The following is a 56,835-nucleotide window of genomic DNA, read 5'->3' as shown; positions in this document are numbered from 1 at the left end:
ACCTTCCATCAGCGGCCTCCCGTCGCAACAGGATTAGCCAGCCAGTCGCCGTAAGCTCTGGCATGGCTCGCCAGCTCTTCAGGCGGCTGACGACGCGCCCAGTAAATAATTATCGGATTCATCCAGTGCATGCGGCACAGCCCCGCCGTAAGCTCAAAAGGGCGCAAAATGTCGTTCATTGAATAGCGGTTCAGGGAGTCATGACGCCAGGCACTTTCTGGCTCACCGGTAGTAATGACGCTGCGCCAGTACTTTCCCGCCAGTTGATTCCCTCCCGGGCCGCTGGCAAATCCGCGGCTGAGCACGCGATCGAGCCACTCTTTCAGCAATGCCGGGCAGCTGTAGGTATAAAGCGGATGCTGGAATACGATGACGTCATGTTCCTGAAGCAGCTTTTGCTCACGCGGAATGTCGATAAAAAAATCAGGATAGTGCGCGTACAGATCGTGTACGGTCACATTTTCAAGCTGTTGAGCCGGCTTAAGCAAAACCCGGTTGGCCACCGAGTCCTGAGATTCCGGATGGGCATACAGCAGCAATACTTTTGCTGTCTCTGACATCATTCCCCTCCCGGTATAAGAACAATCAGGCCCGTTGCCCCCTAACTTGCTCAGGGTGGACCTGAATACTTTTGTCTGACGTTGTTGTTTTGGGCTACCATTGCCGCCCGGTGTCGCGCTGCGTCACCACACTACATTATCATAATGACAATTTAACATAGTCTGAACATACGGCGCCTTATGATTGTTTTCTCCTCGTTACAAATTCGTCGCGGCGTGCGTGTCCTGCTGGATAACGCCACAGCCACCATTAACCCCGGGCAAAAAGTAGGCCTGGTGGGAAAAAACGGCTGCGGCAAATCCACGCTGCTGTCGCTGTTAAAGAACGAGATTAGCGCCGATGGCGGGAGTTTTACCTATCCCGGCAACTGGCAGCTGGCCTGGGTCAACCAGGAAACGCCGGCATTGCCACAGCCCGCGCTCGACTATGTGATAGACGGCGACCGCGAATATCGTCAGCTGGAAGCCGAACTGAATGCCGCCAACGAGCGCAACGACGGCCACGCCATCGCCACCGTGCACGGCAAGCTGGACGCCATCGATGCGTGGACGATTCGCGCCCGCGCTTCCAGCCTGCTGCACGGACTGGGCTTCAGCAACGAGCAGCTGGAACGCCCTACCAGCGATTTCTCCGGCGGCTGGCGGATGCGTCTGAACCTGGCGCAGGCGCTGATTTGCCGTTCCGATCTGCTGCTGCTTGATGAGCCTACTAACCACCTCGATCTCGATGCGGTTATCTGGCTGGAGAAATGGCTAAAGAGCTATCAGGGCACGCTGATCCTGATTTCCCACGACCGCGATTTCCTCGATCCCGTCGTTGGCAAAATTATTCACATCGAGCAGCAGTCGATGTTTGAGTACACAGGCAACTACTCTTCGTTTGAGATCCAGCGCGCCACGCGCCTGTCTCAGCAGCAGTCGATGTATGAAAGCCAGCAGCAAAAAGTGGCGCACCTGCAAAGTTTTATCGACCGCTTTAAGGCCAAAGCCTCAAAAGCCAAACAGGCGCAAAGCCGCGTGAAAATGCTGGAACGCATGGAGCTGATTGCCCCGGCGCACGTCGATAACCCGTTCCACTTCAGCTTCCGCCAGCCGGAAAGCCTGCCCAACCCGCTGCTGAAAATGGAAAAAGTGAGCGCCGGGTATGGCGACCGCACCATTCTGGACTCCATTAAGCTCAACCTGGTGCCAGGTTCACGTATCGGTCTGTTAGGCCGAAATGGAGCCGGTAAATCCACGCTGATTAAACTGCTGGCGGGCGAACTGGCCGCACAGAGCGGAGAGATTGGCCTGGCGAAAGGCATCAAGCTCGGCTACTTCGCACAGCATCAGCTGGAATTTTTACGCGCCGACGAATCACCGTTGCAGCATCTGGCGCGCCTGGCACCGCAGGTGCTGGAACAACAGCTGCGTGATTACCTCGGCGGCTTCGGCTTCCAGGGTGACAAAGTCAGCGAAGCGACGCGTCGTTTCTCCGGCGGTGAGAAAGCCCGTCTGGTGCTGGCTTTGATTGTCTGGCAGCGACCGAACCTGCTGCTGCTCGATGAACCGACGAACCACCTGGATCTCGACATGCGTCAGGCGCTGACCGAAGCGTTAATCGAATTCGACGGCGCGCTGGTTGTTGTCTCGCACGACCGCCATCTGCTGCGCTCCACCACCGACGATCTGTATCTGGTTCACGATGGAAAAGTGGAACCTTTCGATGGCGATCTGGAAGATTATCAGCAGTGGCTGAGCGATGTGCAGAAACAGGAAAATCAGCCTGACGAAGCACCGAAAGAGAATGCCAACAGTGCCCAGGCACGTAAGGATCAAAAGCGCCGTGAAGCGGAACTTCGCACCCTGACGCAGCCGCTGCGTAAAGAGATTACGCGCCTCGAAAAAGAGATGGAGAAACTCAACGCGAAGCTGTCAGCAGCGGAAGAGAAACTCGGCGACAGCGGCCTGTACGATCAGGCCCGCAAAGCTGAACTTACCGAGTGCCTCCAACAGCAGGCCAGCGCGAAGTCCGGGCTCGAAGAGTGTGAAATGGCATGGCTTGAGGCTCACGAGCAGCTCGAACAGATGCTTCAGGAAGAGTGAATAAGCTCAACAAAAGCACACTGAAGCTCATTTTCATAAACATCAAACCTTCCTGACGGTATAGTAGACAGGTTTTTTTCACGACAGTAGTAGGTGTAATGGCTCAGATCACCCCCATAGAGTTCGACGTCCCTCCACAAGAGAGTGACACCTTTGTGCCGATGAAAGGCATCAGCAACTGCCATTTGCAGACCATGCTGCCGCGTCTTCTTCGCCGCAAAGTGCTGTTCACGCCTCACTGGCAGCGCCTGGAGTTGCCGGACGGGGATTTTGTCGATCTGGCCTGGAGTGAAGATCCCAATCAGGCACGGCACAAACCACGCCTTGTGGTGTTTCATGGCCTGGAAGGTAGCCTGTACAGCCCTTACGCCCACGGTCTGATCAACGCGGCTAAACAGCGAGGCTGGCTCGGCGTGGTGATGCATTTTCGCGGCTGCAGCGGCGAGCCCAACCGCAAAGAGCGCATCTATCACTCCGGCGAAACCGAAGACGGCACCTGGTTCCTCTCCTGGCTACGCCGGGAGTTTGGCGAAGTGCCAACCGCCGCCGTTGGCTATTCACTCGGCGGTAACATGCTTGGCTGCCTGCTGGCGAAAGAAGGTGAGAATACGCCGCTGGATGCCGCCGTTATCGTTTCCGCCCCCTTTATGCTGGAAGCCTGTAGCTACCACATCGATAAAGGCTTCTCACGTGTGTATCAGCGCTATCTACTGAACCTGCTGAAGGCAAACGCCGCCCGTAAGCTGAAAGCCTATCCCGGTACGTTGCCGGTGGATCTCAAACGCCTGAAGAGCGTACGCCGCATCCGGGAGTTTGACGATTTAATCACCTCGAAAATCCACGGCTTCGCCGATGCGATCGACTATTACCGCCAGTGCAGTGCCATGCCTGTATTGAGCAAGATAACGAAACCGACGCTGATCATTCACGCCAAGGACGATCCGTTTATGGATCACCACTCCATCCCCGCGCAGGAAGAGCTTCCGCCGAATATTCTGTATCAGCTGACGGAATACGGCGGCCACGTCGGCTTTATTGGCGGCACGATCCGTCGCCCGGAAATGTGGCTCGAAAAGCGTATTCCGGACTGGCTGACCCGCTTTCTGGGGAAAGTGGCATGATTATCCCCTGGCAGGATCTGGCTCCCGAAACGCTTGATAATCTGATTGAAACCTTTGTGTTGCGCGAAGGCACCGATTATGGTGAACATGAACGTTCGCTTGAAGATAAAGTCGCCGATGTAAAACAACAATTGCAGCGTGGGGACGTCGTTCTGGTGTGGTCCGAACTACACGAAACGGTGAATATCCTCCCCCGCACTCAATTCCACGGCTGACTATACTCATCACTATTGCTGATTCAGGGAGTCGTCATGTCTGCCAAACACCCGGTGATCGCCGTAACGGGCTCCAGCGGCGCAGGAACTACCACCACCAGCCTCGCCTTCCGTAAAATCTTCGCCCAGCTCAACCTGAAGGCCGCGGAAGTCGAAGGCGACAGCTTTCACCGCTATACCCGCCCCGAAATGGACATGGCCATCCGCAAAGCCCGCGATATGGGTCGCCACATCAGCTATTTCGGCCCGGACGCTAACGACTTCGGCCTGCTGGAGCAGACGTTTCTCACCTACGGCCAGAGCGGGCGAGGCCAGTCACGAAAATATCTGCACACCTATGACGAAGCCGTACCGTGGAATCAGGTACCGGGCACCTTTACGCCGTGGCAGCCGCTTCCAGAACCCACCGACGTGCTGTTTTATGAAGGGCTGCACGGCGGCGTGGTGACGCCTCAACATGACGTGGCGAAACACGTCGATTTGCTGGTCGGCGTCGTGCCTATTGTGAACCTCGAGTGGATCCAGAAACTTACCCGCGATATGAGCGAGCGCGGGCATTCGCGTGAAGCGGTAATGGATTCCGTCGTCCGCTCCATGGAAGACTACATCAACTTCATTACCCCACAGTTTTCCCGCACGCATATCAACTTCCAGCGCGTACCGACAGTAGATACCTCAAACCCGTTTGCCGCCAAAAGCATCCCGTCGCTGGATGAAAGCTTTGTGGTGATCCATTTCCAGAACCTGGGCGACATTGATTTCCCCTGGCTGCTGGCGATGCTGCAGGGCTCATTCATTTCTCACATGAATACATTGGTGGTGCCGGGCGGGAAGATGGGGCTGGCGATGGAGCTGATTATGACGCCGCTGGTCGAGCGGTTAATAGAAGGTCGGGCGATATAAATTGCAAAACCTTCTCTGAAGAGAAGGTTTTTAATGTTTGCTCCCTCTCCCACGGGGAGAGGATCGGGGTGAGGGCATCAGGCCGTAGAGGGCATTACCCTTCCACCACTTCAAACGAGTGGGTGATTTTCGCCGCTTTCTCCAGCATCAGCGCCACAGAGCAGTATTTTTCCGCAGACAGATCCACCGCACGCGATACCGCAGCTTCTTTCAGATCTTTACCGGTCACGATGAAGTGCAGGTTGATGTGGGTAAACAGGCGCGGCGCTTCCTCGCGACGCTCTGAAGTGAGCTTCACTTCACAGTCCGTCACGTCATGACGGCCCTTTTGCAGGATGGAAACAACGTCTATCGCACTGCATCCCCCTGCTGCCATCAGCACCATTTCCATCGGGCTTGGCGCTTTATCCCCGGAGTTGCCGTCCATCAGGATCTGGTGGCCAGAAGCTGACTCACCGAGGAAGGTTAAGCCTTCAACCCATTTCACACGCGCTTGCATAATTGTTAACTCCAGAGTTGCAATTTTCCTGACAGATTACGCGCACATAACAAATCTCGCAACGGAAGGCGACGTGCGTCATGCTGAAGCGAGACACCAGGAGACACGCGGCAAAAGCTATGCTAAAACAGTCGGGATGCTACAGTAATACATTGAAGTAATGCATGTATGCAGAGGACATCAGACAACAGGCTGCAGTCAAATCCGACAGCCGACTTCCCAGGCACAGGGAAGGATATGAATGCAAAGCCAGTGGCAGTGTCGTGTCTGCCGCTGGAGTCAGCTTATAACAGAGGATAACCGCGCATGGTGCTTGGCAAACCGCAAACAGACCCTACCCTTGAATGGTTCTTGTCTCATTGCCATATTCATAAGTACCCCTCCAAGAGCACGCTGATTCACCAGGGTGAAAAAGCAGAAACGCTGTACTACATCGTGAAAGGCTCTGTGGCAGTACTCATCAAGGACGAAGAAGGCAAAGAGATGATTCTCTCTTACCTCAACCAGGGCGATTTCATCGGTGAGCTTGGCCTGTTCGAAGAAGGCCAGGAGCGTAGTGCATGGGTCCGGGCGAAAACCGCCTGTGAAGTGGCTGAAATTTCCTATAAAAAATTCCGTCAGCTTATCCAGGTGAATCCGGATATTCTGATGCGCCTCTCTTCTCAGATGGCACGTCGCCTGCAGGTCACTTCTGAAAAAGTAGGTAACCTTGCCTTCCTCGACGTTACCGGTCGTATCGCGCAGACGCTGTTGAACCTGGCAAAACAGCCCGATGCCATGACCCACCCGGACGGTATGCAAATCAAAATCACCCGTCAGGAAATCGGTCAGATCGTGGGCTGCTCCCGTGAAACCGTTGGCCGTATCCTGAAAATGCTGGAAGATCAGAACCTGATCTCCGCGCACGGCAAAACCATCGTCGTTTACGGCACCCGCTAAGTTCGCTTGACGGCGTATTGCTCCCGCAGTACGCCGTTTTTGTCTCTACTGCTATTGCTATGTGGCGCAGGCTAATTTATCACCCGGAAATTAACTACGCACTGCGGCAAACCCTGGTGTTATGCACCCCTGTGGCTATCGGCCTGGTGCTGGGGTATCTCAAGTACGGTCTGCTGTTCTCCTTAGTCCCGGCCTGCTGCAACATTGCCGGTCTCGACACGCCCCACAAGCGCTTCTTTAAACGCCTGATTGTTGGTGGTTCGCTGTTTGCCGGATGCAGCCTGGCGGTACAGCTGCTGCTGGCACACACCGTGCCGCTGCCCTTAATTCTGACCGTCCTGGCAATGACCCTGGGCGTTACCGCCGAAATCAGTTCGCTGCATGCGCGTCTGCTGCCCGCATCGCTGATCGCCTCGATTTTTACGTTGAGCCTCGCGGGTAACATGCCTGTCTGGCAGCCGCTGCTTATCTACGCGCTGGGCACGCTGTGGTACGGGCTGTTTAACTGGTTCTGGTTCTGGATGTGGCGCGAACAGCCCCTGCGCGAGTCCCTGAGCCTGCTTTACCGCCAGCTGGCCGATTACTGCGAAGCCAAATACAGCCTGCTGACCCAGCACACCGATCCGGAAAAAGCGTTGCCACCGCTGCTGACTCGCCAGCAAAAGGCCGTTGATCTCATCACCCAGTGCTATCAGCAGCTACATATGCTCGCCGCCAACAAAAACCACGATTATAAACGCCTGCTGCGTGCCTTTCAGATGGGGCTCGATTTACAGGAGCACATCTCCGTCAGCCTGCATCAGCCCGCCGAGGTGCAAAAGCTGGTCGAGCGTAGCCACGCCGAAGCGGTGATCCGCTGGAACGCACAAACCATCGCCGCACGTCTGCGGGTGATGGCCGATGACATTCTGTATCACCGCTTTCCGCTACGCTTTAGCATGGATAAGCAGATCGGCGCGCTGGAAAAGATCGCCCGCCAGCATCCGGATAATCCCGTCGGGCAGTTTTGCGTCTGGCACTTTGGCCGCATTGCGCGGGTACTACGCATGCAAAGACCGCTCTACCCACGCAACCTGATGGCCGATAACGAGCGACGCCTGCCGCTGTTTGCCGCGCTGAAAAGTTATCTGTCACTAAAATCAGCTGCACTGCGCAATGCGGCGCGCATCAGCGTCATGCTGAGCATCGCCAGCCTGATGGGGTCCGCGTTGCACCTGCCCAAACCTTACTGGATCCTGATGACGGTTCTTCTGGTCACGCAGAACGGCTACGGCGCAACGAGGGTACGAATTTTTCACCGCGCAGCAGGCACGCTTGCCGGGCTGACCATCGCCGGTATCACATTGCACTTTCATGCCCCTGAAGGCTACGCGCTGGCGGCCATGCTGATTATTACGCTGGTGAGCTATTTGATTATCCGTAAAAGCTACGGCTGGGCGACCGTCGGTTTTACGGTCACCGCGGTGTATACCATTCAGCTGCTGACGCTGAACGGCGATCAGTTCATTGTCGCCCGCCTGATCGACACGCTGATAGGCTGCCTGATTGCCTTTGGTGGCATGGTCTGGCTCTGGCCGCAGTGGCAAAGCGGATTGCTGCGAAAGAATGCCCAGCAGGCGCTGGAAGCGGATCAGGAAGCCATTCGCCTCATCCTCAGCAACGACCCGCAGGCACCCGCGCTGGCGTATCAACGTATGCGGGTGAATCAGGCGCACAACGCGCTGTTTAACTCGCTAAATCAGGCGATGCAGGAGCCCGGCTTCAACTCTCACTATCTGGCAGATATGAAACTGTGGGTGACGCACAGCCAGTTCATCGTTGAGCACATCAACGCGATGACCACGCTTGCGCGCGAGCACAACATGCTGACGGAAGATCTGGCGGAGCGCTATTTACAGTCCTGTGAAATTGCGCTGCAGCGCTGTCAGCAGCGGCTGGAGTATGACGAGCCGGGCGGTAGCGGAGATACGAACATCATGGAGTCAGCGGAGGCGCTGACCCACGGGCCGTTAAGCACCGTGGAGCAGCATTTACAGCGGATTCTGGGCCACCTCAGCACCATGCACACCATTTCGTCGGTGGCATGGCGCCAGCGTCCACATCATGGGATTTGGCTGAAACGCCGGGCATAAAAATCATCCAACTATCTTCTTAACCGCCGCAGCAAAGCGTTTCATCCCTTCGTCGATGTCTGCATTCTCCACCACCAGCGATGGCGCGAAGCGCATCACATCCGGCCCGGCATTCAACACCATCACGCCCTCATGCGCCGCAGCGTGCAGGAAATCACGCGCCCGCCCTTTGTACTGCGGCTTCAGCTCGGCGCCAACCAGCAGGCCCATACCGCGCACGTCGCTGAATACGTCCAGCTCAGCGTCAATCTGCTGAAGATGCTTCACAAAAAGTTCGCGTTTGGCATTCACGCCGTTCAGCACGTCCTGGGTATTGATAATATCGAACGCCGCTTCAGCCACCGCGCACGCCAGCGGATTACCGCCGTAGGTCGAACCATGTGAGCCGACATGGAATGCGCTGGCAATCTCTTCAGTGGTAAGCATTGCGCTAACCGGGAAGCCGCCACCCAGCGCTTTAGCACTGGTAAGGATGTCCGGCGTCACGCCGTAATGCTGATAAGCGAACAGCGAGCCGGTACGCCCCATGCCGCACTGCACTTCATCAAACACCAGCAAAGCCTGATGTTCGTCGCACAGCGCGCGCAGCCCTTTGAGGAACTCCGACGTGGCCGCCATAACGCCACCTTCACCCTGAATAGGCTCCACAACAACCGCACAGGTATGGTCATCCATCACCGCTTTCACCGCGTGCAGATCGTTGAACGGCACGTGAACGATATCGGCGGGCTTCGGCCCAAAGCCGTCAGAATATTTTGGCTGTCCGCCAACCGACACGGTAAACAGCGAGCGGCCATGGAACGCGTTGTGGAAAGCAATGATTTTGGTTTTGAACGGGCTGTGGCGTACGCAGGCATAATGGCGCGCCAGCTTGAAGGCCGTTTCATTGGCTTCAGTGCCGGAGTTCATAAACACCACGCGTTCGGCAAACGTGGCAGCAACAAGCTTACAGCCCAGGCGCAATGCGGGTTCATTGGTAAACACATTGCTGGTATGCCACAGCGTTTCGCCCTGAGTTTTCAGCGCTTCGACCAGCGCGGGATGACAATGCCCCAGCGCGGTCACCGCAATTCCCCCGGCGAAATCAACGTACTCTTTGCCCTGCTGATCCCAGATGCGGCTACCTTTGCCCTTCACCGGGATAAATTCTGCCGGGGCATAAATAGGCAGGATCACTTCATCAAACGTGGCACGGGTAATTGCAGCTTGTTCAGTCGCCATGACAATCCTCTTACGCAGCAATGATTATGAAAATATAATCACGAAATATGCATAATAAATCACACCATGGCAAGGCGTATTATCGCCGGAGGAAGTTTTCCAGCAGCCTGTGCCCCTGCTCACTGAGAATGCTTTCGGGATGGAACTGAACGCCCTCAAGGTCCCATTCCCGATGGCAAATCCCCATAATTTCACCGGTGTCGCTACGGGCGGTGATGTCAAAGAGAGGTGGAAGAGTTGGCGGATCGATGACCAAAGAATGGTAGCGCGTGACGGTGAGTGGGGTATTCAGTCCGCTGAAAACGCCCTGGCCGCTGTGCGTAATCGGGGAGGTTTTGCCGTGCATAACTTTTGCTGCGCGCACGATGGTGGCACCAAAGACCTGGGCAATGGCCTGATGACCCAGACAGACGCCAAGAATGGGCGTTTTGCCGGCATAGTGGCGGATTACCTCCAGCGAAATACCGGATTCATCCGGCGTGCAGGGGCCGGGAGAAATGACGATTTTAGTCGGAGCAAGCGCAGCTATTTCATCCAGCGTGATGTCATCGTTACGCCTGACCAGCACCTCTGCACCGAGCTCACAAAAGTACTGGTAAAGGTTCCAGGTAAACGAATCATAGTTATCAATAAGCAGGATCATGGCGGCTCCGGTGACATCAAACCGCGCTATTCTACCCAGTTTCCTGCGCTTCGTTGACCACTTTAGCAAACAGCGTTATTAGCGGCTGCAAATCCCCCATCGCCCCGCTCTGGTTCGCCTGGCTCCAGGCATCCGGTGAGATATCGCCCCAGTTCAGCACGTATCCGGCATGGATGGCCAGTTGCTCAAAGAAGATGCGTTGCGCCAGGCCATTCCCAAGACGGAACGGATGCAGAACATTTATTTCGCAGTAATAATGCGCCAGCCGGGCGACAAACTCCTCGCGCCCAAGCCCCGTCAGATATGCCTCTTCTTCGAGGTCACGCATCAGCGCATTGCCCTCTTTTTCAATCCAGGCGAAATGGCAGAACGGCGTGTCGCCCTGATAGATATCGACTTCCCGATATTTCCCGGCCCAGTCAAACACGTCCTGATAGAGCTGCTGGTGAATGGCGCAGAGCCAGGGCAGGCCACGAGTGGCTGGACCAAGACCCAGTGTTGCCGCACGAAGCGATGTTAACTCGTAGGCGGCCTGTTCCAGTCGGTGCGCCTCATGAATACCGAGACGATTGCGCATAACATTGAGGCCGGAATAGAGGTAAGGATCGCGATCGTCACCGATTTTATCGCTCATAGTGCCTCCGAAGTTCCTCAATGCGCGCCAGCGCCTCGTCGCTGCTCAGCGTCACTAACGGCGTGTCAACGCCTTCCAGACGGCGACTGGCCTGGAAATTAGCGTTACGGGTCTTCTCCCAGAGGCGGGATTTTTGCTTATCGGTAAGCTTTTTCATCTGGACCTCCCTGACGGTTCCCCTTTTGCCACAAGTATAAGCAGCAATTTCAGGTTACGCAGAAAGGCCAGCACAGAGCGGGCTCGGCAGCCCGCACAGGACAGATTTACGGCAGAACTTTTGCAGAGAGGATAACTATAGGTTTTGTCGGCACATTCTGGTACGGGCCAACGTCGTGAGAAGGCACCTGAGAAATCTTATCGGCCACATCCATCCCTTTCACAACTTTACCAAATACCGCATAACCAAAATCACGCTGGCCGTGATCGAGGAAAGCGTTGTCCGCCACGTTGATGAAAAACTGGCTGGTTGCGCTGTCTTTGTCGGCGGTACGCGCCATGGAGATGGTACCACGGGTATTACGCAGGCCGTTGTCGGCTTCGTTCTTAATCGGCGGGTTCGGCTGCTTCTGCTGCATCTGTTCGGTAAAGCCGCCGCCCTGAATCATAAAGCCCGGGATCACGCGGTGGAACGTGGTATTGCTGTAAAACCCGCTGTTGACGTAGTTCACAAAGTTTTCCACGGAAACAGGCGCTTTTTCGCTGTTCAGCTCAAGCTCAATATTACCGGCAGACGTTGTCAGCAGGACGTGCGGGTCGGCTTTTGCGGCCAGTGCCACAGAGGAAACGGCCGAAAGTGCAAATACAGCCGCCACGGCAGCCAGAGTAGATTTGAGCATGTGAATTCCTTAAAACGGGAACGAGAGAGTCTGCGAATCGCTTGATTCTAAAAGGCTCTCGACTCGCAGACCAGCCTTTTACTCAAGTTTACGTAACAGAAACAGTTGTAACCTGGCAGACGGCAGCCCCTGCACTGCAGGAATGTGATAGAAGTCACTTAACATTAGGAATTATTTCATCGATTTCATAATAAACATTTGCCTCGGTCACTGTTATGCATAAAATCTGTCCACCCCACGCATTGTCAATGCGTCTTACAGTTCTATTCACAGGCCAGTCATGACTAACAGCAATCGCATCAAGCTCACATGGATCAGCTTCTTCTCCTACGCCCTGACCGGGGCGCTGGTGATCGTCACCGGAATGGTGATGGGCAATATCGCAGATTATTTCCATCTGCCGGTTTCCAGCATGAGCAACACCTTCACCTTCCTGAACGCCGGTATTCTCATTTCTATCTTCCTCAACGCCTGGCTGATGGAAATCGTACCGCTGAAAACCCAGCTGCGCTTTGGCTTTATTCTGATGGTGCTCGCCGTCGCCGGTCTGATGACCAGCCACAGCCTCGCGCTGTTCTCTGCCTCGATGTTCGTGCTCGGACTCGTCAGCGGGATCACCATGTCGATCGGGACCTTCCTGATTACCCATATGTATGAAGGCCGCCAGCGTGGCGCACGCCTGCTGTTTACTGACTCCTTCTTCAGCATGGCGGGCATGATCTTCCCGATGGTCGCCGCTTATCTGCTGGCGCGCAGCATCGAATGGTACTGGGTTTATGCCTGTATCGGACTGGTTTACGTGGCGATTTTCATCCTGACCTTCGGCTGTGAATTCCCGGTGCTGGGGAAAAAAGCAGAACAGAATGCACAACCTGTCGCCAAAGAAAAATGGAGCATCGGCGTGCTGTTTCTGTCGATTGCAGCCCTGTGCTACATCCTCGGCCAGCTGGGCTTTATCTCCTGGGTACCTGAGTATGCGAAAGGTCTGGGCATGAGCCTCGGCGATGCGGGCAAGCTGGTAAGTGACTTCTGGATGTCTTATATGTTCGGCATGTGGGCGTTTAGCTTTATCCTGCGCTTCTTCGACCTGCAGCGCATTCTGACCCTGCTGGCAGGCCTCGCTACCGTCCTGATGTATCTGTTCATTAATGGTTCGCCGGACAACATGCCGTGGTTCATTCTGACTCTGGGCTTCTTCTCCAGCGCGATTTACACCTCAATCATTACGCTGGGTTCCCTGCAGACCAAAGTGGCTTCGCCAAAACTGGTGAATTTCGTCCTCACCTGCGGCACCATCGGCACCATGCTGACCTTCGTGGTCACCGGCCCGATTGTCGCCCATAGCGGCCCGCTGGCCGCCCTGCACACCGCCAACGGCCTCTACGCCGTGGTGTTCGTAATGTGCTTCGTTCTTGGCTTTGTCAGTCGCCACCGCCAGCACAACACGGCAGCAGCGACCCACTAAGGTCAGATCCTACGCCCCTTTGCGTTCCGTGAAGGGGCTGTTTCGCGTAAAGAACACCTCTTCCCCGCCGTTGTCCATCTGCACCCAGGTTTGCGCCAGCTGCGTCGTCGCAATCACTCTTCCCTGACGAATCGACCAGCGCACCGGCACCTGGCAGCGCACCGCTTCAAAGCCATTTTCCGCAGGTAAAATAATCAGGTTCGCCGTATTCCCCACTTCGATGCCGTAATCCGCAAGGCCAAACGTGCGTGCGCTGTTGTGCGTAATCAGGTTCAGCCCATCGTTGATTTGCTGATACCCCATCATCTGGCAAACGTGTAGCCCCATATGCAGTACCTGAAGCATGTTGCCGGTACCGAGCGGATACCACGGGTCAAATACGTCGTCATGACCGAAACAGACGTTAATGCCCGCGGCAAGCAGCTCTTTCACACGAGTGATGCCACGGCGTTTCGGGTAATCGTCAAACCGGCCCTGCAGATGAATATTCACCAGCGGGTTGGCAACAAAGTTGATACCCGACATCTTCAGCAGTCGGAACAGTCGCGAGGTATACGCGCCATTATAGGAATGCATCGCCGTGGTGTGGCTGGCGGTCACGCGTGGGCCAATGCCGTCTTTCAGCGCCAGCGCGGCAACCGTTTCGACAAAGCGCGACTGCTCATCGTCGATTTCATCGCAGTGGATATCGAGCGGCCGGTTGTATTTTTTCGCCAGTGCGAACGCGATATGCAGCGACTCCACGCCGTATTCGCGCGTGAATTCAAAGTGCGGGATAGCACCGACTACATCCGCCCCAAGCTGAAGCGCTTTTTCCAGCAGCACCGCGCCGTCGGGATAGGAAAGAATCCCCTCCTGCGGGAAGGCGACGATCTGCACGTCAACCCAGGGCGCGACTTCTTTCTTCACTTCCAGCATCGCTTTGAGCGCCGTCAGCGTCGGATCGGATACGTCCACATGCGTGCGCACAAACTGGATACCGTTGGCGATTTGCCACTTCAGGGTTTTCCAGGCGCGCGCTTTTACGTCTTCGTGGGTGAGCATCGACTTACGTTCCGCCCAGCGCTCAATGCCCTCAAACAGCGTCCCGGACTGGTTCCAGCTCGGCTCTCCGGCGGTCTGCGTTGTATCCAGATGAATATGCGGCTCGATAAACGGTGGAATGGCCAGGCCGCCGCGGGCATTGAGGACCTCTAAACTTTCGTGCCGGGTTTCCCCCATCGGGATAATCGAGTGGAAGCGTCCCTCCTCAATCCCCAGCTGCCACAATCCCTCGCGCCCCGGCAAACGCACGTTTTCAATCAGCCACAACGGTGTTGTACCCATTTTTATTCTCCCGCGAATCGATGCGCTGAACGCTCTGATCCAGCCGTAGGTTAAAACCCGTACTTTTTGTCTGTTATTTCACCAGAACAGAAAAGTCTGACATTTCCGAAACTTATAAAAATCCTGATAAATCAACAGACTACCCATTAAGGAGTAGATAAAGGCGTAATTGATGTATATCAATAAGTCACCATGCTGAATCGTTAAGGTAGGCGGTAATAGAAAAGAAATCGAGGCAAAAATGAGCAAAGTCAGACTCGCAATTATCGGTAACGGCATGGTCGGCCACCGCTTTATTGAGGATCTTCTCGATAAAGCCCCCGCCGATCAGTTTGAGATTACCGTCTTCTGTGAAGAACCCCGTATCGCCTACGACCGCGTCCATCTTTCATCTTACTTCTCTCACCACACGGCGGAAGAACTTTCGTTGGTACGTGAAGGGTTTTATGAGAAGCACGGCGTAAAAGTACTGGTGGGCGAACGCGCCATCACTATTAACCGCCAGGAGAAGGTGATTCACTCAAGTGCGGGTCGTACCGTGTTTTACGACAAGCTGATCATGGCCACCGGCTCTTACCCGTGGATCCCACCGATCAAAGGCTCTGAAACGCAGGATTGCTTCGTTTACCGCACCATTGAAGATCTGAATGCCATTGAAGCCTGCGCCCGTCGCAGCAAGCGCGGCGCGGTCGTCGGCGGTGGCCTGCTAGGCCTCGAAGCCGCAGGTGCCCTGAAAAACCTCGGTGTTGAAACCCACGTCATCGAATTTGCTCCGATGCTGATGGCAGAACAGCTCGACCCAATGGGCGGCGACCAGCTGAAGCGTAAAATCGAAAGCATGGGCGTGAAGGTCCATACCGGCAAAAATACTCAGGAAATCGTGCAGGAAGGCACGGAAGCGCGTAAAACCATGCGCTTCGCCGACGGCAGCGAACTCGAAATCGACTTCATCGTCTTCTCCACCGGCATTCGTCCACGCGACAAGCTGGCAACCCAGTGCGGCCTGGCAACCGGTCAGCGCGGTGGGATCATGGTGAATGACACCTGCCAAACCTCCGACCCGGATATCTATGCCATCGGCGAATGCGCCAGCTGGAACAACCGCGTTTACGGCCTGGTGGCACCTGGCTACAAAATGGCTCAGGTTGCAGTCGACCACATTCTCGGCAAAGAAAATGCCTTTGAAGGCGCAGACCTCAGCGCCAAGCTGAAGCTGCTGGGCGTGGACGTTGGCGGTATCGGCGATGCGCATGGCCGCACGCCGGGCGCACGCAGCTACGTTTATCTCGACGAAAGCAAAGAAGTCTACAAACGCCTGATCGTCAGCCCGGATAACAAAACCCTGCTTGGCGCGGTGCTGGTTGGCGACACCAGCGACTTCGGCAACCTGCTACAGCTGGTGCTGAACGCCATTGAGCTGCCTGAAAACCCGGATGCGCTGATCCTACCCGCCCATGCCGCAAGCGGCAAACCGGCTATCGGCGTCGACAAACTGCCGGATAGCGCGCAGATTTGCTCCTGCTTCGACGTGACCAAAGGCGATTTGGTCAGCGCCATCAACAAGGGCTGCCATACCGTTGCCGCGCTGAAAGCCGAAACCAAAGCTGGCACCGGCTGTGGTGGTTGTATTCCGCTGGTTACCCAGGTGCTGAATGCCGAACTGGCGAAACAAGGCATTGAAGTTAATAACAACCTTTGCGAGCACTTCGCTTTCTCCCGCCAGGAGCTGTACCATCTGATTCGCGTCGAAGGCATCAAAACCTTCGACGAACTGCTGAAAAAATACGGCAAAGGCTACGGCTGCGAAGTTTGTAAGCCTACCGTTGGTTCCCTGCTGGCTTCCTGCTGGAATGAGTACATCCTCAAACCGCAGCACACGCCGCTGCAGGACACCAACGACAACTTCCTCGCCAACATCCAGAAAGACGGCACCTACTCGGTGATCCCACGCTCCGCTGGTGGTGAAATTACGCCAGAAGGCCTGATGGTCGTTGGCCGTATCGCGCAGGAATTTAATCTCTACACCAAAATCACCGGCTCCCAGCGTATCGGCCTGTTCGGTGCCCAGAAGGACGACCTGCCGGAAATCTGGCGTCAGCTGATTGAGGCGGGCTTCGAAACCGGCCACGCATACGCAAAAGCGCTGCGCATGGCAAAAACCTGCGTCGGCAGCACCTGGTGCCGCTACGGCGTGGGCGACAGCGTCGGCTTCGGCGTTGAGCTGGAAAACCGCTATAAGGGCATCCGCACCCCGCACAAAATGAAGTTTGGCGTGTCGGGCTGTACCCGTGAATGTGCGGAAGCCCAGGGCAAAGACGTCGGCGTTATCGCGACAGAAAAAGGCTGGAACCTGTACGTTTGTGGTAACGGTGGCATGAAACCGCGCCACGCAGACCTGCTGGCGGCCGATCTCGATAAAGAAACGCTGATCAAATATCTCGACCGCTTCATGATGTTCTACATCCGTACCGCCGACAAACTGACCCGTACCGCACCATGGCTCGATAACCTCGAAGGCGGTATCGACTACCTGAAAGCGGTCATCATCGACGACAAGCTCGGCCTGAACGATCATCTGGAAGAAGAGCTGGCGCGCCTGCGCGATGCTTTCGCCTGCGAGTGGACGGAAACCGTCAACAGCCCGGCTGCGCAAACTCGCTTCCAGCACTTTGTGAACAGCAAGCAGCGTGACCCGAACGTGCAGATCGTGCCTGAGCGCGAACAGCATCGTCCGGCCACGCCGTTCGAACGTATCCCGGTCACTCTGGTGGAGGAAAACGCATGAGCCAGTGGGTAAACATTTGCCACATCAACGACATCCTGCCGCAGACCGGCGTGTGTGCGCTGCTTGGCCACGAGCAGGTGGCGCTTTTCCGCCCGTATCATGACGAGCAAATCTTCGCTATCAGCAACATCGATCCGTTCTTCCGCGCCAGCGTCCTCTCCCGCGGTGTGATCGCCGAACACAACGGTGAGCTGTGGGTAGCCAGCCCGCTGAAAAAACAGCGCTTCCGCCTCAGCGACGGTCTGTGCATGGAAGATGAAAGCCACTCCGTTGCGCATTTTGATGTGCGTGTTAAAGACGGTCAGGTACAATTAAAAGCCTGATGTCCCCTCCGGCGGCGCTCTGCCGCCGGATTTGTTTTCCCCTTCTATCGGCGAGATTCCCATGGATCACTTACCCATTTTCTGCCAGCTGCGCGATCGTGACTGCCTGCTCGTTGGCGGTGGCGATGTTGCGGAACGCAAAGCCCGACTGCTGCTGGATGCAGGCGCACGCCTGACGGTAAACGCACTCGACTTCGTCCCCCAGTTTCGCGTGTGGGCCGAAGCGGGCCTTCTGACTCTGGTCGAAGGGGAGTTTGATTCTTCGCTGCTGGATCCTTGCTGGCTGGCGATTGCCGCGACCGATGACGATGCGGTGAACGCCTGCGTCAGCGCAGAGGCCGAAAAACGCCGTATTTTCTGCAACGTGGTCGACGCGCCAAAGCAGGCGAGCTTTATCATGCCGTCAATCATCGACCGATCGCCGCTGATGGTAGCAGTCTCTTCCGGCGGCACATCGCCGGTGCTGGCACGCCTGCTGCGAGAAAAGCTCGAAGCGATCCTGCCTCAGCATCTTGGCCAGGTTGCTCACTACGCAGGTAAGCTGCGCGGGCGAGTGAAACAGCAGTTTGCGGGCATGAGCGAGCGTCGCCGCTTCTGGGAAAAGCTGTTTGTGAACGATCGCCTGGCACAATCGCTGGCAAATCAGGACGAACAGGCCATCGCTGAAACCACAGAGCGTTTACTCAGCGAACCACTGGACAACCGGGGTGAGGTGGTGCTGGTCGGCGCCGGACCGGGAGATGCCGGACTGCTGACGCTCAAAGGCTTACAGCAGATCCAGCAGGCGGACATCGTGGTCTACGACCGCCTGGTCTCCGATGACATCATGAACCTGGTTCGCCGCGATGCCGATCGCGTGTTCGTCGGCAAACGCGCGGGCTATCACTGCGTGCCGCAGGAAGAAATTAACCAGATCCTGCTGCGTGAAGCGCAAAAAGGAAAACGCGTGGTGCGCCTGAAGGGTGGCGATCCGTTTATCTTTGGCCGCGGCGGCGAAGAACTGGAAACGCTGTGCAACGCGGGTATCCCTTTCTCTGTGGTGCCAGGGATCACCGCCGCGTCAGGCTGTTCAGCCTATGCAGGCATTCCGCTGACGCACCGCGATTACGCCCAAAGCGTGCGGCTGGTCACCGGCCACCTGAAAACCGGGGCCGAGCTCGACTGGCATAACCTGGCCGCCGAAAAACAGACGCTGGTGTTCTATATGGGCCTGAATCAGGCGGCAACCATTCAGGAAAAGCTGCTGGAGCATGGCATGCCGTCGGATATGCCCGTCGCCCTGGTGGAAAACGGAACGGCCATCAGCCAGCGCGTGGTGAGCGGCGAACTGTCACAGCTCAGCGAGCTGGCGCAGCAGGTTGCCAGCCCGGCATTGATTATCGTCGGACGCGTGGCGGCACTCAGAGAAAAGCTGAACTGGTTCTCTCACCACTAAAACGCAAAAAGGCAGGTTTCCCTGCCTTTTTTCTTGCCGGATGGCGCTGAAGCACGCCCGTCATAGAAGTTAGGTTTCGCACTCAAACGTAGACCGGATAAGCATAGCGCCATCCGGCAATGCCCGTGCAGACGAAGTGCCCCGGGCAATCTCAGTTACGGTTTCGCAACAAAACCAATCGCTTTATACACCGCTTTCAGCGTTTCTGCAGCCTGCGCGCTCGCCTTCTGCGCACCGTCACGCATGATCTGCTGCAGCAGCGCTTCGTCGTTGCGGAAGCGGTGATAACGCTCCTGCAGCTCAGTCAGCATGCCGGACACCGCTTCGGCCACTTCGCCCTTCAGGTGACCGTACATTTTCCCTTCGAAGTGCTGCTCCAGCTCAGAAATGCTCTGCCCGGTGACGCCGGAGAGAATATCCAGCAGGTTGGAAACCCCCGCTTTGTTCTGCACGTCGTAGCGTACCACTGGCGGTTCGTCGCCGTCGGTCATTGCACGCTTGATCTTCTTCACCACGGATTTCGGATCTTCCAGCAGGCCGATCACGTTGTTGCGGTTATCGTCTGACTTGGACATTTTCTTGGTCGGCTCCAGCAGCGACATTACGCGCGCGCCGGACTTCGGAATGAACGGCTCAGGCACTTTAAATACGTCACCGTACAGGGCGTTAAAGCGCTGGGCGATATCGCGGCTCAGCTCCAGATGCTGCTTCTGATCTTCACCCACTGGTACCTGGTTAGTCTGATACAGCAGAATGTCGGCGGCCATCAGCACCGGGTAGTCAAACAGACCGGCGTTGATGTTTTCGGAGTAACGTGCGGATTTATCCTTGAACTGGGTCATGCGGCTCAGTTCACCGAAGTAGGTGTAGCAGTTCAGCGCCCAGCCCAGCTGTGCGTGTTCCGGCACGTGAGACTGAACGAAAATAGTGCTCTTTTGCGGGTCGATACCGCAGGCCAGATAGAGCGCCAGCGTATCCAGCGTTGCCTTACGCAGCTTTTCCGGATCCTGACGAGCGGTGATGGCATGCAGGTCAACGATGCAGTAGATGCAGTGATAGTCATCCTGCATGTTCACCCACTGACGCAGCGCACCCATGTAGTTACCAATGGTCAATTCACCGGACGGCTGTGCGCCGCTAAATACGATGGGCTTAGTCATTTTTCACTTCCTGAGTTTCACTGTGCGGGAGCCCGAGCACGGGCAACAAATCGTTAAAACGGTCAAATACGAAGTCGGGGTTGCTGTCGGCGATAGCTTCACCGTAGTTGTAGCCGTATGTCAGCCCTACAGAACAACAACCGGCCGCAGAGGCGGCAAGAATGTCATTGCGCGAATCACCAACGAACAGAAGCGCGTCCGGGGTGAGGCCAAGCTTATTGGCCACCAGCAGCAGCGGCTCCGGATGCGGCTTTTTGTTCTGCACGTCATCGCCACCGACGACAACGGAGAAGTATTTAGCGATATCTAATGCTTCAAGAATCGGTGCCACGAACGGTGATGGCTTATTCGTCACCAGCGCCAGCGGCAAACCTTTCGCATGCAGCACTGCCAGCGTTTCGGCAACTGCCGGGAACAGATAGCTGCCCTCTTCGGCAAATTCAGCATAATAGCGGTCAAACAGTTTACGCAGCACGCGCAGCTGCTCTTCCTGTGGGATATCCGCATGATCGACGGAAGGTTTTCCCTGCTGACTACGCAGCGTAGCACGCTCCTGGCGAGCCCACTTCAGCGCTCGCTCCATCAGCACATCAGCACCATTACCAATCCAGGTAATCACGCGTTCTTCGCCTGCGGTGGGCAGTTCGAGCGCGTACAGCGCGCTGTCCACCGCGGCGGTTAATCCAGGCGCGCTGTCGACCAGCGTACCGTCGAGGTCGAAAGCTACGCCCCGAATTGTTTCTGATTTACTCATGACTTACCTTTGCCAGTTCACTGCGCATTTCATCAATCACTTTCTTGTAGTCTGGCTGATCGAAGATCGCCGACCCGGCAACGAACATATCCGCACCCGCCGCCGCAATTTCGCCGATGTTGTTCGCCTTCACGCCGCCATCAACCTCCAGGCGAATATCCAGACCAGACACATCAATTCGACGACGAACTTCACGCAGCTTTTCAAGCGTGTGCGGAATGAAAGACTGGCCACCAAAGCCCGGGTTGACGGACATCAGCAGGATCACGTCAAGTTTATCCATTACGTGATCGAGGTAGCTCAGCGGCGTGGCCGGGTTCAGCACCAGCCCCGCTTTGCAGCCGTGCTCTTTAATCAACTGCAGGGAGCGATCAACATGCTCAGACGCTTCCGGGTGGAAGGTGATAATGCTGGCACCCGCCGCCGCGAAATCAGGAATGATGCGGTCAACGGGTTTGACCATCAGATGCACGTCAATCGGGGCGGTGATGCCGTATTTGCGCAGCGCTTTCAGCACCATCGGGCCCATCGTCAGGTTCGGTACGTAGTGGTTGTCCATCACGTCGAAGTGAACCACATCGCCGCCTGCGGCCAGGGCTTTCGCAGTATCTTCACCCAGACGGGCAAAGTCGGCCGACAGAATCGAAGGGGCAATCAAATACTGTTTCATCCGCATCTCCTTGAAAACGATTTATGGTGGGGTCGGGCGATACAGCGCCAGCAGTTCATCCACCTTTTTGCGCGTGCCGCCGTTGCTGCTAATGCTGCGCCGGACTTTCACTTTGAAATGTTGGGCGGCGTGATACCACGCACGCGTATCGGGCGTGTCATGGTTCGAAATTAACACTGGAATTTGGTTGCTGACCAGTTTTTCCGCCATTTCCGCCAGATGCTTTTGCTGATCTGGCGTGAAGCTGTTGGTGTGGTAAGCGGTAAAATTGGCCGTCGCGGAGAGTGGCGCGTAAGGCGGATCGCAGTAAACCACCGAATCCTGACAGGCCTTCTCCATGCACTCCTCGTAAGACAGGCACAGGAACTCGGCACTCTGCGCCTTTTGCGCAAAATGATTCAGCTCGGCTTCCGGGAAGTAAGGCTTTTTGTAGCGGCCAAACGGCACGTTGAACTCGCCTTTCAGATTGTAACGACACAGGCCGTTGTAACCATGACGATTCAGATAGAGGAACAGCACCGCACGGCGCAGCTTGTCGCTGCACTGATTGAATTCGGCCCGCAGCTGGTAATAGGTTTCAGCGTTGTTATTAGCAGGCACAAACATCGCCTTCGCCTGCTCGATATAGGTGTCAGTGCGTGTTTTGACAATGTTATAGAGATCAATCAGATCGCTGTTGATATCCGCGAGGATGTAGCGATCGTAATGGGTGTTGAGAAATACGGAACCGGCCCCGACGAAGGGCTCGATCAGACATTCACCTTTCGGCAGATGTTTTTCAATATCGTTCAGCAGAGGATATTTCCCCCCTGCCCATTTCAAAAAAGCGCGATTTTTTTTCATGCTGTCTGGCAACTTACACTTTCTCCGGCTGAGGAGAAAACGCTCCTGCAGCATCCTGCGCTTAAAAACACATTCGCCTTCAGCCCGCACTGGCAGACTGAAGGCGCTGTGTCATGTACTGCTATTGTTTCAGATCGGACTGCACCTGATGCAGCGGCTTCGCCCAAGGGTTTTTCGCCTGGACATCGGCAGGCAACGCGCTGACGGCGCGTTTCGCATCGTCTTTCGTCGCATACACACCGCTGACCAGCACATACCATGGCTGACCGTTGCGGGTGGTCTGATAGACCACGTACTTCTGGATGTTCTCTTTCTTCGCCCAGTTGTTCAGGTTGTTATAGTTTGACGAGCTGCTGAGCTGCAGAGTGTAGTGGCTGCCCGGTGCAGATTTCAGCGAGCTGACATCACCCGTTTCTTTGGCGGCGGAGCTTGCCGCAGCGGTTGCGGCTGGTGCTGGTGCAGCGGCGGTTGCCGCAGGTTTCGCCGCGCTGGCGGTGGCCGCAGGCTTCGCGGCTTCTGCCGCTGGGGTTGTTGTTTTCACAGGCGTTGCGGTAGCGGCCGTTTCAGTACGCTTAGGCTGGGTAGCCGCTTTGGGTTCGGTTGCTTTTACCGTCGCCTGAGGTTTGCTCTGCGGCTTCGGCTCAATCACTGCATGCTTACGCTCCGGACGAGTTGTTGCCGCTGGGGCACTTTCCGCCGTGTGAGTCGTCGCCTGACGAGGCGTGTTGCCGCCGCGAACAGGGGCAACCGTCGCCGGCTCAGTTGGCAGCGTTGAGTTGGCGACAGCGCCGTCAATCTGGCCCTGCTGCTGGTTCAGCGCATTGTTCAGGTCACCCTGCACTTCCACACGCTGCTGGCCTTCTGGCGCAACGGTGTTTTGGCCCTGAGTCGGGGTAGAGGAAATCGGTGGCAGAGAAACATCCTGCTGCGGATTTGTGGCAGTCTGGTTCGCAGGCGCCGTACCTGGCGCTGGCTGAGCACCATTGGCCTGATCGGTTGCCTGACCGTTGCTCTGGCCGGCTGAAGCGCTGTTATCTCCGGAAAGGTCGATGTTCTTCACATCGCTGGAGGCCTGCTCGCTGGAGGAAGACGGTGCTTTCAACGCGGAGCCAATGCCCACAATCAGCAGCAGCAGAACCAGAATACCAACACCCATCATGATGTACTGGCGGGAAGCCGGTTTTGCCGGCGCTTTTTTGCGCTTGCGTGGACGACGTTCAGGCTGCTCTTGCACCTCTTCGTCTTCTTCAGACTCGTAATACGCCTCTTCGTCATACTCTTCTTCGCGCTCTTCGCGTACTTTACGGGCACGCGCCGGGCGGCGTTCATCGGCATCAAGGTCGACGTCATCGAAGTTGATCTGCGGATCGCTTTCACGATCGGAAGACTGACGGGAACGACCAGCACGACGATCGCTGGGATCGGGTTTCAGCTCGTCTTCTGGTTTGAATTCATCCATTTAACACCCCACTAAAAGGCTTATGCTAACGACACCTGCACGTCACCTGAAGCTAAACACCGCGCGAGCGGCATGACCTTTCTTATTAGTTACGCCTGCTGACAATCAGCCACAGCGCCAAGAACCACATCGTGCGCAACACCGCCACGCACTTCACTTTTTCCAATAGCAAGCGGCAAAACCAAACGCATCTCACCGGCGAGCACCTTTTTATCGCGCATCATATGCGGCAGGTACGCATCGGGAGACATTTCACGCGGACCGGAAACCGGTAATTTCGCCCGTTCTAACAGGGTAATAATCCGCTGAGTATCCTTTGCCTCAAACTGACCAAGACGTTCTGAAGCACGAGCCGCCATGACCATACCGGCGGCGACGGCTTCGCCGTGCAGCCAGTTACCGTAGCCCATTTCAGCTTCGATAGCGTGACCAAAGGTGTGTCCCAGATTCAGTAAAGCACGTAAGCCGGATTCTCGCTCGTCTGCCGCCACAACTTCGGCTTTCAGCTCACAACAACGGCGAATGCAGTACGCCATGGTTTTTTCATCAAGCGCCATCAGCGCATCAATGTTGTTTTCAAGCCAGGAGAAGAATTCTGCATCGAGGATGATGCCGTATTTGATGACCTCTGCCAGGCCGGAAGAGAGTTCGCGCGCGGGCAGGGTTTTCAGACAGTCCAGATCGACAACCACATTCACCGGCTGCCAGAAGGCGCCAATCATGTTTTTACCGAGCGGGTGGTTAACGGCTGTTTTGCCGCCAACGGAAGAATCGACCTGTGATAATAACGTGGTCGGTACCTGGATAAAGCGAACGCCACGCTGATAGCTCGCCGCCGCAAATCCGGTAAGATCGCCAACAACACCGCCGCCTAAGGCAATCAGCGTCGTGTCACGACCGTGAGGTTTTTGCAGTAACGCGGTGAAAACGGTGTCCATCACGGCCAGCGTTTTGTACTTTTCACCGTCCGGAAGGATGACGCTGTCGACTTTTACGCCAGCCTGTTCGAGCACGTGACGTACTTTGTCCAGATAAACAGGTGCCAGCGTCTCGTTGGTGACCAGCATGGCCTGGTCGCCCGACTTCAGTGGCAGGAAGGAAGCTGGATCGTTAAACAAACCAGCCGCGATGGTAATCGGGTAACTACGTTCCCCGAGAGTTACTGTAAGCCTCTCCATAACGCGACGTCCACCTTGGTTACTTGCATTCTCTGGTGATGTACACGCCATCCTTCAGGCTGTTTACTGGTCGGCGGCTTTCGCGCCCGGTTGCAGAGATGACCTGCAAGAGTTCACGCCGTTGCCGCCTGAATGCAGCTTGAACGATGTCGTATAGCGTTGACCAGAATCAGTTACTTTCCAGCATATTAATAATCTGGTTGGCCACCACTTTCGCGCTCTGGTCGTCAGTGCGGATCGTGACATCGGCAATTTCTTCGTACAAAGGATTACGCTCGCCTGCCAGCGCTTCCAGGACTTCACGAGGTGGCGTTTCAACCTGCAGCAGGGGACGTTTTTTATCACGCTGCGTGCGCGCCAGCTGTTTTTCAATCGTCGTTTCCAGATACACCACGACGCCGCGGGCGGAGAGACGATTACGCGTTTCACGAGATTTCACAGAGCCGCCGCCAGTCGCCAGCACAATACCCTGTTTCTCCGTTAACTCGTTGATGATTTTTTCTTCGCGATCACGGAAACCTTCTTCGCCTTCGACATCGAAGACCCAGCCCACGTCGGCGCCGGTGCGTTTCTCAATCTCTTGATCAGAATCGTAGAATTCCATGTTGAGCTGTTGAGCTAACTGGCGCCCAATAGTGCTTTTGCCGGCACCCATAGGCCCAACCAGAAAGATATTGCGTTTCTCTGCCATTTTTTCGGTACTACTAAGACTATTTCGTTAATAATAAACCCGCGACGCGAACCACACGGCGACGCCAGGCATGAACTGAAACCTCATATGCGATAGTGCGAGAGTCAGACCGAAAATTATCTCAATACTCCGGCAGGTTTGGCAACTCTAATCATCACCGGACTGTCCAGGGGACCGACTCTCAAATCGGTACTCCTTGTATGCTAAATCCGGCCTCACGTCAAACACCTGAAACGTGTTCAGTAAGAAAAGGTCGCCCGTCAAACGCTTATTGTGCAGAAATAATACGCGGGGTGATGAACACGACCAGTTCACGCCGCTCGCTGTCTTTTCCATCATGGCGAAACAGCCGCCCGAGCCAGGGAATGTCGCCCAGCAGCGGAATACCGCTTCTGGCAGACTTATTCTTCTGTGAGAAGATGCCTCCCAGAGCCAGCGTTTCGCCACTTCTTACCTCGACCTGGGTCTCAATTTCCTGTTTATCAATTGCCAGCACTTCGCCGTCAGCCTGCTGCAATACCTGCCCGGGCATGTCTTCGGTAATTTTTAGCTTAAGCCGCACCCGGTTTTTCTGTAGCACCGTCGGCGTCACCTCCATACCCAGCACGGCCTCCTTAAACTCCACCGATGTTGCCCCGCTCTCACCGCTGGAGACCTGATAAGGAATCTCTGTTCCCTGCTTGATACTTGCAGGCTGCAGATGCGAGGCCAGCAAATGTGGACTGGCGATGATTTCCAGTTCCTGCTTTTGCTCCAGTGCCGAAAGCTCCAGCTCCAGCAGTCGCCCACTGATTTTACCGATGTTAAACCCGGCGTAGGTCGTAGCATTAGCGGCAGAAAGATCGCTGTTTATAGCCGCTACCTTCCCGGATCCCTGACCATTCTCAGCATCAGCCAGACTCCATTTCACCCCAAGCTCACGCAGGCTCTTCTTATTTATAGTGACGATATGCGCCCTCAGCTCGACCTGACCTACCGGTATATCCATCTCCTGCGCCCAGGCGAGCAAATCGGCAAGGTGCTGGTTATCGTCACGCACCAGCAGGCGATTAGTGCGTTTATCGACCGTCATCGCACCTCGCTCGCTCAGTAGCTTTTCCCCAGCTTTCGCCAGCTCAGCAGCATCGGCGTAATGCAAAATGACGCTCTTCCCCTGCAACGGCAAAGCCTGTGAACGCTTCTGCCGCTCGGCATCCTTCAGCGCACTCTTTTCTGCAAGCCAGGCTTTGGTGTGCACAAACAGGATGCTGGACTGCGTGTCGAGCACCAGACCGGCGCTGCTCATCACCGTCTGTAACGCCTGCTTCCATGAGACATCATTCAACTGAAGTGAAATCTGCCCACTGACTTCCGGGGCGATAACGATATTGCGTTCCCCGAGCGTCGCAAGCGTCTGTATGACCTGCGTGACCGGAACGTCATCCACCATCAGCGAGACGGTTTTTTCTTTGGCCAGGGCGCCGAAGACCATCATTATTAACCCCAACGCTATCCTTCGAATCATGTTGCGTTCCTTCTTTTATCCAGCGCCACTGCGAAGGCTCGCAGTCGGTTCCGGCAGTCATGTCCATACGGTCGGGCTGAACAGCGACAACCGTCCAGCCATTACTCAGCGTCTGCCCCTGCGTCAGGCGTTGCCATTTGCCACTGGCATCGAGCACGATACCCGTTCGTTGCTCTCCAAGGCTCACCATCCCACGGTAATGCCAGAGCGTTATCTGCGCACTGCTACAGCGATCTTCCGCAGGCAGGAAGGGATCGCGCATCCCCAATAGTAAAGGAAGCAAAAGTACGATGAGCCCGTGCCGATCAGTCATCGCCGATTGCCTCGAGTTGTAACGTCAGCGTCAGACGCTGTTGTTCCGGTTTAATGCTAAACCCCCGTATGGCCTGACGGCGTTCTGCGAGCCGTGCAAACAGGGCGGGAATAGCCGCCCAGTCAGTCGACAACGCCAGCTCCCCGCCGTGCCCTGACGGCTGCCAGCTCAGCAGGCTGCTTTCCGGACGGTCAAAATCAAGTGCAGAAAAAGGCGCCGAAATCATGTCGGATAACGGAATCACCGGACCACGCAGCGGTAGTGTTTTTTGCCACTGCGCGGCAAGGGGTATGGGCGATGCACTACCTGGCTGCGTGTTACGGGCAAAACTAACCATCAGCACCAGCAGCAAAAGCATGCTCAGCCAAACTCCACACCGAATACGTGGGGAGCAATCACACCATCGTTCAGCGAGGAGCAACATTTTCCACCTCCGCCAGCATTCTGTAACTGAACTCCCAGCGCTCTTGCGCATCCCGCCTGACGGGGCCCGGATTGACGATCTGAGAGCCTGCGATATGGCGCACCGAGGCATCCAGTTCGGTCAAGGAGAGAAAACGGTTCGCCAGCCCGGTAAAGCTCAGCGAATGACCTTCCCACTCCAGGGCGGTGAGCCAGGCCTGTTCCGGCATGTTTTCTGCCAGTGCCAGCAGCCGTGATTGCCACTGCCGGGTGGCTTCCCGCTCTTTTTCATGCGTCAGCCAGAGCATTCTGCGCTGCTGTTCATCTTTGAACTGCCGTTCACGCTGCACCAAAGCCTGATAAACCGCGTTATCGCTCGCCTGCCATAAAACCTGTTTTTGATGTTGATGCACACCCTCTGACCGATTTGCCACAAACCCTATCAGGGCTATCAGCCACGCTCCCACAAACAGCCAGGCCCAAAAACGCAGACAGTCGCGGCGGCGCTTCTCACGCCATCGCAGAAGATTCACTGGACGCGCCATTTCAGCGCACTCCCAGCGCCAGTGCCAAAGCGATAGCAAACGCATCGCCGTTTTCCGGCAGCGGTGGCTGAAGCTGCATCAGTGGAAACCAGGGATTGAAGCTCTTCATGCCAGCCTGCTGCGTGGTACAGAGCAAAAGCGCTTCTGGTTGCTCCGCACAGCTCCCCCAGGCCTCCCGCGTAGCCCACAGCCATTGCTGGCCGTCATACCAGCACAGGCCTTGCTCGTCTTGCGCTATCCACGGGAGAAAATGCTGCAGTGCGCTGGCATCCGGCGTGATGGCCTCCACGTTCAGCCCCGCTGCATGCAGACGTTTTTGCAGAAGCTCCACATCCCGCCGTCTGGCGGCCGTGACGCTGTAAACATTCTGTTCGGCATTCTGGTAATCGAACGTGAGGGTATCGGCGGGCATCTCCAGCTGCTTTGCTACAGTACTGGCTACCCATTGTGCGCACTCGCTTTCTCGCAGCGCCATCTGCGGCGGCGGAAGGTTTTTTTGCAGCGTGTCCGCTGCCGAAAGCGCCACGGCAAGCCGATGGAAACGCGGCATTTCTCGCTGGATGCGGCGCAGTACCGCAATCAAGGCCTCTTCGCTGGCATCGCTTGCCACCGGCAATTGCCACCAGCGCCGAAGCGCGAAGCCTGAACGTGCTTTCTGTAACGCCACGCAGACGAGGCTATTCTGCTGAAAATGCAATCCTGCCAGCCACTGACTGTAAGCCATTCTTACGATCTCCTTATCCATCAACCCATTCGAGCTATATCAATGCCATTGGGTTGCCTTTATACTACCGCGCGCTTGTTTATAAACTGCCCAATCGCCACTAAATGGGAAATCTCCGGTGAAGTTCGTAAAGTATTTATTCATCCTTGCAGTCTGTTGCATTCTGCTGGGAGCAGGCTCGATCTATGGCCTCTACAAATTTATTGAGCCGCAGCTGCCTGACGTAGCCACGCTCAGGGATGTGCGCCTGCAGATCCCAATGCAAATTTACAGCGCCGATGGCGAACTGATTGCGCAATATGGGGAAAAACGCCGTATTCCGGTCACCCTGAGCCAAATGCCGCCCGAGCTGACCAAAGCCTTCATCGCCACGGAAGACAGCCGTTTTTACGAGCACCACGGTATCGATCCGGTGGGGATTTTCCGTGCGGCTAGCGTAGCGCTGTTCTCCGGCCACGCCTCTCAGGGTGCAAGTACCATCACCCAGCAGCTGGCACGTAACTTCTTCCTGAGCCCGGAAAAGACGCTGACGCGCAAAATCAAAGAAGTCTTCCTGGCTATCCGCATCGAGCAGCTGCTCAGCAAGGATGAAATTCTCGATCTCTATCTGAACAAGATTTACCTCGGCTACCGCGCCTACGGCGTAGGTGCCGCTGCGCAGGTCTACTTCGGTAAAACGGTCGATCAGCTGACGTTGAGTGAAATGGCGGTCATCGCAGGCCTGCCAAAAGCGCCGTCAACCTTCAACCCGCTTTATTCTATGGACAGAGCGACCGCGCGCCGCAACGTGGTGCTGTCCCGCATGCTGAGCGAAAACGACATCACCCAGGCGCAGTACAACGAAGCTATTCGCGAGCCCATCAACGCCAGCTACCATGCCCCGGAAATTGCCTTCTCCGCCCCGTACCTGACGGAAATGGTGCGTCAGGAAATGGTGACCCGCTATGGCGATAAGGCCTACGAAGATGGTTACCGCGTTTACACCACCATCAGCCGTAAGGATCAGCTGGCGGCTCAGACGGCGCTGCGCACTAACGTGATGGATTACGATATGCGCCACGGCTATCGCGGCCCGGCGAACGTGCTGTGGAAAATTGGTGAGACCCCGTGGGACAGCAAAAAAATCACCGATACCCTGAAAAGCCTGCCAACCTACGGGCCTCTGGTGCCAGCCGTCGTGACGGCCGCCACGCCGCAGGGAGCCACGGCAATGCTGGCAGACGGCACCTCAGTTTCCATGACGATGGACGGCATGCGCTGGGCGCGTGCGTATCGCTCGGACACTCAGCAAGGCCCAACGCCACGCAAAGTGACGGATGTCGTGCAAACAGGTCAGCAAATCTGGGTGCGTCAGGTGAATGAATCCTGGTGGCTGGCCCAGGTGCCGGACGTGAACTCCGCCCTGGTGTCTATTAATCCGCAAAACGGGGCCATTATTGCGCTGGTCGGTGGATTCGACTTCAATCAGAGCAAATTTAACCGCGCGACTCAGGCGCTGCGCCAGGTTGGTTCCAACATCAAACCGTTCCTCTATACCGCGGCAATGGACAAAGGTCTGACGCTGGCAAGCATTCTGAACGACGTGCCAATTTCGCGTTGGGATGCAGGTGCCGGCTCCGACTGGAGTCCAAAGAACTCCCCACCACAATATGCGGGGCCGATTCGTCTGCGTCAGGGTTTAGGTCAGTCGAAAAACGTGGTGATGGTTCGCGCCATGCGCGCAATGGGCGTTGATTACGCCGCAGAATATCTGCAACGCTTCGGTTTCCCGGCTGAAAACATCGTTCGCACCGAATCGCTGGCGCTGGGTTCCGCCTCCTTTACGCCTTTACAGGTCGCACGCGGGTATTCCGTCATGGCAAACGGCGGCTTCCTCATCGATCCGTTCTTTATCAGTAAGATCGAGAACGATGTCGGCGGCGTGCTTTTTGAAGCCAAACCTAAAATTGCCTGCTCTGAGTGCGACATTCCGGTGATTTATGGCGATACGCCAAAATCCAACGTGCTGGAAAATAAAGACGTTGAAAACGTCACAACCTCCCAGGAGCCGCAAAACTCCACCGTGCCGATGCCAAGCCTTGAACAGGCTAACCAGGCGCTGGTGGCCCGTAGCGGTGGCCAGGAATATGCCCCGCACGTGATCAGCACGCCGCTTTCCTTCCTGATCAAAAGTGCGCTGAACACCAACGTCTTCGGCGAGCCTGGCTGGCAGGGGACAGGCTGGCGCGCAGGGCGCGACCTGAAGCGCCACGATATCGGCGGAAAAACCGGCACAACCAACAGCTCGAAGGATGCCTGGTTCTCGGGTTACGGCCCGGGCGTGGTGACATCGGTGTGGATTGGCTTTGACGATCACCGCCGCGATCTTGGCCGCACCACCGCATCCGGCGCGATCAAAGATCAGATTTCTGGTTATGAAGGCGGGGCCAAGAGCGCTCAGCCGGCCTGGGATTTGTTCATGAAGATAGCGCTGGAGGGCGTGCCTGAACAGCCGTTGACGCCACCGCCGGGTGTGGTAACCGTCAACATCGATCGGGGCACCGGTCAGTTGGCGAACGGCGGCAACAGCCGTGAAGAGTACTTCATCGACGGTACCCAGCCGACCCAGCAGGCAGTGCATGAAGTGGGCACCACGCTGATTGATAACGGCGAAACTCACGAACTGTTCTGACCATTAAGAAAAAGTGCCGGGTGGCGACTATGGCCTGACCCGGCCTGCAAGGCACAAAAAAACGGCAACCCAAGGTTGCCGTTTTTTTGTATTCCGCTCAGAGGGCTACAGACGCCCCTGCTCTTTCAACCATTCCCGCACCAGAAACAGCGCGCTGACGTTGCGTGCTTCATGGAAATCAGGCTCTTCGAGTAAATCCATCAGCTGCGCCAGCGGCCAGCGTACCTGAGGCAACGGTTCTGGCTCATCGCCAGGCAAAGATTCCGGATAAAGGTTCTCTGCGACCACGATGTTCATTCTGCTGGAAAAGTATGACGGGGCCATGCTGAGCTTCTTCAGGAACGTCAGGTCATTGGCCCCAAAGCCCACTTCTTCTTTCAGCTCGCGATTGGCGGCCTCGAAAACGCTTTCGCCTGGATCGATGAGCCCTTTGGAAAAACCGAGCTCATAGGACTCGGTGCCGACGGCATATTCACGGATCAGAATCAAATGATCGTCAACAATGGGGATAATCATCACTGCCTCACGCGTGGAAGGACGCATCCTTTCATAAACGCGGCGCTCGCCATTGCTGAATTCCAGGTCCACACTTTCCACATTAAACAGCCGCGAACGGGCAACCGTTTCAACTTTGTGGATGATGGGTTTTATTAATGGTTTATCCATGATGACCTGTGTTTGCTGTGGTAACAGGGTAATTGTGCGACATGCCGCACAGTTTAGGCAATTCCTGGCGTCATGTATTTACATTTGCGTAACTTTCAGCATCAGCCACTTTTTTGAATAAAAAGTCAATACCTTGCAATGGATTTGAGAATTTGCTGATATTCGCTTGCATTGACCTCTGATATGCTCAAAAGTTGCGTCAGAACGTAAGAAATCTTTCAAGATCCTGATGATGCGTGCCGATAGCTAACTACGGGCTCACGTTCTGGGTTAACGAGCAACCGACGAAACCTGTAAGAATAAGTATGATGGGAAAAGCATGGGCACCTTTTTGATTTTTTTCGCTGCTATGCTGGCCTGCGCATTGCTTGCAGGGTGGTTTTATCGACAGCGCAGACAGCATGGACGACTCCCCCTCCTGCACGCCTTCAGCGGTGCGACCACGCGTAAACTGACCCAGGATGAACGTGCCGCCGTTGAACATTATCTGGAAGGCATGACCCGCATTCTGGAAGTGCCCGCTTCCGGCTCCTCTGTCGCCCCTGGCGCCATCACGCTAAACGCCCAGAGTAATACCGTCTATAGCTTCACCCAGTCGATTACCCGCTACGGCATCACAACCGACGATCTGAACAAGTGGCGCTACTTCCTGGATTCCGTTGAAATTCACCTGCCTCCCTTCTGGGAGCAGTACATTAATGACGAAAACGAAGTCGAACTGATCCACACGGACTCTCTGCCGCTGGTGATCTCCCTGAACGGCCACACTCTGGGTGACGCCAGGCAGGAAGCGAAAGGCTACGCCCTGGAGCAGCGCTCGTCGACGCAGGCGTCTATTCGCGGTGAAGAGAGCGAGCAGATCGAACTGCTGAACATTCGTCAGGAAAGCCGCGAAGAATATGCATTAAGCCGCCCGGACGGTCTGCGTGAAGCGCTGCTTATCGTTGGCGCATTTTTCCTGTTTTTCTGCGCATTAATGGCGCCCGAAGTCTTTGTCCCGTGGGTGACCGGTATCGCAACTTTGCTGCTGGGGTTTGGCCTTTGGGGCGTGTTTGCTCCGCCGTCCAAAACCTCGCTGCGGGAAATTCACTGCCTGCGCGGAACCCCGAAACGCTGGGGGCTGTTTGGCGAGAATGACCAGGAGCAAATCAACAACATTTCGCTCGGCATTATCGACCTGATTTATCCGCGCCACTGGCAGCCGTTTATCGCTCAGGATCTCGGCCAGCAAACGGACATTGATATCTACCTCGATCGCCATGTGGTCCGTCAGGGGCGCTTTTTATCGCTGCATAACGAAGTCAAACATTTCCCGCTTCAGCACTGGCTGCGCAGCGCCATTATTGCCATCGGCGCCCTGCTGATTGGCGCGATGCTGTGGATTAGCGTGCCGCTCAGCATGCCGTTCAAATTTACGCTTTCCTGGCTGCAGGGCGCGCAGACTATCGAAGCCACCACGGTGACTCAGCTCGATCGGGCAAACGTGCGTGTCGGCGATACGCTGCACATTTCGGGCACTGGCATGTGTAATATCCGTTCGCAGGGCACGTGGACCGCGCAGAATAGTTCGCCGTTCACGCCCTTTGACTGCTCGCAGATTATCTGGAACGACGCCCCACCGTTGCCGCTGCCGGAATCCGATATCGTCACGAAAGCCACAGCGCTGATGCAGGCGGTAAACCGTCAGTTGCACCCGAGCCCGGACGACAGCTCGCGCGTCAGTCCGGCGCTGCGTTCAGCCATTCAAAAATCAGGGATGGTTCTGCTGGATGATTTCGCCGATATCGTGATGAAAACGCAGGATCTCTGCTCTGCTGAAGACGACTGCTCACGCCTGAAAACGGCGCTGGTCAACCTCGGCAATACCCGCGACTGGGAAACGCTGACCAAGCGCGCCCGCTCCGGAAAACTTGATGGTGTGAACGTGCTGCTGCGCCCGGTGAGTGCCGAATCACTCGATAATCTGGTGACAACATCTACCGCACCGTTTGTGATGCGTGAAACGGCTCGCGCCGCCCAGGCGTTAAACAGCCCGGCGCCGGGCGGTTTCCTGATCGCCAGCGATGAAGGGAGCGATCTGGTCACGCAGCCGTGGCCATCCGTCAGCCTGTATGATTTCCCGGCGCACGAACAGTGGAGTGAATTCCAGCGCCTGGCAGGCATGCTGATGCACACGCCGTTTACCGCTGAGGGCATCGTCACCAACCTCACCATCGACGCCAACGGCACCAAACATATCAATCTGCACCGCATCCCGGACAGCGCCGGACTCTGGCGCTATATCAGCACCACGCTGCTCATGTTGACCATGCTGGTGTGCGTTATCTGGAACGGGATCCAGGCGATTCGTCGCTATCAGCGCCATCGCATCCGCATGGCGGAAATCCACGCCTACTACGAAAGTAGCCTCAACCCGAGCCTGTTAACGTCTCAGGATCTGCTGCATCAGGATGCCGAAGAGCGCTAAGTCGCCCGGCTCCCGCTGTGCTACCCTGACGCGCATTCTTTTGGCTGGAGACGCAGCATGCATTTTGATATCGCCTGGCAGGAAGTAGACACCGTTCTGCTGGATATGGACGGCACCCTTCTTGATCTCGCCTTCGACAGCTATTTCTGGCAGCAGCTGGTGCCGGAAACCTACGGCGCTCAGCACGGCCTGAGCCTGGCGGACGCTCGCGAGCGTATCGGTCAGGAATATCACGCCGTGCAGCATACGCTAAACTGGTACTGTCTGGATTACTGGAGCAAGCGGCTCGGTCTGGATATTTGCGCCATGACCACCCAGCAAGGCCCCCGCGCCGTGCTGCGCGAAGATACCGTGCCGTTTCTGGATGCGCTCAAAGCCAGCGGCAAACGCCGTATTTTGTTAACCAACGCGCATCCGCATAACCTGGCGGTGAAGCTGGAACACACCGGTCTGGCCTCGCACCTTGATTTATTACTTTCCACCCACACATTTGGTTATCCGAAAGAAGATCAGCGCCTGTGGCAGGCCGTTGCCGAAGAAACCACGCTTGATGCGCATAAGACGCTGTTTATTGATGACAGCGAACCGATCCTGGATGCCGCTGCGCTGTTTGGGATTCGTTACTGCCTTGGCGTTACGAATCCAGATTCTGGCGTCGCGGAAAAGCAGTACCAGCGCCACCCGGCATTGAATGATTATCGTCGCCTGATCCCCGGGATCCGGTGAAGGAGAAGCCATGAAAGAGAAACCCGCTGATGCCGTCCGGCTGGATAAGTGGCTCTGGGCGGCCCGCTTTTACAAAACCCGTGCGGTTGCACGAGAAATGGTGGAAGGCGGCAAGGTGCACTACAACGGACAGCGCAGCAAACCCAGCAAAGTGGTGGAGATGAACGCCACGCTGACGCTACGCCAGGGTAACGATGAGCGCACGGTGATTATCAAAGGCATCACCGAACAGCGCCGCCCGGCCACGGAAGCCGTTTTGCTGTATGAAGAAACGGCTGAGAGCATCGAAAAAAGGGAAAAAGTGGCCCTTGCCCGCAAGCTGAACGCGCTGACCATGCCACACCCGGATCGCCGCCCTGATAAAAAAGAGCGGCGTGACCTGATGAGATTTAAACATGGGGACAGTGAGTAACGGTTCCCTTAAGAGAGAAAAAGATGATTCAACACGATCAAATGCACCGCTATCTGTTTGAAAACGTGGCCGTTCGCGGCGAACTGGTCACCGTCTCTGAGACGTTGGAGCAGGTGCTGGCTAACCACAACTATCCGCAGCCGGTGAAAAACGTGCTGGCCGAACTGCTGGTCGCCACCAGTCTGCTGACCGCTACGCTTAAGTTTGCCGGCGACATTACCGTGCAGCTTCAGGGTGACGGCCCAATGTCGCTTGCGGTTATCAACGGCAACAACAATCAGCAGCTGCGCGGTGTGGCGCGCGTTCAGGGCGATATCCCGGAAAACGCCGATCTGAAAACGCTGGTCGGCAATGGCTATCTGGTGATCACCATTGCGCCGGAAGAAGGCGAGCGCTATCAGGGCGTGGTGGGCCTGGAAGGCGATACGCTGGCCGCCTGTCTGGAAGATTACTTCCTGCGCTCAGAGCAGCTGCCGACGCGTCTTATCATTCGTACCGGCGAGCATGAAGGGAAAATGGCCGCAGGCGGGATCCTGCTGCAGGTGATGCCTGCTCAGAACGCGCAGGCCGAAGACTTTGAGCATCTCGCCACGCTGACCGACACCATCAAAGGCGAAGAGCTGTTCAGCCTGCCAGCAAACGATGTGCTGTGGCGTCTTTATCACGAAGAAGAAGTGACGGTCTATGAACCTCAGGCGGTCGAGTTCAAATGCACCTGTTCACGTGAACGCTGCGCCGGGGCGCTGAAAACCCTGCCGGACGAAGAAGTGGACAGCATTCTGGCGGACGACGGCGAAATCGACATGCACTGCGACTACTGCGGTAGCCATTACGTGTTTAACGCCATGGATATCGCCGAGATCCGTAACAACGCTTCTCCGGCGGATCCTCAGGTGCACTGATAGGTCCGGTCAGGATCGGCGCTGTCTGGCGCTCTCACCCCGGCCGTCTCCAACAGGGAGAGGGTGCAAACACTAAAAACGACAACCGGAGTTGCCGTTTTGCTTTCAGCTCTGTGCGGCCTGATGCCCTCACCCCGGCCCTCTCCCACAGGGAGAGGGTGCAAACACTAAAAACGACAACCGGAGTTGCCGTTTTGCTTTCAGCTCTGTGCGGCCTGATGCCCTCACCCCGGCCCTCTCCCACAGGGAGAGGGTGCAAACACTAAAAACGACAACCGGAGTTGCCGTTTTACAGTTTACCTCGAGAAGTGAATCGATTTTTACTGTAACGCTTTCGTCACTTTCTTTCAGGAATGCGATTACATTCACATTCCATCAGTTCATTAAACCATTTATTAACCGTTTAAGAACATTTCCCCCCAATCAAAAACGTTTCCTGCCATAATCTGTCTCGCCTCGTGACAGGAGTCACCGTGTTTTCCGTTAGTTTGACGAGAGTCCGGATACGCAAATCTATGAGCCTGGTCGCGGTCAAAACCCCACGAAAAACCCTACAATGTTTGGCAGTACATATTGGCTAAGGAGCAGTGACATGCGTGTTAATGGTATTACCCCGCAGGATCTCAAGGCTTATGGTATCAACGACGTCCAGGATATCGTTTACAACCCCGACTACGACACGTTATTTGAGGAAGAGCTCAATCCCAGCCTGGAAGGGTACGAGCGCGGCGTTCTGACGAATCTCGGTGCAATCGCCGTCGACACCGGTATTTTTACCGGCCGCTCGCCGAAAGATAAATACATCGTCCGTGATGACACCACTCGCGATACCGTGTGGTGGGCTGATAAAGGCAAAGGTAAGAACGACAATAAGCCGCTCTCTCCAGAAACCTGGCAGCAGCTCAAAGGACTCGTCACCCAACAGCTTTCCGGTAAGCGTCTGTTTATCATTGATGCTTACTGCGGCGCTAACGCGGACACCCGTCTGTGCGTGCGCTTTATCACCGAGGTGGCCTGGCAGGCGCACTTCGTCAAAAACATGTTCATCCGCCCGACCGACGAAGAACTCACAACCTTCAAGCCTGACTTCGTGGTGATGAACGGCGCGAAATGCACCAACCCGAACTGGCAGGAACAGGGTCTCAACTCCGAGAACTTTGTGGCTTTCAACCTGACCGAACGCATCCAGCTGATTGGCGGGACCTGGTACGGCGGCGAGATGAAAAAAGGCATGTTCTCGATCATGAACTACCTGCTGCCGCTGAAGGGCATTGCCTCCATGCACTGCTCGGCGAACGTCGGCGAGAAAGGCGACGTGGCGGTGTTCTTCGGCCTTTCCGGCACGGGGAAAACCACGCTGTCCACCGATCCAAAACGTCGCCTGATTGGCGATGACGAACACGGCTGGGACGACGACGGCGTCTTCAACTTTGAAGGCGGCTGCTACGCGAAGACCATTCGCCTGTCGGAAGAAGCGGAGCCAGACATCTATCACGCCATTCGTCGCGATGCGCTGCTGGAAAACGTGGGCGTGCTGGCCGACGGCACCATCGATTTTGACGATGCGTCCAAAACCGAAAACACCCGCGTTTCCTACCCGATTTACCACATCGACAACATCGTGAAGCCGGTATCGAAAGCAGGCCATGCAACGAAGGTCATCTTCCTGACTGCCGATGCGTTTGGCGTGCTGCCTCCTGTTTCACGCCTGACGGCAAACCAGACGCAGTATCACTTCCTGTCTGGCTTTACCGCCAAGCTGGCAGGCACCGAGCGCGGCGTCACTGAGCCAACCCCAACCTTCTCTGCCTGCTTCGGCGCAGCTTTCCTGTCGCTGCACCCAACGCAGTATGCCGAAGTATTGGTGAAGCGCATGCAGGATGCCGGCGCGCAGGCTTATCTGGTGAACACCGGCTGGAACGGCACCGGCAAACGTATCTCCATTAAAGATACGCGCGCTATTATCGACGCCATCCTCGACGGTACGCTGGACAACGCCGAAACCTTCACCCTGCCCATGTTCGACCTGCAAATCCCAACCGAACTGCCGGGCGTGGATACGCATATTCTGGATCCGCGTAACACCTACGGCTCGCCGGAACAGTGGCAGGAAAAAGCAGAAACGCTGGCGAAGCTGTTCGTTGAAAACTTCGAGAAGTACACCGATACGCCAGCAGGGGCGGCATTGGTGGCTGCAGGGCCTCAATAAGCAAAAAAGCCTTCCATTGCGCGGAAGGCTTTTTGTTTGTGCCCTCTCCATACCGGAGAGGGCCGGACAGCAATCAGCTCAGAAGTGAAAACGCAATCATCCCGACAATCGCGCCCACGGTCCCCAGAATGGTTTCCATCAGCGTCCAGGTTTTCAGGGTTTGCGCTTCGGTGGCGCCGGTAAATTTACCGAACAGCCAGAAGCCTGCGTCATTCACGTGGCTCACCACGATCGAACCACCGGCGATACAGATAGAGAGTGCCGCCATCTGTGCACCGCTGTAGTGCAGCTGTTCGATAACCGGCATCACCAGACCAACGGCAGTCAGACAGGCGACCGTTGCAGAGCCCTGAATAATGCGCACCGCCGCAGCCAGCACGAAGCAGGTAATCGCAATCGGCAGACCCATGCCGGTCAGCGCTTCGCCGAGAGCCGGGCCAACGCCGGAATCCACCAGCACCTGTTTAAACACGCCGCCCGCACCGATAACCAGCAGAATAATCCCCGCAGGCTGCAGAGCAGCGCCACAGATTTCCATAACGCGGTCTTTCGGCATACCCTGACGCATCGCCAGGCCGTAAATTGCCACCAGACACGCCACCAGGATCGCGGTGAACGGGTGGCCGATAAACTCGAACCACTCATAGGCCGTTGACCCCTGAGCAACAAAGTGGGCAGCGATGGTTTTCAGGCCAACCAGCACCAGCGGCAGCAGGATCAGCGCCAGGCTGAAGCCGAAGCTCGGCATTTTGCCTTCGCCCAGGTGCGGCTCAGAGATATCGTCAGGAATGTGAAGTTCAACGTAGCGACTGATGAAGTTACCCCACAGCGGTCCGGCGATAATCATCCCCGGAATGGCTGCGCAGAGACCAATCAGGATCATCCAGCCGAAATCGGCGTGCATTTGTGAAGCCAGCAGCATCGGTGCAGGCCCTGGCAGCAGGAATGCCGCCGCGGCAGCGACGCCCGCAAACAGAGGAATCACCAGTTTAACCAGGTTGGTTCCGGTGTGGCGTGCCATCGAGAACGCGACGCTGATCAGCAGCACAATCGCCACTTCGAAGAACAACGGCAGCGCACAAATCAGCCCCGCAAGGCCAATGGCGTAATGCGCCCGGCTGTGGCCAAACGATTTCAGCATCTTCACGGCAATCTGATCGACGGCACCCGTCTCATGCAGAATTTTGCCGAACATCGCCCCTAAGGCGACAACAATGGCCAGGAAGCCGAGCGTGCCGCCCATTCCTTTTTGCATCGTGTCCGCGATTTTATCAAGCGGCATCCCGGAGAAAAGGCCTGCGCCAATCGACACCACCATCAAAGCCACGAAGGCGTGCATACGCGCCTTCATCACTAAAAACAGCAGGAGCAGAACGGAGCCGACTGCTGTTAACACTAACGTTAATGTCGTCACTCTTTACTGCCTTTGTTAATCAGTTCAATGGTGCTGGCGACAACGCCATCCAGCGGCTGGTCAATATCGACCACCAGAACATCCGCTTCGGTTGCGTCTGGCTCTTGCAGAGTTTCGAACTGAGTGACCAGCATCTGCGTTTTAAAGAAGTGCCCTTTACGCGCTTTGAGGCGGCTTTCGATCACGTCGAAATCACCCTTCATATAGATAAAGGAGAGGTTTGGATTGCCCTCGCGCAGAATGTCGCGATAGCTTTTCTTCAGGGCAGAACAGACGATCAGCGACACTTTGTTGGTGCGCTGCATCGCGAAAGCGGCATCGTTCAGGGCCTGCAACCACGGTTTACGATCGTCGTCGTTCAGCGGTTCACCGGAGGACATTTTGACGATATTACGACGCGGGTGGAGGAAGTCGCCGTCAAGAAACGCGGCATGCAGTCGATACGCCACTTCGCTGGCGACGGCGGATTTGCCGCTGCCAGAGACGCCCATCAGAACGTAGACATGGTGATCATGGTTAGTCGTGCTCAAAGCGTTGCTCCCACAAGTTCATTTTGTTACGGGTAACTGTTATCGGTAACATTGTCCTGCCTGACCAGTGGGGAAGCAATAACCATCCGGACGATAAACCGCGTTGTGTGATCTACTTCAAATTTGCAGGTTTAAATAGATCCACCCGGTGACAATGTGAAACCTAAATCTAACATCTTAGGCGTAACCATTTCACCCCGGATGCGGGCCAGCAGGCGCTCGGCGCCAATTCTGCCCATCCGCTCACGCGGGGTCAGGACGCTGGCGAGACGAGGCTCCATGACCTGGCCAATATCGTGACCGTGGAAACCGGCAATCGCTATGTCACCAGGAATGCTCAGCCCCAGGCGCTGGCATTCGAAGGCAGCCCCTACCGCAAGGTCATCGTTCGTACAGAAGATACCGTCGAGCTGCGGGTACTCACGGCGCGCCTGGCGCATCAGCTCAATGCCAGAAGAGTAGGACGAGGATTGCTCAACCATCACGCTGTAAGGCGTTAAGCCCGCATCGCGCATCGCCTGTTCGTAGCCCTGCTGTTTGATGATAGTACGTTCATCCAGACGCGCACCGAGATAGGCGATATGACGATGGCCGCGCGAAATAATGGTGGCGGTCATCTGGCGGGCGGCTTCAAAGTTGTCGAATCCGACGGCGATATCAATGCACGGCGACTGACTGTCCATCAGCTCCACCACCGGAATACCGGCAACTTCAATCATCTTACGGGTCCGCGCCGTGTGGGTGCGTTCTGACAGGATCAGGCCGTCGATATTCCACGAGAGCATCGATTCCAGACGCTCTTCTTCCATCTCCGGCTTATAGCCGTAGTGAGCGAGCATCGCCTGATAGCCGTAGGCATCGGTTACGCTTTCGATGCCTTTCAGCACTTCGGCAAACACCTGGTTGGTTAAGGACGGGAGAAGCACGCCAATCGCACGGCTGGTGGAGTTGGAGAGAATATCGGGGGCGCGATTGGGGATGTAACCCAGTTCATCAAGGGCAATCGCAATCTTGCCACGCAGCGCGACGGAAACCTGTTCCGGGTTACGCAGAAAACGGCTGACCGTCATTTTGGTCACGCCGACGCGATCGGCCACATCCTGAAGTACGGGTCTTTTCTTTTTCATCGTCCAGAGGGTGATAAAGGGGGAGACATTTCGCCAGTTTATCATGGACGTGACGGAACCTTCCCGCGAATACGGGAAGGTTCGATGATTTATTTAATCAGGATCATACCGGCGGCAGATCGAACAGCAGAATTTCCGCTTCGCTGTCGGCGTGAACCGAAAGCGCCTGCTCGTCCCAGATAGCCAGGCCATCTGCGGTGGTGGCTTTGGTGCCATTGATAGAGACTTCACCTTTCACCACCTGGATCCACACGCGGCGGTCAGCGGCAATCTGGTGCACCGACTGCTCGTCTTTCGCCAGCGCCCAGCGGTACAGCTCCATATCCTGATACACCTTCAGCGAACCGTCGCGCGCATCCGGCGACAGCACCAGCTGTTTGCCCCGATCGGCGTCAAAGCGGCCCTGCTCGTAGCGTGGCGTGATCCCGGTTTCTTCAGGAATGATCCAGATTTGATACAGGTGCAGTTTTTCCGTTTTGCTCGGGTTGTACTCCGAGTGACGGATCCCCGTCCCGGCGCTCATTATCTGGAATTCACCGGCAGGCACCTGCTCTTTGTTGCCCATGCTGTCCTGGTGTTCAACGGCGCCTTCCAGCACGTAAGTCAGGATTTCCATGTCTTTGTGCGGATGGGTGCCGAAACCCTGCCCGGCATCAATCACGTCGTCATTAATCACGCGAAGCGCAGAGAAGCCCATGAAGTTCGGGTCGTAATAATCAGCAAAAGAAAAAGTGTGCCAGGAGTCCAGCCAGCCGTGATTCGCATGGCCACGTTCGTTTGCTTTGCGTAAGTAGATCATGATGTCTGAGTCCTTGTTCGTTTCGATGGATACAGTGTGGACTCGAATGCACAGGGATGATAGTGGGTGGAAATTGACTCCTCTGTTCAAAATTTATGAACAAGAGCAGAGGAGCCTTCAGCGGTTATTTGGCGAGGGTTATCGTGGCCGGACTGGCCTGTTCAAAGCCCCGTTCGAGGATCTCAAGATTGGTCAGAGCTTCAGATTCCTTGACGAAATTCGGCGCACCGTTTTTCAGCGTCTCGTACAGCGCATCGTACACGCGACCATAGTCGCCCACCTCCGGTTTAACCTCTTCACGCACCGACACACCTTCAGCATTCATGTACTCAAGCAGTCCAATGCTGTCGTCGGCGCCAAAGCCCGGTTCGCCCGGCATAATATTGGCTTTGAGGCTGGTTTCCTGCTGATCGATGCCGTATTTCACGAACGAGCCTTTGGTGCCGTGCAGGATAAATTTCGGGTAGTCGATTTTCACCAGATGGCTGGTTTTGACGATGGCCTTCAGGTCGCCATAGAACAGCTGTGCCTCAAAGGTATCGTCCGGGTTGGCTTTATTACGCAGGCTGCGAATGTCGTACGCCACGTGGTCCGGGCGGCCAAACAGCGAGATGATCTGGTCCATCGTATGCACGCCAAGGCCATAAAATGCGCCGTCCTGCGGCAGTCCGGGCTTCGTTTCGGCGACGGGGCGATACATGTCGAAATGGCTTTCGATTTCAACCAGTTCACCAAGCTTGCCGCTCTCAATCACTTTTTTTGCCGTCAGGAAGCAGGAGTCAAAGCGACGGTTCTGATACGGAGTGACCGTCAGCCCTTTCGCTTTCGCCAGTGCGAACAGCTCTTTCGCTTCAGCGAGCGTCGGGGTAAACGGCTTCTCGACCAATACGTTTTTGCCCGCTTCCAGCGCGCGTTTCGCGTAGTCGAAGTGGCTGTCGGCATGCGTACATACCACCACCAGCTTGACCTGCGGATCGTTCAGGACTTCATCGAGGGAGCTTGTGAAGTGAATATGCTGATACTGCGGATGCTGTTCCTCTGGCTTCGCGCTGCGGCGATAGATGTGCGCCACGTGCCAGCTGTTTTTACGGTTGAGAACGTAAGGAAGGTGATAGCGGGTGGTGCTTTTTCCGAAACCAATAAATGCGCAGTGTAGGGTCATGATGTGTTCCTTCTGATACTGCTTAACGATAAAAATCGGTTTGCTGCCTGGGAAGGCTCTAGTTATAGAAACTTTGAGCGCCAATTGCAAAATCCCAGAATTTGCTCATCCCGACACTGTGTTACCATCCGGACAGAATATGTCCTGCTAAGGAAAGCGGAAAATCAGAATGCATTCACCCAATCTATTACTCAACTCCGCATTATTTTTTTGGCTAATGTCTCTTGGTTTATGGATAAGCAATATGGGTCGTTCGGCATTGCTGACGGCCCTGTTGTCCCTTTTAATGTTCGTGAGTTATTTCTTAAGGAAGGAGCTTAAAACTATGTTTGGAAAAGACAAAAAAACAACAATGACAGAAAAGGTCACGCTACCGGAAGCCGCGCCAGTGCAGGCCAAACCGCCTGAAAGCGTGGAAAGTACCCAGGGAAATACGGTCATTGCCAGCGATGTCTGTTTTGATGGAAACATTAGCGCGACGGGGATGATCTATATTCACGGCAAAGTCCTCGGCAATATCGAATCGAAAACCGGACTCATCAAGGTCATGCGCAACGGCTACGTGGAAGGAAATATTATCGCCAAAGAAGCCGTTATTGATGGCCGCGTGATTGGGCAATGTGATGCCGACTCCATTGATATTCACGAGAACGGGAAAATCACCGGCGCCATTCTCTATCACAACCTGTCCATCAAACGCGGTGGTCAATTTACCGGCCAGTCTGAAGTTCGGCCTGCCACCACCAGCTCAGCAAGCAATGTCATTGATATTATTACGGATAAAGAGAGTGAGTCCGTGAAGGCTGCCGAAGAAGATTTGCTGGAAGCCAGCCATTAAAAAAAAAGCCAGCACCCGGCTGGCTATAAAATAATACTGGAAGCAATGTGAGCAATGTCGTGCTTTCAGGTTCTCCGTAAGGGGTCTCCCTGAACGCATGACAATAATAATCATTATCATTCGCACTTGTCTACTGATTTTTGCAAAAAACAGCAGTTGACGAAAATTTGTGATTCAGAGAGGGTTAAAGGGATAGCTAACCCCAAAGGAGATGAGGAATGAGTGAGACAGTGATTCGCCACGTTGAAGCCGCCGATGCCGAAGCTTTGCAGCAGATGCATACTCATCATGATGTCTATCACTCCACGCTACAAATTCCTCATCCGTCCTTGGACATGTGGCACGAACGCGTCATGCGCAAACCGAACAGGAGACAGCTGGTCGCCTGCATTGGCGATCGGGTGGTCGGCCATCTGGTGCTGGATGTGATGGAAAATCCGCGCCGCAGTCACGTAGCGACTTTTGGGATAAGCATCGCCTCTGAATTCCAGAATCGCGGCGTCGGCAGCGCGCTGATGCGCGAGATGGTGGACCTGTGCGACAACTGGCTGCGCGTCGAACGCATTGAATTAACGGTCTTTGTCGATAATCCTGGTGCGATGGGCTTATACCGGAAGTTCGGGTTCGAGGTGGAAGGTACCGGCAAAAATTATGCGCTGCGTAACGGCGAGTACGTGGATGCTTACTATATGGCACGGATGAAGTCAGTTTAAGAAATTGCCCGGTGGCGCTTCGCTTATCGGGCATACAATTTCTTATGAAAACCCTAACGGAACCGATAGTAAGATCACTGGTGGCATTCCGCGCACCAGACTATTCATATTCCCCGTAAAGGAAATCAACGATGGATATTTCTCAAATCGAATCAATGTCAACGGCCATGGATCAGATGCAATTCCGCAGCGAAGTCGGCACTCTGGTGATGAAAAAATCACTTGATGCTCAGTCGGAAGCAGCAACGGCAATAATACAGTCAATTCCTCAGCTCCCCGCAAACCCTGCAATCGGTCGGAACATTAACGTTACCGCCTGACAGCTGCCCGCCCTGTCGGGCGGGCTCGTGAATTGCGGGGGAATTAATACCCTGCCGTCAGGTCATCCACGGTACGCGGATCCGATGCGCCATACAGCGCGCCGTCCGGGCCAACCATTATGCTCTGGGTACTGCCCATCGCCTCTTTCACCGCCACTTTCTGCCCTTTCTCCTCGAGCAGCTTCAGCGTATCCGGGCTAAAGCCCTTTTCCACCCACAGCTCGTCCGGCAGCCATTGATGATGGAAGCGCGGCGCGTTGGTGGCTTCGGCGACGTTCATACCGAAATCAATAGTATTCACCACCATTTGCAATACGGTGGTGATAATGCGGCTACCGCCCGGGCTGCCGGTGACCAGCCAGGTTTTGCCGTCCTTCACCACAATCGTCGGTGACATTGACGACAGCGGGCGCTTCTTCGGCCCGACGGCGTTGGCATCGCCGCCCACCAGCCCGTAGACGTTCGGCACACCGGGCTTCGCCGAGAAGTCGTCCATCTCGTTATTCATCAGAATGCCGGTGTTACCCGCCACAATGCCGGTGCCGAAGGTCGTATTGAGCGTGTACGTCACCGCCACCGCGTTACCGTCTTTATCCACCACCGAGAAATGCGTGGTCTGATTACTTTCATACGGGGCCAGCTTGCCCGGACGGATCTGACTCGACGGTTTCGCCTTGTTGACGTCAATCTCCTGCGCGATGGACTTCGCATAGGCTTTGCTGGTCAGCGCCTGCCACGGTACCTTCACAAAATCCGGATCGCCGAGGTATTCCGAACGGTCAGCGTAGGCGTGCTTCTCCGCTTCGGCCATGATTTGCATTGCATCGGCGCTGCCGAAGCCGTACTTCTGCATATCGAAGTTTTCCAGAATATTGAGGATCTGCACGATATGGATCCCACCGGAGGAGGGCGGCGGCATGGAGTAAACCTGGTAACCACGGTAATCACCGCTAATAGGCTCACGCTCCACGGCTTTGTAATTCGCCAGATCCTCTTTGGTCATCAGTCCGCCGTGCTTCTTCATCTCATCGGCAATCTGATCGGCAATCGTGCCTTTATAAAACGCATCCGGACCATTTTCAGCAATCAGCTCAAGGCTTTTTGCCAGATTGGCCTGCACCAGCCGGTCGCCTTTTTTCAGCGGCTCGCCATCCTTCCAGAAGATGGCTTTACTGTTTTCGTGATTCGGGATGACTTCGCTGCCGTAGGTTTTCAGATCGTCGGCCAGCGCATCGTTAACGGTAAAGCCCTCTTTCGCGAGTTTAATCGCCGGGCGCACAACCTTGTTAAGCGGCATCGTGCCGTACTCTTTCAGCGCCAGCGAGAAGCCCGCAACGGTGCCCGGCGTTCCGGAAGCAAGATGAGAGGTCAGCGATTTTTTGCTGTCCGGGTTGCCCTGATCGTCGAGGAACATATCGCGCGTGGCCTGCGCAGGCGCCATTTCACGGAAATCGATCGCCGTGGTTTTACCGTCTTTGGTACGCAGCATCATAAAGCCGCCGCCCCCAAGATTCCCGGCCTGCGGGTGCGTCACGGCCAGCGCGTAGCCCACGGCCACCGCCGCATCCACCGCGTTACCGCCCTCTTTCAGAATATCGACGCCGACCTTTGTCGCCATCGCATCCACCGACGCCACCATCCCCTTCTGAGCACGTACCGGATGGAAAACATCCTCTTCAACGCCGTAGGAAACGGCCGGTGCCGGGGTGGATTGCGTGGATGTCGGGGAGGATGATGCGGGAGGTGCCGAGACCGGCGGCGGAGTAGCCGCCGCGCTGAACGTGCTTCCTGCCAGCAGAGCTGCGATGGCTGCTCTGCGCCAAAAATGAGTTTCTGTCATTGTTCTTCTCCAGGTGAAGGGTTTTGCTCCCGCTTAAGCCTGGTTCAGAATTCCTAAAAAATCATTGCAATGGCGAAACAGAGGTAAACTTAAGAGAGCCCCGAAAGGGCAGGAGGAAAAGATGAAAACGATACTCTTTCTGGCGGCACTCGCGCCGTTTGCCGTTTTAGCACAGCCATTTAATACCACTAATAACCCGAATCAGCCCGGATATGTCATCCCCAGCCAGCAGCGGATGCAGACGCAGATGCAGTCTCAGCAAATTCAGCAAAAAGGGATGCTCAACCAGCAGTTGCAGAACCAGACTCAGCTTCAGCAGCAGCATCTGCAAACGCAGATGAACAACAATCAGCAGCGTGTGGTAAATGCACAGCCGGGCCAGCAGGTCCTGCCGAACAACGGCGGCGGAATGCTGAGCGGTGGCAACAGCGACAAAACGCTCGGCAGTTCGCAGGAGCACATGCTGCCGCAGACGCAGAACGGGGACCTGTTAAGCACGCCGTCGAATCCACAGCCGCTGTCACGCTAGCCGTTGCCTGAAATCGAAATCAGGCCCGATAACGTCAATCGCATCCGTGCAGATGCAGTCCACGCCCCAGCGCAGTAGCTCCGCCGCTCGCTGGGGTCGGTTAACGGTATATACCAGAATATGCAGCCCCGCCGCCTTCAACGTTTTCACCCGCGCCTCATCCAGTAGCCTGTGATTCAGGTGAATCGAGACGCAGCCCAGCCGCGTGGTTAACGCCTGCCAGTCATCGCGCCATTCGTCGAGCAGCAGCCCCCGCGGCAGCGCTGGTACGGCAGCCTGCGCCGCTTCCAGCGCATCGATTTCAAATGACGACAGCAATGGCGGCGTCATACCCGCCCACAGTTCACGCGCCGCCAGCGCAACCACTTTGCCCGTCAGCACGCCGGTACCCGTAGTCGGCTTGATTTCAATATTCGCCATCATGCCGTACTCGCGACAGCGTTCCGCCACCTGCGACAGCAGCGGCAACGGCTCGCCTTTGAACTTGCTGCTGAACCAGCTTCCCGCATCAACGTGCAGCAGCTCTTGCCACGTCAGATCGCCTGCCACTCCCCAGCCATTGCTGGTCCGCTCCAGGTTATCGTCGTGCAACAGGAAAATCTCTCCGTCTTTCGACAGCTTGGCATCAAATTCAATCATCGTGTGGCCGTAACGCGCGCCCACGTCGATCGCTGCCAGGGTATTTTCCGGAGCCCGCTTACCGCCGCCCCGGTGGGCGGCAATGCGAGGATAAGGCCAGTTGCTCATACACGTTGTCCTGTTTCGCCATCAAACAAGTGCAGATGATTTTCCGCAAGATGCAGCCACAGCGTAGTACCTGCCTGCGGGCGCTGCTGATGCGGCAGGCGCACCACCATTTTTTGCTCACCAAAGCGCCCATGCGCGAGGTTATCTGCACCTAAAATTTCCAGCGTATCCATCACCAGCGGTACGCCACCTTCGGCCTGCGAGCTTAGCGCAATATGCTCCGGACGGATACCCAGCGTCATTTTGCGCCCGGCATACCCGCGATACTGCCAGTTCAGGGGGAGCGCCATGCCGCTGTCCAGCTCGAAATGGGTGCCGGAAACGCTCACTCGTCCATCCAGCAGGTTCATCGCCGGGCTGCCGATAAAGCTCGCCACAAAGCGCGTCGCGGGCTTCTCATACACTTCAACCGGTGTACCGATTTGCTCGGCGATGCCTTTGTTCATCACCATCACGCGCTGCGCCAGCGTCATCGCTTCTACCTGATCGTGGGTCACGTACAGCGATGTGGTGTTCAGGCGGCGATGAAGCTGTTGCAGCTCAAGACGCATCTGCACGCGCAGCTTGGCATCAAGGTTGGAAAGCGGTTCATCGAACAGGAACACCGCCGGGTCGCGCACAATCGCGCGGCCCATCGCTACACGCTGGCGCTGGCCGCCGGAGAGCTCGCGCGGACGGCGTTTGAGTAGCGCGTCCAGCTCCAGAATGCGCGCCGCTTCTTTCACCCGCTCGGCGATATGCCCTTTGCCCATGCCGCGAATTTTCAGGCCCCACGCCATGTTCTCTTCCACAGTCATGTGCGGATAAAGGGCGTAGTTCTGGAACACCATCGCAATGCCGCGCGCCTTCGGTTCAAGCTCGGTCACGCGCTGGCGGTCGATCCAGATATCGCCGCCGGAGACGCGCTCCAGCCCGGCAACCATACGCAGCAGCGTCGATTTTCCGCAGCCGGAAGGCCCGACCATCACGATAAACTCACCGTCAGAAACGTCCAGCGTCAGCGGCTGAATCACCTGGGTTTTACCGTTGTCCCAGCTCTTGGTTACTGCCTGTAATTTCAGTCCTGCCATCTTATTTCTCACTGTCGACCAGGCCGCGGACAAACGCGCGCTGCATGGCTAAAACGATAATAACGGGCGGGATCAGCGTCAGCAGCATCGCCGCCATCACCTGGTTCCACGCCGTGGTGCCTTCGCCGGTGGCGATCATGCCTTTGATGCCCGCCACCGCCGTGCCGAGATTGACGTCGGTGACGATAAGCAGCGGCCACAGGTACTGATTCCAGCCGTAGATAAAGGTGATCACGAACAGCGCCGCAAGGTTGGTTTTCGACAGCGGCAGCACGATGTCACGGAAAAAGCGCATCGGCGAAGCGCCGTCAATGCGCGCAGCTTCCATCAGTTCATCCGGCAGCGTCATAAAGAACTGGCGGAACAGGAAGGTGGCGGTGGCCGACGCCATCAGCGGCAGCGTCAGTCCGGTGTAGCTGTCGAGAAGCTTGAGGCTGGCGATCACCTCCACCGTCGGGAAAATACGCACCTCAACCGGAAGCATCAGGGTGATAAAAATCATCCAGAAGAACAGGTTACGCAGCGGGAAGCGGAACCAGACGATGGCGAATGCCGACAGCATCGACACCGCGATTTTGCCCACCGTGATGGTGAGCGCCATGATGAAGCTGTTGAGCAGCATCAGCCAGAACGGCGCGCTGTTGGCCCCCACGCCCTGCAGCCAGATGGTTTTCATGTTCTCCAGCAGGTGCGAACCGGGCAGCAGCGTCATCGGCGTGGCGAAAACAGCTTTGTCATCCAGCGTTGCCGCCACAAACGCGACGTACAGCGGGAAGAGGATCACCGCGATCCCCAGAATCAACATAATGTGGCTGAACCAGGTCAGCCCGCGACGATGTTCAATCATTGATAGCGCACCTTACTTTCCACATAGCGGAACTGAACCACCGTCAGCACAATCACCAGCCCCATCAGCACCACCGACTGTGCGGCGGAGGCCGACAGATCCAGCCCGGCAAAACCTTCGCGGTAAATTTTGTAGATGAGCGTGGTGGTGGCCTGCACCGGGCCGCCCGCGGTGGCCGCGTCGATCACCGGGAAGGTATCGAAGAAGGCGTACACCAGATTGACCACCAGCAGGAAGAAGCTCACCGGGGCAATCAGCGGCAGGGCGATAGAGAAGAAGCGCCGAACCGGGCCCGCACCGTCAATGGCGGCGGCCTCCACCAGAGAACGGGGAATGGACTGCAGCGCAGCGAAGAAGAACAGGAAGTTGTAGCTGATCTGCTTCCATACCGAGGCGAATACCACCAGGAACATCGCCTGGCCGCTGTTCTGCGCGTGGTTCCAGCTGTAGCCCATCAGCTCCAGCCAGTGGGTAATCAGGCCGCGCCCTGGGTTAAAGAGGAAAATCCACAGTACGGCGGCGATGGCAGGCGCCACGGCATAAGGCAGCAGCATCAGCGTCTGGTAAATACGGCTGCCGCGTATCACGTAATCCACAAGCGCCGCGAAGAACAGCGACACCAGCAGGCCGCTCACCGTCACCAGGCCGCTGAACCTGATGGTGGTCCAGAAAGCATCGAGGTAATAGCCGTCGTGGAACAGGGCGATAAAGTTGTCCAGGCCGACAAACTGGCTGGAAAGCCCAAACGGATCGACGCTTTGCAGCGAGTACCACAGCGCTTCACCCGCAGGCCAGATAAAGAAGATAACGGTGATGACCAGCTGTGGCGCAACCAGCAAATACGGCAGCCAGCGCGAACGGAACACCGGACGGGATGAGGACATAGGTTTGCTCAAAATAGATGTGCCATGTTCCCCTCTCCCCGGCCCTCTCCCAAAGGGAGAGGGAGAAAGACGGCTCCGAACGAGTCTTCTCCCCCATAGGGAAAAAGAAAGCACCGAACAGATTCCCTCTCCCTCCGGGAGAGGGTTAGGGAGAGGGTGAAACTCAATTAAGACTTCGTCGACTGCTCAAAACGACGCAGCAGCTGGTTACCGCGTTCTACCGCAGAATCCAGCGCCTGCTGTGGCGTTTTCTTGCCGGTCCAAACGCTTTCCAGCTCTTCATCCACGATGGTGCGAATCTGCGGCATATTGCCCAGACGCAGGCCTTTGGTGAACGGCAACGGCGGCTTGTTCAGCATTTGACGAGTGGCGATATCCGCGCCCGGATTCTTGTCATAGAAGCCCTGCTGACGGGTCAGGTCATACGCCGCTTTGGTGATTGGCAGATAGCCGGTTTTCTGGTGCCATTCGGCCGCAATTTCCGGCCTGGTCAGGAAATCGAGGAACTCCGCCACGCCCTTATAGGTCTCTTTGTCCTTGCCCTGCATCACCCACAGGCTCGCTCCGCCGATAATGGCGTTCTGCGGTGCGCCTTTGGCATCAGCGTCGTAAGGCATCATGCCCACGCCATAGTTGAATTTGGCGTATTGACGAATATCTGCCAGCGAGCCGGAAGAAGCGGTCGTTATGGCGCAGTCGCCGTTATAGAACTTCTCGGTGGATTCATCTTTACGCCCGAAGTAGCTGAAATCGCCCTTCTTGTTCAGTGCTTCCAGCATGGCGATATGCTTTACCTGTTCCGGCTTGTTGAATTCCAGCACCGCATCGGTGCCATCGAAGCCGTTGTTTTGGGTGGCGATCGGCAGGCCATTCCAGGCGCTGAAGTTTTCCAGCTGGATCCAACCCTGCCAGCCGCTGGCGTAGCCGCACTTCATTCCGGCTGCTTTCAGCTTCGCGGTGTACGCCGCCAGATCCTGCCAGGTTTTCGGCGGCTGCTCTGGATCTAAACCGGCCTTTTTGAAGGCGTCTTTGTTGTAGTAGAGCACCGGCGTGGAGCTGTTAAATGGCTGGCTCAGCAGGTGTCCGGTCTTAGAATCGGTGTAGTAACCGGAGACGGTCGGCACGAACTGCGACTCGTCAAACTTGATGCCCGCATCGGTAAAGACTTCGTAGACGGGCTTGATGGCTTTCGACGCCATCATGGTCGCCGTGCCAACTTCGTAAACCTGTAAAATAGCGGGGGCGTTGCCGGTGCGGAACGCAGCGATACCCGCCGCCAGGCTCTGCTCATAGTTGCCTTTGTAGACCGGCACAATTTTGTAATCAGGGTGCGCGTCGTTGAAACGCTGCGCCAGAGAATCAACTTCTTTCCCCAGTTCTCCCTCCATGGAATGCCAGAACGGAACGGTGGTGACAGCCATCGCCTGAGAGGCAAACGCCAGTCCCAGCGTGACGGCTAAAGCGGTGTGTCGTAACGATGTCATTCGGTTATCTCTCTTGTTGTGCCGGATGTGCGAAATCACGCGTTTTATGGTCGCGAGGTAACATGACATGCGCGAATGACAGAAAAATAACTGTTTGTTTACAGCTAAGTGACAGCAAGGCGTCAGGGGGATGATGGTTGTGTGAAGGGGGTTGATGTACAAAAAGCCAGGTGGCGGGCTTCGCCTTACCCGGCCTGCTCGATCTGTTCCCTCGCCCCTTTGGGGATAGGGGAAAGAAAGACGGAGTGGCCTGATGCCCTCACCCCACCCCTCTCCCACAGGGAGAGGGTGCAAACATTAAAAACGGCAACCGAGGTTGCCGTTTTGCTTTTATTACCCGCCTAAATAGGCACTCCGTACTGCTTCGTTCGCCAGCAGCGCATCGCCGGTATCGGATAGCACCACGTGGCCGTTCTCCAGCACGTAGCCGCGATCGGCAAGCTTCAGCGCCTGGTTGGCGTTCTGCTCAACGAGGAAGATAGTCATCCCTTCTTTACGCAGCTGTTCGATGGTGTCAAAAATCTGCTGAATGATGATTGGCGCAAGGCCCAGCGACGGCTCGTCCAGCAGCAGCAGACGCGGCTGGCTCATCAGCGCACGACCAATCGCCAGCATCTGCTGCTCGCCGCCGGACATCGTGCCCGCACGCTGAATACGGCGCTCCCACAGGCGTGGGAACAGTTCGTAGACCCACTTGATACGGTCCTGATACTGGCCGCGGTCGGCGAAGAAGCCCCCCATCGCCAGGTTCTCTTCCACGGTCATGCGCGAAAACACACGACGCCCTTCCGGCACGATCGCCACGGCTTCACGCATGATTTTTGCGGTCTGCCAGTCGGTAATATCTTTGCCATCAAAGGTCACGCGACCGCTGGTGGCGCGCGGATCGCCGCAAAGGGTGCCGAGCAGCGTCGTTTTGCCTGCGCCGTTGGCACCAATCAGGGTAACGATCTCGCCCTGATTGATATGCAGGCTGACTTCATGCAGCGCCTGAATTTTGCCGTAGTGGGCGCTGACTTTGTCAAAAGACAACATCACTTTTTCCATTTTAAGCCTCGCCCAGATAAGCACGTATTACGTCAGGGTTATTGCGGATCTCTTCCGGCGTGCCGTTCGCCAGCGGCGTGCCCTGATTCACCACGTAAATGCGATCGGAAATGCCCATCACCAGCTTCATGTCGTGTTCAATCAGCAGAATGGTGGTGTTGTGATGGCTGCGCAGCTCGGCAATCAGCTCATCCAGCTCTTTGGTTTCCTTCGGGTTCAGCCCCGCCGCCGGTTCATCCAGCATCAGAATTTCCGGCTGCGTCACCATGCAGCGCGCAATTTCCAGACGACGCTGGTCGCCGTAGGCCAGGTTGCTCGCCTGACGGTTGGCGTGCGTGAGCAGACCAATACGCTCAAGCCAGGTGGCGGCCCTGTCCAGTGCTTCGCTCTGCGCACGACGAAACGCCGGGGTTTTCAGCAGACCGGAGAACACGCCGGTTTTCAGCTGCTGATGCTGCGCCACCAGCAGGTTCTCAATTACCGTCATTTCGCGGAACAGGCGCACGTGCTGGAAGGTACGCACCACGCCCATTTGCGCAATCTGCTGGCCCGGCAGGCCTTCCAGATGCTTATCGCGCAGCATGATGCTGCCGCCCGTCGGCTTATAAAAACCGGTGAGGCAGTTAAACACCGTCGTTTTGCCCGCGCCGTTCGGGCCAATCAGTGAGACGATTTCCTGCGGGTGCAGGTCGAGGTTGACGTTATTGACCGCCAGCAGGCCGCCAAAACGCATCATCAAACCGTTAACGGATAATAATGGCTGACTCATGCCTGCTCTCCTTTGGTCTGCCCGTTTTTCAGTTTCAGCTGTGGGCGGGTCATCGGCAGCAAGCCTTGTGGACGCCAGATCATCATCAGAACCATCAAACCACCCAGCATTAACATGCTGTATTCATTGAAATCACGCATCAGCTCGCGCGACACCACCAGCAAAACGGCTGCCAGAATCACCGCGAACTGCGAGCCCATCCCGCCAAGCACCACAATCGCCAGCACAAACGCCGATTCGGCAAAAGTGAACGACTCGGGGCTGACGAAGCCCTGGCGGGCGGCGAACAGCGTTCCCGCAAATCCGGCAAACGCGGCGCTGATGGTGAACGCCGTCAGCTTGATGCGCGTCGGACTTAAACCCAGCGAGCGGCAGGCAATTTCATCTTCACGCAGTGCTTCCCAGGCGCGGCCCAACGGCATGCGCAGCAGGCGATTGATCACGAACAGCGTCAGCACCACCAGCAGCAGCGCCACCAGGTAGAGGAAAATCACGCGGTCGTTCGGGTCATACTTTACGTGGAAGAAATTGCTGAAGGTATCCCAACCGCCTTCACGCGCGGTACGGCTGAACTCGAGGCCAAACAGCGTCGGTTTCGGAATCTGGCTGATGCCGTTCGGGCCACCGGTCACTTCGGTGTTGTTCAGCAGCAAAATACGCACGATTTCACCGAAACCGAGGGTCACGATCGCCAGATAGTCACCGCGCAGACGCAGCACCGGGAAGCCAAGCAGGAAACCTGCCGCAGCCGATACCAGGCCCGCCAGCGGCAGACAGGTCCAGAAGCCCAGCCCGTAATAGTGGTTCAGCAGCGCAAAGGTGTACGCACCGATGGCGTAGAAACCACCGTAGCCGAGCACCAGCAGGCCAGACAGACCGACAACGACGTTCAGACCGAGGCCAAGAATGATGTAGATCATCGTCAGGGTGGCGATGTCTACCGTCCCGCGGGATACCATAAACGGCCAGGCTACGGCAATCACCAGCAGCGCAATCAGGAACAGCTTCTGCTTAACGGTGGAACCGTCAATCGCCGGCAGGACAAACTTCGGCCCGGAAACGCTTTTCAGGCTCTTCTGGAAAATCGGGCGCAGCAGCTGGAAGAAGAAGACCACGGCGGTGCCAATAAAAATCCACTGCCAGCGGATATCGGCGGCGGTATCGACCACCAACTTTGTGCCGCTCAGCTCCAGCTGAACGCCCATAAAGACGCCCGCCAGCACGAAGAACATGGCGGCCGAGAGCAGCGCCATCGCAAAATGCATCGGTTTCATACTTTCTCTACCTCCGGACGACC

Annotated in this window: 56 protein-coding genes (1 of these 56 only partly in view); 20 read left to right on the top strand and 36 right to left on the bottom strand. The window is 56.1% G+C overall.

Annotation, left to right across the window (positions count from 1 at the left end; translation table 11 throughout):
* Both kefB and kefG read right to left on the bottom strand, forming a co-directional pair.
* Positions 1-9: the 5' portion of a glutathione-regulated potassium-efflux system protein KefB gene (gene kefB, locus RTU33_RS15270; RefSeq protein ID WP_312628461.1), read on the bottom strand. It extends 1,797 nt beyond the left edge of the window; only the first 9 of its 1,806 coding nucleotides appear in the window; its start codon is at positions 7-9; the stop codon falls past the left edge of the window.
* Positions 9-560: a glutathione-regulated potassium-efflux system ancillary protein KefG gene (gene kefG / locus RTU33_RS15265; RefSeq protein WP_312628511.1), complete on the bottom strand. Its 552-nt coding sequence runs from the start codon at positions 558-560 to the stop codon at positions 9-11. Before kefG ends, kefB begins: the two co-directional genes overlap by 1 nt.
* A 180-nt stretch (positions 561-740) precedes the next feature.
* Between kefG and RTU33_RS15260 the strand changes: the two genes are divergently transcribed.
* The 4 genes from RTU33_RS15260 to RTU33_RS15245 all read left to right on the top strand — a co-directional run bounded on the left by RTU33_RS15260 (position 741) and on the right by RTU33_RS15245 (position 4,884).
* Positions 741-2,645, top strand: a complete 1,905-nt coding sequence (locus tag RTU33_RS15260) for an ABC transporter ATP-binding protein (protein ID WP_312628460.1) — start codon at positions 741-743, stop codon at positions 2,643-2,645.
* Positions 2,646-2,743: 98 nt separating this feature from the next.
* The gene (locus RTU33_RS15255) at positions 2,744-3,766 is read left to right on the top strand and encodes a hydrolase (RefSeq protein WP_312628458.1); all 1,023 of its coding nucleotides are present in this window, start codon (positions 2,744-2,746) and stop codon (positions 3,764-3,766) included.
* The gene (locus RTU33_RS15250) at positions 3,763-3,981 is read left to right on the top strand and encodes a YheU family protein (RefSeq protein WP_312628456.1); all 219 of its coding nucleotides are present in this window, start codon (positions 3,763-3,765) and stop codon (positions 3,979-3,981) included. The genes RTU33_RS15255 and RTU33_RS15250 overlap by 4 nt, the downstream gene beginning before the upstream one ends.
* A 36-nt stretch (positions 3,982-4,017) precedes the next feature.
* Positions 4,018-4,884 (top strand): phosphoribulokinase, encoded by an 867-nt coding sequence (locus tag RTU33_RS15245; RefSeq protein ID WP_312628454.1) that lies wholly within the window; start codon positions 4,018-4,020, stop codon positions 4,882-4,884.
* 94 nt (positions 4,885-4,978) lie between these two features.
* Here RTU33_RS15245 and RTU33_RS15240 read toward each other — a convergent pair whose 3' ends face one another.
* Positions 4,979-5,383, bottom strand: coding sequence for an OsmC family protein (locus tag RTU33_RS15240; protein WP_097163476.1), 405 nt, complete (start codon positions 5,381-5,383; stop codon positions 4,979-4,981).
* 306 nt (positions 5,384-5,689) lie between these two features.
* On the opposite strand from RTU33_RS15240, the gene crp reads away from it, so the two are divergent.
* Both crp and RTU33_RS15230 read left to right on the top strand, forming a co-directional pair.
* Positions 5,690-6,322 carry a cAMP-activated global transcriptional regulator CRP gene (gene crp / locus RTU33_RS15235; RefSeq protein ID WP_000242758.1) on the top strand — a complete coding sequence of 211 codons (633 nt, stop codon included), beginning with the start codon at positions 5,690-5,692 and terminating at the stop codon, positions 6,320-6,322.
* Between the two features lie 59 nt (positions 6,323-6,381).
* Entirely contained in the window at positions 6,382-8,454 is a 2,073-nt protein-coding gene (locus tag RTU33_RS15230) for a YccS/YhfK family putative transporter (protein WP_312628453.1), read from the top strand.
* Between the two features lie 3 nt (positions 8,455-8,457).
* On the opposite strand, the gene RTU33_RS15225 is transcribed toward RTU33_RS15230, so the two are convergent.
* The 5 genes from RTU33_RS15225 to ppiA all read right to left on the bottom strand — a co-directional run bounded on the left by RTU33_RS15225 (position 8,458) and on the right by ppiA (position 11,788).
* The gene (locus tag RTU33_RS15225; RefSeq protein ID WP_312628452.1) at positions 8,458-9,675 is read right to left on the bottom strand and encodes an aspartate aminotransferase family protein; all 1,218 of its coding nucleotides are present in this window, start codon (positions 9,673-9,675) and stop codon (positions 8,458-8,460) included.
* Positions 9,676-9,754: 79 nt separating this feature from the next.
* On the bottom strand, positions 9,755-10,318 hold the full coding sequence (pabA, locus tag RTU33_RS15220) for an aminodeoxychorismate synthase component 2 (protein ID WP_312628451.1): 564 nt from the start codon (positions 10,316-10,318) through the stop codon (positions 9,755-9,757).
* Between the two features lie 31 nt (positions 10,319-10,349).
* Entirely contained in the window at positions 10,350-10,952 is a 603-nt protein-coding gene (locus RTU33_RS15215) for a putative adenosine monophosphate-protein transferase Fic (RefSeq protein WP_312628450.1), read from the bottom strand.
* A complete protein-coding gene (locus RTU33_RS15210; protein WP_312628448.1) occupies positions 10,942-11,109 on the bottom strand; it encodes a YhfG family protein in 168 nt (55 codons plus the stop codon). The genes RTU33_RS15215 and RTU33_RS15210 overlap by 11 nt, the downstream gene beginning before the upstream one ends.
* Positions 11,110-11,215: 106 nt before the next feature.
* Positions 11,216-11,788, bottom strand: coding sequence for a peptidylprolyl isomerase A (gene ppiA / locus RTU33_RS15205; protein ID WP_312628446.1), 573 nt, complete (start codon positions 11,786-11,788; stop codon positions 11,216-11,218).
* 280 nt (positions 11,789-12,068) lie between these two features.
* Here ppiA and tsgA point away from each other — a divergent pair, with 280 nt between their 5' ends.
* Positions 12,069-13,253: an MFS transporter TsgA gene (gene tsgA / locus RTU33_RS15200; RefSeq protein WP_312628445.1), complete on the top strand. Its 1,185-nt coding sequence runs from the start codon at positions 12,069-12,071 to the stop codon at positions 13,251-13,253.
* A 9-nt stretch (positions 13,254-13,262) separates the two neighbouring features.
* Here the strand turns inward: tsgA and RTU33_RS15195 are convergent, their stop codons facing one another.
* Positions 13,263-14,579 carry a cytosine deaminase gene (locus tag RTU33_RS15195; protein WP_312628444.1) on the bottom strand — a complete coding sequence of 439 codons (1,317 nt, stop codon included), beginning with the start codon at positions 14,577-14,579 and terminating at the stop codon, positions 13,263-13,265.
* A gap of 241 nt (positions 14,580-14,820) precedes the next feature.
* Here RTU33_RS15195 and nirB point away from each other — a divergent pair, with 241 nt between their 5' ends.
* The 3 genes from nirB to cysG all read left to right on the top strand — a co-directional run bounded on the left by nirB (position 14,821) and on the right by cysG (position 19,122).
* On the top strand, positions 14,821-17,364 hold the full coding sequence (nirB, locus tag RTU33_RS15190; RefSeq protein WP_312628443.1) for a nitrite reductase large subunit NirB: 2,544 nt from the start codon (positions 14,821-14,823) through the stop codon (positions 17,362-17,364).
* A complete protein-coding gene (gene nirD / locus RTU33_RS15185; protein WP_312628442.1) occupies positions 17,361-17,687 on the top strand; it encodes a nitrite reductase small subunit NirD in 327 nt (108 codons plus the stop codon). Before nirB ends, nirD begins: the two co-directional genes overlap by 4 nt.
* A gap of 61 nt (positions 17,688-17,748) precedes the next feature.
* Entirely contained in the window at positions 17,749-19,122 is a 1,374-nt protein-coding gene (gene cysG, locus RTU33_RS15180) for a siroheme synthase CysG (RefSeq protein ID WP_312628441.1), read from the top strand.
* Positions 19,123-19,277: 155 nt separating this feature from the next.
* On the opposite strand, the gene trpS is transcribed toward cysG, so the two are convergent.
* The 12 genes from trpS to pilM all read right to left on the bottom strand — a co-directional run bounded on the left by trpS (position 19,278) and on the right by pilM (position 29,365).
* Entirely contained in the window at positions 19,278-20,282 is a 1,005-nt protein-coding gene (gene trpS, locus RTU33_RS15175) for a tryptophan--tRNA ligase (RefSeq protein WP_312628440.1), read from the bottom strand.
* Positions 20,275-21,036 carry a phosphoglycolate phosphatase gene (gene gph, locus RTU33_RS15170; protein WP_312628439.1) on the bottom strand — a complete coding sequence of 254 codons (762 nt, stop codon included), beginning with the start codon at positions 21,034-21,036 and terminating at the stop codon, positions 20,275-20,277. Before gph ends, trpS begins: the two co-directional genes overlap by 8 nt.
* On the bottom strand, positions 21,029-21,706 hold the full coding sequence (rpe, locus tag RTU33_RS15165; RefSeq protein ID WP_312628438.1) for a ribulose-phosphate 3-epimerase: 678 nt from the start codon (positions 21,704-21,706) through the stop codon (positions 21,029-21,031). Before rpe ends, gph begins: the two co-directional genes overlap by 8 nt.
* A 21-nt stretch (positions 21,707-21,727) precedes the next feature.
* Positions 21,728-22,549: an adenine-specific DNA-methyltransferase gene (gene dam, locus RTU33_RS15160; RefSeq protein ID WP_312628437.1), complete on the bottom strand. Its 822-nt coding sequence runs from the start codon at positions 22,547-22,549 to the stop codon at positions 21,728-21,730.
* Positions 22,550-22,670: 121 nt separating this feature from the next.
* Entirely contained in the window at positions 22,671-24,008 is a 1,338-nt protein-coding gene (gene damX / locus RTU33_RS15155; RefSeq protein ID WP_312628436.1) for a cell division protein DamX, read from the bottom strand.
* An 89-nt stretch (positions 24,009-24,097) separates the two neighbouring features.
* Entirely contained in the window at positions 24,098-25,186 is a 1,089-nt protein-coding gene (aroB, locus tag RTU33_RS15150; RefSeq protein WP_312628435.1) for a 3-dehydroquinate synthase, read from the bottom strand.
* 169 nt (positions 25,187-25,355) lie between these two features.
* Complete coding sequence (aroK, locus tag RTU33_RS15145) at positions 25,356-25,877, bottom strand: shikimate kinase AroK (RefSeq protein ID WP_312628434.1); 522 nt, start codon at positions 25,875-25,877, stop codon at positions 25,356-25,358.
* A gap of 268 nt (positions 25,878-26,145) precedes the next feature.
* Positions 26,146-27,381, bottom strand: a complete 1,236-nt coding sequence (gene hofQ / locus RTU33_RS15140; RefSeq protein ID WP_312628433.1) for a DNA uptake porin HofQ — start codon at positions 27,379-27,381, stop codon at positions 26,146-26,148.
* Positions 27,296-27,694: a HofP DNA utilization family protein gene (locus tag RTU33_RS15135; RefSeq protein WP_312628432.1), complete on the bottom strand. Its 399-nt coding sequence runs from the start codon at positions 27,692-27,694 to the stop codon at positions 27,296-27,298. Before RTU33_RS15135 ends, hofQ begins: the two co-directional genes overlap by 86 nt.
* On the bottom strand, positions 27,687-28,052 hold the full coding sequence (locus RTU33_RS15130) for a hypothetical protein (protein ID WP_312628431.1): 366 nt from the start codon (positions 28,050-28,052) through the stop codon (positions 27,687-27,689). The genes RTU33_RS15135 and RTU33_RS15130 overlap by 8 nt, the downstream gene beginning before the upstream one ends.
* Before the next feature lie 49 nt (positions 28,053-28,101).
* Positions 28,102-28,641, bottom strand: a complete 540-nt coding sequence (locus RTU33_RS15125) for a PilN domain-containing protein (RefSeq protein WP_312628430.1) — start codon at positions 28,639-28,641, stop codon at positions 28,102-28,104.
* Between the two features lies 1 nt (position 28,642).
* On the bottom strand, positions 28,643-29,365 hold the full coding sequence (gene pilM / locus RTU33_RS15120; protein WP_312628429.1) for a pilus assembly protein PilM: 723 nt from the start codon (positions 29,363-29,365) through the stop codon (positions 28,643-28,645).
* Between the two features lie 118 nt (positions 29,366-29,483).
* On the opposite strand from pilM, the gene mrcA reads away from it, so the two are divergent.
* A complete protein-coding gene (gene mrcA, locus RTU33_RS15115) occupies positions 29,484-32,036 on the top strand; it encodes a peptidoglycan glycosyltransferase/peptidoglycan DD-transpeptidase MrcA (protein WP_312628427.1) in 2,553 nt (850 codons plus the stop codon).
* A 105-nt stretch (positions 32,037-32,141) separates the two neighbouring features.
* Here mrcA and nudE read toward each other — a convergent pair whose 3' ends face one another.
* Positions 32,142-32,702 (bottom strand): ADP compounds hydrolase NudE, encoded by a 561-nt coding sequence (gene nudE / locus RTU33_RS15110; protein ID WP_312628425.1) that lies wholly within the window; start codon positions 32,700-32,702, stop codon positions 32,142-32,144.
* A gap of 319 nt (positions 32,703-33,021) precedes the next feature.
* Between nudE and RTU33_RS15105 the strand changes: the two genes are divergently transcribed.
* From RTU33_RS15105 to pckA, 5 genes are all read left to right on the top strand, one after another.
* Positions 33,022-35,169 (top strand): intracellular growth attenuator family protein, encoded by a 2,148-nt coding sequence (locus RTU33_RS15105; protein ID WP_312628424.1) that lies wholly within the window; start codon positions 33,022-33,024, stop codon positions 35,167-35,169.
* A 57-nt stretch (positions 35,170-35,226) separates the two neighbouring features.
* Positions 35,227-35,895 (top strand): GMP/IMP nucleotidase, encoded by a 669-nt coding sequence (gene yrfG / locus RTU33_RS15100; RefSeq protein ID WP_312628423.1) that lies wholly within the window; start codon positions 35,227-35,229, stop codon positions 35,893-35,895.
* A 10-nt stretch (positions 35,896-35,905) separates the two neighbouring features.
* Positions 35,906-36,307, top strand: coding sequence for a ribosome-associated heat shock protein Hsp15 (hslR, locus tag RTU33_RS15095; RefSeq protein WP_312628422.1), 402 nt, complete (start codon positions 35,906-35,908; stop codon positions 36,305-36,307).
* 23 nt (positions 36,308-36,330) lie between these two features.
* Complete coding sequence (gene hslO / locus RTU33_RS15090) at positions 36,331-37,209, top strand: Hsp33 family molecular chaperone HslO (RefSeq protein WP_312628420.1); 879 nt, start codon at positions 36,331-36,333, stop codon at positions 37,207-37,209.
* Between the two features lie 592 nt (positions 37,210-37,801).
* Entirely contained in the window at positions 37,802-39,418 is a 1,617-nt protein-coding gene (gene pckA / locus RTU33_RS15085; RefSeq protein WP_312628418.1) for a phosphoenolpyruvate carboxykinase (ATP), read from the top strand.
* A 73-nt stretch (positions 39,419-39,491) separates the two neighbouring features.
* Here pckA and gntU read toward each other — a convergent pair whose 3' ends face one another.
* The 5 genes from gntU to RTU33_RS15060 form a co-directional block, all read right to left on the bottom strand.
* Positions 39,492-40,832: a gluconate transporter gene (gene gntU / locus RTU33_RS15080; RefSeq protein ID WP_312628417.1), complete on the bottom strand. Its 1,341-nt coding sequence runs from the start codon at positions 40,830-40,832 to the stop codon at positions 39,492-39,494.
* Positions 40,829-41,362 carry a gluconokinase gene (gene gntK, locus RTU33_RS15075; protein ID WP_312628416.1) on the bottom strand — a complete coding sequence of 178 codons (534 nt, stop codon included), beginning with the start codon at positions 41,360-41,362 and terminating at the stop codon, positions 40,829-40,831. Before gntK ends, gntU begins: the two co-directional genes overlap by 4 nt.
* Before the next feature lie 131 nt (positions 41,363-41,493).
* The gene (gene gntR, locus RTU33_RS15070; RefSeq protein WP_312628509.1) at positions 41,494-42,489 is read right to left on the bottom strand and encodes a gluconate operon transcriptional repressor GntR; all 996 of its coding nucleotides are present in this window, start codon (positions 42,487-42,489) and stop codon (positions 41,494-41,496) included.
* Between the two features lie 103 nt (positions 42,490-42,592).
* Entirely contained in the window at positions 42,593-43,288 is a 696-nt protein-coding gene (locus RTU33_RS15065; RefSeq protein ID WP_312628415.1) for a pirin family protein, read from the bottom strand.
* A 124-nt stretch (positions 43,289-43,412) separates the two neighbouring features.
* Positions 43,413-44,450 (bottom strand): oxidoreductase, encoded by a 1,038-nt coding sequence (locus RTU33_RS15060; protein ID WP_312628413.1) that lies wholly within the window; start codon positions 44,448-44,450, stop codon positions 43,413-43,415.
* 325 nt (positions 44,451-44,775) lie between these two features.
* On the opposite strand from RTU33_RS15060, the gene RTU33_RS15055 reads away from it, so the two are divergent.
* The 3 genes from RTU33_RS15055 to RTU33_RS15045 all read left to right on the top strand — a co-directional run bounded on the left by RTU33_RS15055 (position 44,776) and on the right by RTU33_RS15045 (position 46,321).
* Positions 44,776-45,288 carry a polymer-forming cytoskeletal protein gene (locus RTU33_RS15055; protein ID WP_312628411.1) on the top strand — a complete coding sequence of 171 codons (513 nt, stop codon included), beginning with the start codon at positions 44,776-44,778 and terminating at the stop codon, positions 45,286-45,288.
* A 218-nt stretch (positions 45,289-45,506) separates the two neighbouring features.
* On the top strand, positions 45,507-46,001 hold the full coding sequence (gene yhhY / locus RTU33_RS15050) for an N-acetyltransferase (RefSeq protein WP_312628409.1): 495 nt from the start codon (positions 45,507-45,509) through the stop codon (positions 45,999-46,001).
* 131 nt (positions 46,002-46,132) lie between these two features.
* Positions 46,133-46,321, top strand: a complete 189-nt coding sequence (locus tag RTU33_RS15045; protein WP_312628407.1) for a YjfB family protein — start codon at positions 46,133-46,135, stop codon at positions 46,319-46,321.
* Between the two features lie 43 nt (positions 46,322-46,364).
* Here RTU33_RS15045 and ggt read toward each other — a convergent pair whose 3' ends face one another.
* Entirely contained in the window at positions 46,365-48,161 is a 1,797-nt protein-coding gene (gene ggt / locus RTU33_RS15040) for a gamma-glutamyltransferase (RefSeq protein ID WP_312628405.1), read from the bottom strand.
* Positions 48,162-48,282: 121 nt separating this feature from the next.
* Between ggt and RTU33_RS15035 the strand changes: the two genes are divergently transcribed.
* Positions 48,283-48,690 carry a DUF2756 family protein gene (locus RTU33_RS15035; RefSeq protein ID WP_312628403.1) on the top strand — a complete coding sequence of 136 codons (408 nt, stop codon included), beginning with the start codon at positions 48,283-48,285 and terminating at the stop codon, positions 48,688-48,690.
* Here RTU33_RS15035 and ugpQ read toward each other — a convergent pair.
* The 8 genes from ugpQ to livM all read right to left on the bottom strand — a co-directional run bounded on the left by ugpQ (position 48,682) and on the right by livM (position 56,812).
* Positions 48,682-49,437, bottom strand: coding sequence for a glycerophosphodiester phosphodiesterase (gene ugpQ, locus RTU33_RS15030; RefSeq protein WP_312628401.1), 756 nt, complete (start codon positions 49,435-49,437; stop codon positions 48,682-48,684). The genes RTU33_RS15035 and ugpQ overlap by 9 nt on opposite strands.
* Complete coding sequence (locus tag RTU33_RS15025) at positions 49,434-50,507, bottom strand: sn-glycerol-3-phosphate import ATP-binding protein UgpC (protein ID WP_312628400.1); 1,074 nt, start codon at positions 50,505-50,507, stop codon at positions 49,434-49,436. Before RTU33_RS15025 ends, ugpQ begins: the two co-directional genes overlap by 4 nt.
* Before the next feature lies 1 nt (position 50,508).
* Entirely contained in the window at positions 50,509-51,354 is an 846-nt protein-coding gene (ugpE, locus tag RTU33_RS15020) for a sn-glycerol-3-phosphate ABC transporter permease UgpE (RefSeq protein ID WP_312628399.1), read from the bottom strand.
* The gene (ugpA, locus tag RTU33_RS15015) at positions 51,351-52,238 is read right to left on the bottom strand and encodes a sn-glycerol-3-phosphate ABC transporter permease UgpA (RefSeq protein ID WP_312628398.1); all 888 of its coding nucleotides are present in this window, start codon (positions 52,236-52,238) and stop codon (positions 51,351-51,353) included. The genes ugpE and ugpA overlap by 4 nt, the downstream gene beginning before the upstream one ends.
* A 167-nt stretch (positions 52,239-52,405) precedes the next feature.
* Positions 52,406-53,722 carry a sn-glycerol-3-phosphate ABC transporter substrate-binding protein UgpB gene (gene ugpB, locus RTU33_RS15010; protein WP_312628397.1) on the bottom strand — a complete coding sequence of 439 codons (1,317 nt, stop codon included), beginning with the start codon at positions 53,720-53,722 and terminating at the stop codon, positions 52,406-52,408.
* 333 nt (positions 53,723-54,055) lie between these two features.
* On the bottom strand, positions 54,056-54,769 hold the full coding sequence (gene livF / locus RTU33_RS15005; protein WP_312628396.1) for a high-affinity branched-chain amino acid ABC transporter ATP-binding protein LivF: 714 nt from the start codon (positions 54,767-54,769) through the stop codon (positions 54,056-54,058).
* A gap of 1 nt (position 54,770) precedes the next feature.
* Positions 54,771-55,538, bottom strand: a complete 768-nt coding sequence (livG, locus tag RTU33_RS15000) for a high-affinity branched-chain amino acid ABC transporter ATP-binding protein LivG (protein ID WP_312628395.1) — start codon at positions 55,536-55,538, stop codon at positions 54,771-54,773.
* On the bottom strand, positions 55,535-56,812 hold the full coding sequence (gene livM / locus RTU33_RS14995) for a branched chain amino acid ABC transporter permease LivM (RefSeq protein WP_312628394.1): 1,278 nt from the start codon (positions 56,810-56,812) through the stop codon (positions 55,535-55,537). The genes livG and livM overlap by 4 nt, the downstream gene beginning before the upstream one ends.
* Positions 56,813-56,835: the final 23 nt, after the last annotated feature.

Source organism: Scandinavium sp. (genome assembly GCF_032012665.1).
Taxonomy (GTDB): Bacteria; Pseudomonadota; Gammaproteobacteria; order Enterobacterales; family Enterobacteriaceae; genus Scandinavium.
Note: the sequence above shows the minus strand (reverse complement) of the source record. Positions and strands in the feature narration are given on the sequence as shown.

Bases quoted from the DNA above. Each gene is read 5' to 3' on its own strand.
- RTU33_RS15060 (WP_312628413.1), bottom strand. From the start codon at position 44,450: ATGACCCTACACTGCGCATTTATTGGTTTCGGAAAAAGCACCACCCGC.
- cysG (WP_312628441.1), top strand. From the start codon at position 17,749: ATGGATCACTTACCCATTTTCTGCCAGCTGCGCGATCGTGACTGCCTG.
- RTU33_RS15045 (WP_312628407.1), top strand. From the start codon at position 46,133: ATGGATATTTCTCAAATCGAATCAATGTCAACGGCCATGGATCAGATG.
- RTU33_RS15055 (WP_312628411.1), top strand. From the start codon at position 44,776: ATGTTTGGAAAAGACAAAAAAACAACAATGACAGAAAAGGTCACGCTA.
- RTU33_RS15215 (WP_312628450.1), bottom strand. From the start codon at position 10,952: ATGAGCGATAAAATCGGTGACGATCGCGATCCTTACCTCTATTCCGGC.
- RTU33_RS15225 (WP_312628452.1), bottom strand. From the start codon at position 9,675: ATGGCGACTGAACAAGCTGCAATTACCCGTGCCACGTTTGATGAAGTG.
- aroB (WP_312628435.1), bottom strand. From the start codon at position 25,186: ATGGAGAGGCTTACAGTAACTCTCGGGGAACGTAGTTACCCGATTACC.
- nirB (WP_312628443.1), top strand. From the start codon at position 14,821: ATGAGCAAAGTCAGACTCGCAATTATCGGTAACGGCATGGTCGGCCAC.
- rpe (WP_312628438.1), bottom strand. From the start codon at position 21,706: ATGAAACAGTATTTGATTGCCCCTTCGATTCTGTCGGCCGACTTTGCC.
- livF (WP_312628396.1), bottom strand. From the start codon at position 54,769: ATGGAAAAAGTGATGTTGTCTTTTGACAAAGTCAGCGCCCACTACGGC.
- ugpB (WP_312628397.1), bottom strand. From the start codon at position 53,722: ATGACATCGTTACGACACACCGCTTTAGCCGTCACGCTGGGACTGGCG.
- RTU33_RS15245 (WP_312628454.1), top strand. From the start codon at position 4,018: ATGTCTGCCAAACACCCGGTGATCGCCGTAACGGGCTCCAGCGGCGCA.
- nirD (WP_312628442.1), top strand. From the start codon at position 17,361: ATGAGCCAGTGGGTAAACATTTGCCACATCAACGACATCCTGCCGCAG.
- RTU33_RS15255 (WP_312628458.1), top strand. From the start codon at position 2,744: ATGGCTCAGATCACCCCCATAGAGTTCGACGTCCCTCCACAAGAGAGT.
- livM (WP_312628394.1), bottom strand. From the start codon at position 56,812: ATGAAACCGATGCATTTTGCGATGGCGCTGCTCTCGGCCGCCATGTTC.
- RTU33_RS15130 (WP_312628431.1), bottom strand. From the start codon at position 28,052: ATGCTTTTGCTGCTGGTGCTGATGGTTAGTTTTGCCCGTAACACGCAG.
- ppiA (WP_312628446.1), bottom strand. From the start codon at position 11,788: ATGCTCAAATCTACTCTGGCTGCCGTGGCGGCTGTATTTGCACTTTCG.
- RTU33_RS15260 (WP_312628460.1), top strand. From the start codon at position 741: ATGATTGTTTTCTCCTCGTTACAAATTCGTCGCGGCGTGCGTGTCCTG.
- crp (WP_000242758.1), top strand. From the start codon at position 5,690: ATGGTGCTTGGCAAACCGCAAACAGACCCTACCCTTGAATGGTTCTTG.
- RTU33_RS15065 (WP_312628415.1), bottom strand. From the start codon at position 43,288: ATGATCTACTTACGCAAAGCAAACGAACGTGGCCATGCGAATCACGGC.
- hofQ (WP_312628433.1), bottom strand. From the start codon at position 27,381: ATGATTCGAAGGATAGCGTTGGGGTTAATAATGATGGTCTTCGGCGCC.
- damX (WP_312628436.1), bottom strand. From the start codon at position 24,008: ATGGATGAATTCAAACCAGAAGACGAGCTGAAACCCGATCCCAGCGAT.
- RTU33_RS15195 (WP_312628444.1), bottom strand. From the start codon at position 14,579: ATGGGTACAACACCGTTGTGGCTGATTGAAAACGTGCGTTTGCCGGGG.
- livG (WP_312628395.1), bottom strand. From the start codon at position 55,538: ATGAGTCAGCCATTATTATCCGTTAACGGTTTGATGATGCGTTTTGGC.
- RTU33_RS15250 (WP_312628456.1), top strand. From the start codon at position 3,763: ATGATTATCCCCTGGCAGGATCTGGCTCCCGAAACGCTTGATAATCTG.
- ugpQ (WP_312628401.1), bottom strand. From the start codon at position 49,437: ATGAGCAACTGGCCTTATCCTCGCATTGCCGCCCACCGGGGCGGCGGT.
- RTU33_RS15035 (WP_312628403.1), top strand. From the start codon at position 48,283: ATGAAAACGATACTCTTTCTGGCGGCACTCGCGCCGTTTGCCGTTTTA.
- trpS (WP_312628440.1), bottom strand. From the start codon at position 20,282: ATGACTAAGCCCATCGTATTTAGCGGCGCACAGCCGTCCGGTGAATTG.
- RTU33_RS15135 (WP_312628432.1), bottom strand. From the start codon at position 27,694: ATGACTGATCGGCACGGGCTCATCGTACTTTTGCTTCCTTTACTATTG.
- RTU33_RS15125 (WP_312628430.1), bottom strand. From the start codon at position 28,641: ATGGCGCGTCCAGTGAATCTTCTGCGATGGCGTGAGAAGCGCCGCCGC.
- ugpA (WP_312628398.1), bottom strand. From the start codon at position 52,238: ATGTCCTCATCCCGTCCGGTGTTCCGTTCGCGCTGGCTGCCGTATTTG.
- ugpE (WP_312628399.1), bottom strand. From the start codon at position 51,354: ATGATTGAACATCGTCGCGGGCTGACCTGGTTCAGCCACATTATGTTG.
- yrfG (WP_312628423.1), top strand. From the start codon at position 35,227: ATGCATTTTGATATCGCCTGGCAGGAAGTAGACACCGTTCTGCTGGAT.
- yhhY (WP_312628409.1), top strand. From the start codon at position 45,507: ATGAGTGAGACAGTGATTCGCCACGTTGAAGCCGCCGATGCCGAAGCT.
- kefG (WP_312628511.1), bottom strand. From the start codon at position 560: ATGTCAGAGACAGCAAAAGTATTGCTGCTGTATGCCCATCCGGAATCT.
- RTU33_RS15240 (WP_097163476.1), bottom strand. From the start codon at position 5,383: ATGCAAGCGCGTGTGAAATGGGTTGAAGGCTTAACCTTCCTCGGTGAG.
- hslO (WP_312628420.1), top strand. From the start codon at position 36,331: ATGATTCAACACGATCAAATGCACCGCTATCTGTTTGAAAACGTGGCC.
- RTU33_RS15210 (WP_312628448.1), bottom strand. From the start codon at position 11,109: ATGAAAAAGCTTACCGATAAGCAAAAATCCCGCCTCTGGGAGAAGACC.
- pckA (WP_312628418.1), top strand. From the start codon at position 37,802: ATGCGTGTTAATGGTATTACCCCGCAGGATCTCAAGGCTTATGGTATC.
- dam (WP_312628437.1), bottom strand. From the start codon at position 22,549: ATGAAAAAAAATCGCGCTTTTTTGAAATGGGCAGGGGGGAAATATCCT.
- RTU33_RS15105 (WP_312628424.1), top strand. From the start codon at position 33,022: ATGGGCACCTTTTTGATTTTTTTCGCTGCTATGCTGGCCTGCGCATTG.
- RTU33_RS15230 (WP_312628453.1), top strand. From the start codon at position 6,382: ATGTGGCGCAGGCTAATTTATCACCCGGAAATTAACTACGCACTGCGG.
- pilM (WP_312628429.1), bottom strand. From the start codon at position 29,365: ATGGCTTACAGTCAGTGGCTGGCAGGATTGCATTTTCAGCAGAATAGC.
- pabA (WP_312628451.1), bottom strand. From the start codon at position 10,318: ATGATCCTGCTTATTGATAACTATGATTCGTTTACCTGGAACCTTTAC.
- tsgA (WP_312628445.1), top strand. From the start codon at position 12,069: ATGACTAACAGCAATCGCATCAAGCTCACATGGATCAGCTTCTTCTCC.
- RTU33_RS15025 (WP_312628400.1), bottom strand. From the start codon at position 50,507: ATGGCAGGACTGAAATTACAGGCAGTAACCAAGAGCTGGGACAACGGT.
- hslR (WP_312628422.1), top strand. From the start codon at position 35,906: ATGAAAGAGAAACCCGCTGATGCCGTCCGGCTGGATAAGTGGCTCTGG.
- gph (WP_312628439.1), bottom strand. From the start codon at position 21,036: ATGAGTAAATCAGAAACAATTCGGGGCGTAGCTTTCGACCTCGACGGT.
- aroK (WP_312628434.1), bottom strand. From the start codon at position 25,877: ATGGCAGAGAAACGCAATATCTTTCTGGTTGGGCCTATGGGTGCCGGC.
- ggt (WP_312628405.1), bottom strand. From the start codon at position 48,161: ATGACAGAAACTCATTTTTGGCGCAGAGCAGCCATCGCAGCTCTGCTG.
- gntR (WP_312628509.1), bottom strand. From the start codon at position 42,489: ATGAAAAAGAAAAGACCCGTACTTCAGGATGTGGCCGATCGCGTCGGC.
- nudE (WP_312628425.1), bottom strand. From the start codon at position 32,702: ATGGATAAACCATTAATAAAACCCATCATCCACAAAGTTGAAACGGTT.